This window comes from Pedobacter yulinensis (genome assembly GCF_003029735.1).
Taxonomy (GTDB): Bacteria; Bacteroidota; Bacteroidia; order Sphingobacteriales; family Sphingobacteriaceae; genus Pedobacter; species Pedobacter yulinensis.
On record NZ_KZ686273.1, the window covers coordinates 1 to 57,671 of the forward strand.

46 protein-coding genes and 1 rRNA gene (1 of these 47 running past the window's edge) are annotated in these 57,671 nt (G+C 50.2%); 24 read left to right on the forward strand and 23 right to left on the reverse strand.

What is annotated here, in order from left to right; genetic code table 11:
• Together rrf and C7T94_RS18450 are read left to right on the forward strand one after the other, a co-directional pair.
• Positions 1 to 72 (forward strand): 5S ribosomal RNA (rrf, locus tag C7T94_RS19780); the annotation flags it as partial.
• Between the two features lie 168 nt (positions 73 to 240).
• A complete protein-coding gene (locus C7T94_RS18450) occupies positions 241 to 1,986 on the forward strand; it encodes a S8 family peptidase (protein WP_107217456.1) in 1,746 nt (581 codons plus the stop codon).
• Between the two features lie 53 nt (positions 1,987 to 2,039).
• Here C7T94_RS18450 and C7T94_RS18455 read toward each other — a convergent pair whose 3' ends face one another.
• The 4 genes from C7T94_RS18455 to C7T94_RS18470 are packed head-to-tail and all read right to left on the reverse strand — an operon-like array spanning position 2,040 to position 5,680.
• Positions 2,040 to 2,816, reverse strand: coding sequence for a polysaccharide deacetylase family protein (locus C7T94_RS18455; protein ID WP_107217459.1), 777 nt, complete (start codon positions 2,814 to 2,816; stop codon positions 2,040 to 2,042).
• The gene (locus C7T94_RS18460; protein WP_107217461.1) at positions 2,813 to 3,751 is read right to left on the reverse strand and encodes a glycosyltransferase family 2 protein; all 939 of its coding nucleotides are present in this window, start codon (positions 3,749 to 3,751) and stop codon (positions 2,813 to 2,815) included. The genes C7T94_RS18455 and C7T94_RS18460 overlap by 4 nt, the downstream gene beginning before the upstream one ends.
• Positions 3,748 to 4,482, reverse strand: coding sequence for a class I SAM-dependent methyltransferase (locus tag C7T94_RS18465; RefSeq protein WP_107217463.1), 735 nt, complete (start codon positions 4,480 to 4,482; stop codon positions 3,748 to 3,750). The genes C7T94_RS18460 and C7T94_RS18465 overlap by 4 nt, the downstream gene beginning before the upstream one ends.
• 13 nt (positions 4,483 to 4,495) lie before the next feature.
• Positions 4,496 to 5,680 carry a glycosyltransferase family 87 protein gene (locus tag C7T94_RS18470; protein WP_107217465.1) on the reverse strand — a complete coding sequence of 395 codons (1,185 nt, stop codon included), beginning with the start codon at positions 5,678 to 5,680 and terminating at the stop codon, positions 4,496 to 4,498.
• A 164-nt stretch (positions 5,681 to 5,844) separates the two neighbouring features.
• On the opposite strand from C7T94_RS18470, the gene C7T94_RS18475 reads away from it, so the two are divergent.
• On the forward strand, positions 5,845 to 6,906 hold the full coding sequence (locus tag C7T94_RS18475; RefSeq protein WP_239495066.1) for a glycoside hydrolase family 76 protein: 1,062 nt from the start codon (positions 5,845 to 5,847) through the stop codon (positions 6,904 to 6,906).
• Between the two features lie 157 nt (positions 6,907 to 7,063).
• Here C7T94_RS18475 and C7T94_RS18480 read toward each other — a convergent pair whose 3' ends face one another.
• From C7T94_RS18480 to C7T94_RS18510, 7 genes are all read right to left on the reverse strand, one after another.
• Positions 7,064 to 8,632, reverse strand: a complete 1,569-nt coding sequence (locus C7T94_RS18480) for a helicase HerA-like domain-containing protein (protein ID WP_107217467.1) — start codon at positions 8,630 to 8,632, stop codon at positions 7,064 to 7,066.
• A 108-nt stretch (positions 8,633 to 8,740) separates the two neighbouring features.
• Positions 8,741 to 11,155: an alpha/beta hydrolase family protein gene (locus C7T94_RS18485; protein ID WP_107217469.1), complete on the reverse strand. Its 2,415-nt coding sequence runs from the start codon at positions 11,153 to 11,155 to the stop codon at positions 8,741 to 8,743.
• A gap of 122 nt (positions 11,156 to 11,277) precedes the next feature.
• The gene (locus tag C7T94_RS18490; protein ID WP_107217471.1) at positions 11,278 to 12,390 is read right to left on the reverse strand and encodes a M42 family metallopeptidase; all 1,113 of its coding nucleotides are present in this window, start codon (positions 12,388 to 12,390) and stop codon (positions 11,278 to 11,280) included.
• A gap of 33 nt (positions 12,391 to 12,423) precedes the next feature.
• The gene (locus tag C7T94_RS18495; RefSeq protein WP_204353324.1) at positions 12,424 to 12,831 is read right to left on the reverse strand and encodes a GNAT family N-acetyltransferase; all 408 of its coding nucleotides are present in this window, start codon (positions 12,829 to 12,831) and stop codon (positions 12,424 to 12,426) included.
• A 55-nt stretch (positions 12,832 to 12,886) separates the two neighbouring features.
• Entirely contained in the window at positions 12,887 to 14,053 is a 1,167-nt protein-coding gene (locus C7T94_RS18500; RefSeq protein WP_239495067.1) for an MFS transporter, read from the reverse strand.
• 17 nt (positions 14,054 to 14,070) lie between these two features.
• The gene (locus C7T94_RS18505) at positions 14,071 to 15,612 is read right to left on the reverse strand and encodes an acyl-CoA carboxylase subunit beta (RefSeq protein WP_107217473.1); all 1,542 of its coding nucleotides are present in this window, start codon (positions 15,610 to 15,612) and stop codon (positions 14,071 to 14,073) included.
• A gap of 14 nt (positions 15,613 to 15,626) precedes the next feature.
• A complete protein-coding gene (locus tag C7T94_RS18510; RefSeq protein ID WP_107217474.1) occupies positions 15,627 to 16,862 on the reverse strand; it encodes a porin in 1,236 nt (411 codons plus the stop codon).
• 251 nt (positions 16,863 to 17,113) lie between these two features.
• On the opposite strand from C7T94_RS18510, the gene C7T94_RS18515 reads away from it, so the two are divergent.
• The 3 genes from C7T94_RS18515 (at position 17,114) to can (ending at position 19,682) form a co-directional block, all read left to right on the forward strand.
• Complete coding sequence (locus C7T94_RS18515) at positions 17,114 to 17,341, forward strand: hypothetical protein (RefSeq protein ID WP_239495068.1); 228 nt, start codon at positions 17,114 to 17,116, stop codon at positions 17,339 to 17,341.
• Positions 17,342 to 17,416: 75 nt separating this feature from the next.
• Complete coding sequence (locus C7T94_RS18520) at positions 17,417 to 19,024, forward strand: SulP family inorganic anion transporter (RefSeq protein ID WP_107217478.1); 1,608 nt, start codon at positions 17,417 to 17,419, stop codon at positions 19,022 to 19,024.
• Between the two features lies 1 nt (position 19,025).
• Complete coding sequence (gene can / locus C7T94_RS18525) at positions 19,026 to 19,682, forward strand: carbonate dehydratase (protein WP_107217480.1); 657 nt, start codon at positions 19,026 to 19,028, stop codon at positions 19,680 to 19,682.
• A gap of 57 nt (positions 19,683 to 19,739) precedes the next feature.
• Here can and C7T94_RS18530 read toward each other — a convergent pair whose 3' ends face one another.
• From C7T94_RS18530 to C7T94_RS18540, 3 genes are all read right to left on the reverse strand, one after another.
• The gene (locus tag C7T94_RS18530; RefSeq protein ID WP_107217482.1) at positions 19,740 to 21,200 is read right to left on the reverse strand and encodes an alpha-L-fucosidase; all 1,461 of its coding nucleotides are present in this window, start codon (positions 21,198 to 21,200) and stop codon (positions 19,740 to 19,742) included.
• Between the two features lie 191 nt (positions 21,201 to 21,391).
• On the reverse strand, positions 21,392 to 23,026 hold the full coding sequence (gene pruA, locus C7T94_RS18535; RefSeq protein WP_107217484.1) for an L-glutamate gamma-semialdehyde dehydrogenase: 1,635 nt from the start codon (positions 23,024 to 23,026) through the stop codon (positions 21,392 to 21,394).
• A 104-nt stretch (positions 23,027 to 23,130) separates the two neighbouring features.
• Positions 23,131 to 23,427: a Dabb family protein gene (locus tag C7T94_RS18540; RefSeq protein WP_107217486.1), complete on the reverse strand. Its 297-nt coding sequence runs from the start codon at positions 23,425 to 23,427 to the stop codon at positions 23,131 to 23,133.
• Positions 23,428 to 23,677: 250 nt separating this feature from the next.
• Between C7T94_RS18540 and lpxK the strand changes: the two genes are divergently transcribed.
• From lpxK to C7T94_RS18560, 4 genes are all read left to right on the forward strand, one after another.
• Entirely contained in the window at positions 23,678 to 24,748 is a 1,071-nt protein-coding gene (gene lpxK / locus C7T94_RS18545) for a tetraacyldisaccharide 4'-kinase (protein ID WP_107217488.1), read from the forward strand.
• The gene (locus C7T94_RS18550; protein WP_107217490.1) at positions 24,711 to 25,526 is read left to right on the forward strand and encodes a purine-nucleoside phosphorylase; all 816 of its coding nucleotides are present in this window, start codon (positions 24,711 to 24,713) and stop codon (positions 25,524 to 25,526) included. The genes lpxK and C7T94_RS18550 overlap by 38 nt, the downstream gene beginning before the upstream one ends.
• A 20-nt stretch (positions 25,527 to 25,546) precedes the next feature.
• Positions 25,547 to 27,529, forward strand: coding sequence for a putative porin (locus tag C7T94_RS18555; protein ID WP_239495069.1), 1,983 nt, complete (start codon positions 25,547 to 25,549; stop codon positions 27,527 to 27,529).
• Between the two features lie 80 nt (positions 27,530 to 27,609).
• The gene (locus C7T94_RS18560; RefSeq protein ID WP_107217494.1) at positions 27,610 to 29,136 is read left to right on the forward strand and encodes a hypothetical protein; all 1,527 of its coding nucleotides are present in this window, start codon (positions 27,610 to 27,612) and stop codon (positions 29,134 to 29,136) included.
• A 593-nt stretch (positions 29,137 to 29,729) separates the two neighbouring features.
• Here C7T94_RS18560 and C7T94_RS18565 read toward each other — a convergent pair.
• The 3 genes from C7T94_RS18565 to C7T94_RS18575 all read right to left on the reverse strand — a co-directional run bounded on the left by C7T94_RS18565 (position 29,730) and on the right by C7T94_RS18575 (position 33,008).
• Entirely contained in the window at positions 29,730 to 30,662 is a 933-nt protein-coding gene (locus C7T94_RS18565) for a porin family protein (RefSeq protein WP_107217497.1), read from the reverse strand.
• Between the two features lie 231 nt (positions 30,663 to 30,893).
• Entirely contained in the window at positions 30,894 to 31,571 is a 678-nt protein-coding gene (locus C7T94_RS18570; RefSeq protein ID WP_107217499.1) for a porin family protein, read from the reverse strand.
• Between the two features lie 255 nt (positions 31,572 to 31,826).
• Positions 31,827 to 33,008: an asparagine synthetase B gene (locus C7T94_RS18575; protein ID WP_394341009.1), complete on the reverse strand. Its 1,182-nt coding sequence runs from the start codon at positions 33,006 to 33,008 to the stop codon at positions 31,827 to 31,829.
• A gap of 240 nt (positions 33,009 to 33,248) precedes the next feature.
• Between C7T94_RS18575 and C7T94_RS18580 the strand changes: the two genes are divergently transcribed.
• Together C7T94_RS18580 and C7T94_RS18585 are read left to right on the forward strand one after the other, a co-directional pair.
• The gene (locus C7T94_RS18580) at positions 33,249 to 33,710 is read left to right on the forward strand and encodes a peptidylprolyl isomerase (protein WP_107217501.1); all 462 of its coding nucleotides are present in this window, start codon (positions 33,249 to 33,251) and stop codon (positions 33,708 to 33,710) included.
• A gap of 54 nt (positions 33,711 to 33,764) precedes the next feature.
• Complete coding sequence (locus C7T94_RS18585; RefSeq protein WP_107217503.1) at positions 33,765 to 34,304, forward strand: DUF5606 family protein; 540 nt, start codon at positions 33,765 to 33,767, stop codon at positions 34,302 to 34,304.
• Positions 34,305 to 34,356: 52 nt separating this feature from the next.
• Here the strand turns inward: C7T94_RS18585 and C7T94_RS19455 are convergent, their stop codons facing one another.
• Both C7T94_RS19455 and rlmH read right to left on the reverse strand, forming a co-directional pair.
• Complete coding sequence (locus C7T94_RS19455; RefSeq protein ID WP_162618762.1) at positions 34,357 to 34,494, reverse strand: hypothetical protein; 138 nt, start codon at positions 34,492 to 34,494, stop codon at positions 34,357 to 34,359.
• A gap of 78 nt (positions 34,495 to 34,572) precedes the next feature.
• A complete protein-coding gene (gene rlmH / locus C7T94_RS18590) occupies positions 34,573 to 35,046 on the reverse strand; it encodes a 23S rRNA (pseudouridine(1915)-N(3))-methyltransferase RlmH (protein WP_107217505.1) in 474 nt (157 codons plus the stop codon).
• Between the two features lie 47 nt (positions 35,047 to 35,093).
• On the opposite strand from rlmH, the gene C7T94_RS18595 reads away from it, so the two are divergent.
• Both C7T94_RS18595 and C7T94_RS18600 read left to right on the forward strand, forming a co-directional pair.
• Positions 35,094 to 36,935: a MutS-related protein gene (locus C7T94_RS18595; protein WP_107217507.1), complete on the forward strand. Its 1,842-nt coding sequence runs from the start codon at positions 35,094 to 35,096 to the stop codon at positions 36,933 to 36,935.
• A 46-nt stretch (positions 36,936 to 36,981) separates the two neighbouring features.
• Entirely contained in the window at positions 36,982 to 38,316 is a 1,335-nt protein-coding gene (locus C7T94_RS18600; protein WP_107217509.1) for a GH1 family beta-glucosidase, read from the forward strand.
• Positions 38,317 to 38,394: 78 nt separating this feature from the next.
• Here the strand turns inward: C7T94_RS18600 and C7T94_RS18605 are convergent, their stop codons facing one another.
• Positions 38,395 to 40,668, reverse strand: coding sequence for an aconitate hydratase (locus C7T94_RS18605; protein WP_107217511.1), 2,274 nt, complete (start codon positions 40,666 to 40,668; stop codon positions 38,395 to 38,397).
• A 247-nt stretch (positions 40,669 to 40,915) separates the two neighbouring features.
• On the reverse strand, positions 40,916 to 41,533 hold the full coding sequence (locus C7T94_RS18610; RefSeq protein WP_107217513.1) for a polysaccharide deacetylase family protein: 618 nt from the start codon (positions 41,531 to 41,533) through the stop codon (positions 40,916 to 40,918).
• Between the two features lie 86 nt (positions 41,534 to 41,619).
• Between C7T94_RS18610 and C7T94_RS18615 the strand changes: the two genes are divergently transcribed.
• From C7T94_RS18615 to C7T94_RS18630, 4 genes are all read left to right on the forward strand, one after another.
• A complete protein-coding gene (locus tag C7T94_RS18615; protein WP_107217515.1) occupies positions 41,620 to 42,987 on the forward strand; it encodes a TolC family protein in 1,368 nt (455 codons plus the stop codon).
• Positions 42,988 to 43,013: 26 nt separating this feature from the next.
• Positions 43,014 to 44,378, forward strand: coding sequence for an efflux RND transporter periplasmic adaptor subunit (locus C7T94_RS18620; protein ID WP_107217517.1), 1,365 nt, complete (start codon positions 43,014 to 43,016; stop codon positions 44,376 to 44,378).
• Positions 44,379 to 44,453: 75 nt separating this feature from the next.
• Positions 44,454 to 45,452: an NAD(P)H-dependent glycerol-3-phosphate dehydrogenase gene (locus C7T94_RS18625; RefSeq protein WP_239495071.1), complete on the forward strand. Its 999-nt coding sequence runs from the start codon at positions 44,454 to 44,456 to the stop codon at positions 45,450 to 45,452.
• Positions 45,453 to 45,499: 47 nt separating this feature from the next.
• Entirely contained in the window at positions 45,500 to 45,829 is a 330-nt protein-coding gene (locus C7T94_RS18630; RefSeq protein ID WP_107217519.1) for a hypothetical protein, read from the forward strand.
• A 45-nt stretch (positions 45,830 to 45,874) separates the two neighbouring features.
• On the opposite strand, the gene C7T94_RS18635 is transcribed toward C7T94_RS18630, so the two are convergent.
• The gene (locus tag C7T94_RS18635; protein WP_239495072.1) at positions 45,875 to 47,704 is read right to left on the reverse strand and encodes a DEAD/DEAH box helicase; all 1,830 of its coding nucleotides are present in this window, start codon (positions 47,702 to 47,704) and stop codon (positions 45,875 to 45,877) included.
• Positions 47,705 to 47,942: 238 nt separating this feature from the next.
• On the reverse strand, positions 47,943 to 48,410 hold the full coding sequence (locus C7T94_RS18640) for a DUF4293 domain-containing protein (RefSeq protein ID WP_107217521.1): 468 nt from the start codon (positions 48,408 to 48,410) through the stop codon (positions 47,943 to 47,945).
• Between the two features lie 84 nt (positions 48,411 to 48,494).
• Here C7T94_RS18640 and truA point away from each other — a divergent pair, with 84 nt between their 5' ends.
• From truA to C7T94_RS18670, 6 genes are all read left to right on the forward strand, one after another.
• Complete coding sequence (gene truA, locus C7T94_RS18645) at positions 48,495 to 49,244, forward strand: tRNA pseudouridine(38-40) synthase TruA (protein WP_107217523.1); 750 nt, start codon at positions 48,495 to 48,497, stop codon at positions 49,242 to 49,244.
• The gene (locus C7T94_RS18650) at positions 49,244 to 51,022 is read left to right on the forward strand and encodes an ABC transporter ATP-binding protein (protein ID WP_107217526.1); all 1,779 of its coding nucleotides are present in this window, start codon (positions 49,244 to 49,246) and stop codon (positions 51,020 to 51,022) included. Before truA ends, C7T94_RS18650 begins: the two co-directional genes overlap by 1 nt.
• 49 nt (positions 51,023 to 51,071) lie before the next feature.
• Complete coding sequence (locus C7T94_RS18655) at positions 51,072 to 51,647, forward strand: RNA polymerase sigma factor (RefSeq protein WP_107217528.1); 576 nt, start codon at positions 51,072 to 51,074, stop codon at positions 51,645 to 51,647.
• A 92-nt stretch (positions 51,648 to 51,739) separates the two neighbouring features.
• Entirely contained in the window at positions 51,740 to 52,942 is a 1,203-nt protein-coding gene (locus tag C7T94_RS18660) for a FecR family protein (RefSeq protein ID WP_107217530.1), read from the forward strand.
• Positions 52,943 to 52,967: 25 nt separating this feature from the next.
• Entirely contained in the window at positions 52,968 to 56,336 is a 3,369-nt protein-coding gene (locus tag C7T94_RS18665) for a SusC/RagA family TonB-linked outer membrane protein (protein ID WP_239495073.1), read from the forward strand.
• An 11-nt stretch (positions 56,337 to 56,347) separates the two neighbouring features.
• A protein-coding gene (locus C7T94_RS18670; RefSeq protein WP_239495074.1) for a RagB/SusD family nutrient uptake outer membrane protein crosses the window boundary here: on the forward strand, positions 56,348 to 57,671 show its 5' portion. It continues 68 nt past the right edge of the window; 1,324 of the gene's 1,392 nt are visible here — the first part of the coding sequence; its start codon is at positions 56,348 to 56,350; its stop codon lies off the right edge, out of view.

The window sequence follows — 57,671 nt, forward strand, 5'->3', positions numbered from 1 at the left end:
GAACAGAGAAGTTAAGCCCGCCAGAGCCGATGGTACTGCGGTAACACGTGGGAGAGTAGGTCGGTGCCAAATCTTAAACTGGCCTTAGCTTTTACTAGCTAAGGCCTTTTTGTTTTTGTCCCTGTTTCGCCCTGGGTAAACAATTCCGCTTAGCGGATGTTAAAAAATGTCAAATCTTCGGTCCCTCTTAACCGAAATCCGTAATATTGCAGATTACTTATCTTGTTATCAGTTACATCTATGAGATTTAGAAGAATTATTATAACCGCCTGTTTAGCGCTCGGCAGCACCGTCGGCTTTGCACAAAGCAAAGACGTGAAATTGCCCGCAAACTGGTTTAATCTTGACCTGGCAGAGAATGGCTATTTCGGCATCAGTACAGAAAAGGCATACCGCGAGCTGCTGAAAAATAAGAAGCCGAAAGAAAAGATCATTGTAGCGGTGATCGACGGAGGTACAGATATCGGTCATGAAGACCTGAAGAATGTTCTTTGGACAAATAAAAAAGAAATAGCTGGCAATGGCAAAGACGACGATGGCAATGGCTACATCGACGATGTGCACGGCTGGAATTTTATCGGTTCAAAAAATGGCAATCTGGCCTATGATAACCTTGAACTGGTTCGCCTGATGCGTGTGTATGCGCCAAAGTACCAGAGCACGATCAACTCTACACCCTTAGACAGTACCCAACGCGAGGAATTTGCGCTGTTTAAAAGAATGACTGCCGATTATGGCAAAAGATATCAGGACGCTTACCAGACATTCGCTGTTATTCAAGCCATCAACAAAGTGATCGATTCGGTTTCAGCAACGACTAAAAAGCCGGTTCCAACCCTCCAGGACATTGAAAGCTATAAAGCAAATGACGAAATAGAAGAGCAGGTTAAGACCATTATCCGCCGCGGCTCAAAAGAGGATGGCAGCTTTGAAAAGTTCTATAAGAACATGAAAAAGGCGTACAAGGATTATGACGTCATGCTCAACTATAACCTGAACCCTAAGTACGATGAGCGAGCCAAACTGGTTGGCGATGACTACAACAACGCAAGTGAGCGTTACTATGGAAATAATGATGTGAAAGGCCCCAATGCCGACCACGGATCGCACGTGGCAGGCATCATTGGCGCCGAACGGAACAACAACAGGGGAATCAACGGTGTGGCCAGCCACATCAGCATCATGTCGATTCGCGTGGTACCAGAGGGCGATGAACGCGATAAAGATGTTGCCAACGGCATTCGCTACGCGGTAGATAACGGCGCCAGGGTTATTAACATGAGTTTTGGTAAAGCCTACAAGTGGAACAAGCAGGTGGTCGACTCTGCCGTCAAGTATGCCGAACAGAAGGGCGTACTGCTGGTCCATGCGGCAGGCAATGAGAACCAGAATAACGACATCGAATCAAATTTCCCAAATAAGTTTTTTGAGAGCCCCGAAGCCATCGCTTATGAAAAGGCGCATAAAAAACCTGCATTACCTGCCCGTTTGCCGGTTGCACCTTCACCGAACGGCGTGCAGCCCCGCCCAACTCCGCTCAGCTCGCTGAAACCGATGGTTGATTCTGCAAAGTTCAGTCTGCCGCATGCCTCAAACTGGATCGAAGTCGGCGCGAGCGCTTATGCAGACAATGAAGACCTGAAGGCCTCGTTCTCCAATTATGGAAAACACACTGTCGATGTCTTCGCGCCCGGCTTCATGATCAACTCTACGGTGCCTGATTCAAAGTATGAGGAGTTTGACGGAACAAGTATGGCTTCGCCGGTAGTTGCCGGGCTTTCTGCACTGATCCTTTCCTATTACCCGAAATTAACGCCTAAACAGGTTCGTGAAATCTTGATGAAGTCGGTAGTGAAGGTGAACCATAAAGTGAAGTATAAAAATGAGCGGGATGAAACCGTTCGTGTTCCTTTTTCAGATATCTGCGTAAGCGGCGGCGTTGTTAATGCTTACCAGGCGCTGAAACTTGCCGAAACCTATAAATAAACCGGTGCCATGTGCACGGTCAGGTCAGCCATGTTTAACCATGGCTGGCTTTTTTATTGAATGCTGTGAATAAAATCGCGGGTCGTGGTGAAGCGCAGTCCCTTACCGAGCATGTGCCTGATAAACTGGTCCATCCTGGCTGCCATTTTACCACCGGTGTTTCGTCTGACATAAGCAGGAAAGCCAAAACGCGGGGCATCGTCCAGGTCAGTAAACTCCCAGGGGTGGAAATAGATGTTCAGGTAACCATCATGTTTAACTGTAGCAAGTGCCATTTTCTGATAGAGCCATAGCGGCAGGTTGTGAAACGACAGCCAGAAAAGCGGGAAGCGGAACAAAGGCGTCACAGACGCCGGCAATTGCAAGACCCCTTCTTTTATAAAAAATGTTCGCGGCATGTTCAGGTTATTGTAGCGTCCGGGTAAAAACGTCGGGTTAATGGAAGAATTGTAGGTGTAACCTGCTTTTGACAGTTCCTTCTCGTCGACAGGCATCATACGTGCCATGCGGTAGCCGGCAACCGGCTGTCCTGAAAGTCGCTCCAGCTCCAGTTTGGATTCACGCAGGTGTTCCGGCTTAAAATCTGAATGGTAAAATCCGTGTGAAGCGAGTTCATGTCCGGCGGCGGCAATGCGCTCCAGGAGATCAGGAATTTCTCTGGCAAAGATCACCGTGCAATAGAAGGTAGCTTTAACGGCGTGTTTCTCCAGAATATCCAGAATGGCCATTGTACCTTGCCGCGATATGGCTATCTGGTCGGCAAAACTGATGTTGCGCCCATATTCAAACGGCATGTCGAACTCTTCAATGTCGAAACTAAGCAGGATCATGAGATATGGTCGGGTAATACGGCTGAACGGACAATGTAATTCGGGCGGTTTTTGCTTTGCATAAACATCTTTCCAACATAGATACCGATAATGCCGAGAATGATCAGTTGCAAACCACCGAAAAAAACGATGGTCATAATAACAGAAGCCCAGCCGGAAACTTCGACACCAGTATAAAAGGCATAAATTACATAAGGTACGTACAGAACAGACGCAAGTGAAAATACGAAACCGAGGTAAACGGCCGTATACAGGGGCTTGATGCTGAACGAGGTGACGCCATGCAGGGCCAGGCGCATCATTTTTTTCAGGGTGTATTTACTTTTGCCCGAAAAACGTTTAGCCGGCGTGTAGTGTAGCGCGTATTGCCTGAAGCCCAGCCATTTCACAAGTCCGCGCAGAAAGGGTTCACTTTCATGAAAATTCCTGAACACATTAACTACTTTTTTGTCCAGTAACCGGAAATCAGCTGCACCCGGCTCGAGTTCTATGTCTGAAAGGGCATTGAGCAACGTATAAAAAAGGCTGGAAGAACCCCGCTTGCGTTTGGAAAGATCTTTATCATCTTCCCGGACAGTGTAAACGACTTCAAAGCCATCTTCCCATTTCTGCAAAAGTTCGGGTATGGCTTCAGGTGGGTGCTGCAGGTCGCAGTCCATGCTGATCACACAGTCGCCACAGGCATGGTCCAGACCTGCTTTCACGGCAAGCTGATGGCCGAAATTTCTGGAGAACTCCAGGTAATACACATGGATGTTCGTTTCGCGCAGGCGGTTAATCACGTCGACCGAACGGTCGCTGCTGCCATCGTCCACCAGGATCAGCTCGTACCTGTAGTTCAGGCCGCTGAATACCTCGTCAATGCGGTTTGCGATAACCGGAATATTATCAGCTTCGTTATAGGAGGGAATGACGATAGAAACCAGTTTTTTCACGCGGTGAAATCTAATACAACATTATAGCGGCCCGAATGCAGGCTCAGGTTTTTTACAAAAGTAACGCCGACACCCAGCTCTGACGCTGCCTCGCGAAAAAAATCCTGGTTAATCTCCAAGAGTCCCAGTTTTTTGATTTTCCGGTAATCTGAGAACAATGCATACAGGATAAACTTTGCAAACTTTGTTGCATAGCCCTTGCGTAAGGCATGGCCTGAGATGCTGACAATGTCAGAAAAAGCTGAATGCCCTTCAGGCATAATGTCGGCAAGGATACAGGTGAATTTTTGCCGGGAGGAAGCTTCTTTAAGTGCTGACAGGAGCGCCCTGACGCGGGGCAGCGACGGATAATATTGCAGCACGCTCAACATAAGCACGCGGGTTATGCGTTCCCTGACAATGATATCGGCGTAAGCCTGGAAATCATAGGCCGGTGTCACGCTGAAATCCAGCCGGGCCGAAACACCAAGGCGCTTCCGGCAGCCGTCTATGTAAGGCGCAGATATGTCTGTACCATGAATAAAATCGTAGCGCTCTTTGAGCATATCGACCAGGAACCCCGGACCGCAGCCCAGGTCCAGCAGCCGTTGTCCTTTCCCGGGAAAAGTCGTTTCAAATTGTTCAGCAAAATAGGCCGTAGCCTGCCACATGATCTCATCGAAGCCCGAAGGATTCGTTGTCCAGAATTGTTCCCATTGCCCGGGCACCTTTTGTCTGCTCGCCTTGCTCATAATGATTGGTTTTTCAGGCCTGGCGCCCGACAGGCGAAGTTATGAAATTGCCGAACAATACGCGGGCCGCAATGTCAAACCAGATCAGAATACATGGCAATGCTTTCAGCGCATAAGGTTTGACGTAGTCTTCCCGCACAAACCTGGGGAAGAGATCTGAAGGCGAAAAGCTGGTCAGCACAATAGCAAATACCAGCAGACCTATCGTATACCGCGACTGCGGAACGGTTACAAACCAAAGTGCTACGCCTGCAAAAGCAATAATATACGTGGGCGATTCGACATTGGTATTGAATAAAACCAGGCAAAGCAGCACATAACAGAGAATCAGGAGCCGGAACCGCGAGGCATCGTGCTGCCTGTGCCGCATCAGCGCGAGGCCTAGCAGAACAGCTGCCCCGAGGCAGCCGTAAAGCACCGGGATGTGCAAGCCGGTGCTGCGCCGCAGAAACCCCGAGAAAGAGATGTCAGCCATATCGCTTACCTGGTTCAGGGAGTTTTTATAGAGCAGCGACGCGTACCAATCCCGGTATCCCGCCTGTACAAACGCCCAGTTGGAAATAACCGCCGGCAGTATAATAAAGACCACGAACACCGCGGCAAAGGTTCCTATAAAACGCCATTTGTGCCGGATAAAGAAAAAGAAAGCAAGACCCACAATGCCATACAATTTCGTGAAAAGGCCAATCATCATGGCTACGGTTGCGGGAAATAACCTGTGTCTTTCCAGATAACAGAAAGTCAGGAGAATCAGCCCGGTAATGCCCACGTTGAACTGCACCGAAAGCAAAGCGGTTAGCAACTCGTGCGAGCAGATCCAGAGCATCAGTTTTCGCTTGTTCTCTGTAACCGGCAGCTGCCAGATGGCATAAAAGAGCACTGCAGTGTTGCATACATTCCACAGGATGACTCCTGCCCAGTCGGGCATCATGGCAAAGGGGGCAATGATGACGGCGAAGAAAGGTCCGTAGTGGTTGCTGTCCATGTATTCGGCCGGATATTCAGGATACAGCGGCTGCAGCCGAAGACTGTGCCAAAAAGTGTATTTGAAGATCAGGTAATTGTTGATAGCATGGTTCAGGTACTGCTTCAGCGCCGATACAACAGCAAGCAGCAGATACAGCACCACCAGCGTTGGCCTGCTCATGAGGAAACGCAAGATCTTTCCGCCGAGCGTATTCAGAAAAATTCGAGCCATAATTTTGCAGCAAGATATGTATTTTAATTGTGACAAAAAAGGTCTTTCGGCGTTTCATACAGCTTGGTTGTAAGACATGCGGCTCCGGCCTTCGGCTTCGCTGATAAATTGTTTTAGCTAATCGTGAAACTTGCTATCTTGGACCTAGATAACACAAGCACATAATGAGAACCTTAAAACTTTTTATCGGTATGCTGCTTCTGGGGCAGGTTGCCCTTGCACAACCCAAAGTGTACAAACAGCGCGTTGAACTGATCAGGAAAAATATTCAGACCGTATTTTATGAACCGGCATCCGGACTGTACTTCGAGAAGGACCTTCCTACAGCTCGGGAACGCAGGTATTCCTTTCTGTGGCCGCTCTGCGCACTCATGGATGGTGCAAACGAGGTCGACGCGTTGAAGACGGGCAAACCTTATCTTCCGGGAGTCATGAAGGCAATTGAACGCTACGATGCTAAAGACGAAGCCATTCCGGGCTACCGCTCTTACCTTGCCGATGCCGGCCGCGACAGCCGTTTTTACGATGACAACCAATGGCTGGGAATTACTGCAGCCGAAAATTACCTTCGCACAAAAGATGCCCGGTATCTTGAACTCAGCAAAAAGATATATCGTTTCATGATGAGCGGTTATGACGAACTGGCCGGCGGCGGCCTTTACTGGCAGGAAGATAAGAAAGACACAAAAAATACCTGCAGTAACGGGCCAGGCGTGCTGGTGGCGCTTAAACTCTTCCAGATGACTGGCGAGAAAAAATACCTGGACACCGCGGTTTCTCTATACAACTGGACCAAGAAGCATTTGCAGGACACAGACGGGCTCTATTTTGATAACATCAAAATTCCATCGCTTGCGCTCGACAAAAAGAAATATACTTACAACACGGGCACCATGCTCAATTCGGCAGTGATCCTCTATACGATTACCAAAGAAAAGGCCTATCTGGAAGAGGCCAGGCGCATAGCTGCTGCCGGAAAAGCATTCTTTTATCAGGATGGCAAGCTGCCGGGACATTACTGGTTCAATGTGGTCATGCTGCGTGGTTATCTGGATCTTTACAAAATCGATAAGAATCCCGCGTACATCGACTTTTTTAAAGCAGAAGGCGAACGGATCTGGCAGGAAGAACGCGATGCATCAGGGCTGATTGGCCGGCATAAAGTGAAAGCGCTGATTGATCAGGCAGCCATGCTCGAGTTTTATGCAAGGCTTGCCCGGCTCTAAAGCCGAAGAATCGTATCGAATAAGATCAGGCGGGGCGGAGTGCCTGGAACTTCATGCAACCGCTTACTAAAGAATGACGACTGCCCCGAATTCAGACTGAACCCCACAAGTTGGAAAACAACTTATGGGGTTCATTATTTGAGGTCGTGTCTCTTGTTTAAACTCCGAAAAGGCCGCCAGACCGATGTCTGGTTTTTCTGCCCGTCAGCATCCCAAATAATCCGCGTACGATTTCCTTTCCGATCTGCCTGGTAATCGGTGCACCCAATACCTGCTCCATGAGGCTTTTCTCAGCTGACCGCCGGTTTTGTCCGTTCGGTGGTTGTTTAGAATTGCCGGTCGGTTCAGTATGTTCTTTTCCGTTGCCAGCGCTGTTTAACCGTTCAATCAGCATTTCATAGGCGCTTCTGGAGTCGACCGCCTGGCGGTACCGGGCGCCGGTTCCACTTGCCGAGACCAGTGCGAGCGTTTCGGCCTGCGTGAGCGGAGCCATCTCTGCACGGGGGGGCATGAGCATGGTGGCGGCAACCTCTGTCGGTATACCCTTGTCGTTCAGTACCGTAATAAGCGCCTGGCCGGTCCCCAGCCCGGTCAGCAATTCATCGATCTTATAAAACGCCGACCTCGGATACGTTTTTACCGTTTTTTTAAGGGCATCGAGGCCATTCGGCGTAAAGGCGCGCAGAGCATGCTGGATTCGGTTGCCAAGCTGTGACAAGACCTGTTGCGGAACATCGGCGGGTGCCTGCGTGCAAAAGAAGATACCCACTCCTTTCGAGCGAATCAGGCGGATCACGGTTTCGATCTGTTCCATGAATGCATCAGAGGCGTCTTTGAAGAGCAGGTGCGCTTCATCAAAAAAGAACACGAGCTTCGGTTTGTCAAGGTCGCCCGCTTCGGGCAGCGTGTTGTAGATTTCAACAATCAGGCTTAGCAGAAAGGTAGAATAGAGCATGGGCTGATGTTGTACATCGGCAATATTGAGCAGGCTGATTACGCCCTTGCCATCTACCCGCTGCAGCAGGTCGGCAATATCGAAAGAGGTTTCGCCAAACAATTCACTCAAGCCCTGTTGTTCAATTGCGGCAATCTTTCGCAGTATGGTTCCCGATGTGGAGGCAGAAATACGGCCATAACTTTCTTTGATCTCTGCGGCCCCAGGCCCATCGGCCAGGTAAGAAACGAGCTTTCTCAGGTCTTTAAGGTCCACAACGGGCAGGCCGTTGTCGTCTGCGTATTTGAAAATAACTGACAGCACGCCGGTCTGCGTATCATTCAGGTCGAGCAGTTTACCAAGCAGAAGCGGCCCGAACTCGGTAACGGTTGCGCGCATGGGTGCACCCAGATTGCCGGAAAGCGAATAGAGCTCGACCGGAAAGCCGGCTGGTACGAAGTCTTTTTGCAAGAGTGCAGCCCTTTCCAGAATGCGTGGATTGGTCGTTCCAGGTTTATGCAAGCCGGAAAGATCTCCCTTTACATCAAGCATGAAAACCGGAACGCCTGCATCTGAAAGCTGCTCAGCGAGTAACTGCAGGGTGCGCGTTTTCCCGGTTCCGGTGGCCCCGGCAACCAGGCCGTGCCTGTTTATCATGCGCAGGGGGATGTTGACGGCAGCCGCTGCATGAACCTGGCCGTCCAGGATGCCGGCGCCCAGGCAGATGGATGGGGTGGAAAAGGTATACGAATCATTGATCTTTTCTATAAAATCAGTTGTCAGGTTTGTCATAGGTGGCATTGAAAGTACAATGTAAGAAAACCCTGTATAATTTAGAAAGGACGACGCGGGCTTAAATGACAACAGGCCGGTATTTCCGGCCTGTTGTCATTATGGTACTTATTTTTTGTTCTTGACATAGGTTTCAAGCCACCTATCCTGTTCCCAAAGGGTATGCAAGATATTTTCCCTGCCGCGGTAGCCATGGGCCTCATAAGGCAGAAAAACAAAACGGGTGGTACCTCCTGCACCTTTAATGGCATTAAAGAGCCGTTCGCTGTTAATCGGGAACGTGCCCGGGTTATCATCAGAGTCGCCGTGAATCAGCAGAAGAGGTGTTTTGATCTTATCTGCGTAGCTGAAAGGACTCATCTCGTAATATAGCGCAGGTGCCTGCCAGTAGGTACGCTCTTCATTCTGGAAACCAAAAGGCGTTAATGTACGGTTATACGCGCCGCTGCGTGCAATGCCTGCGGCAAACATATTGGTATGCGCCAGAAGGTTCGCCGTCATAAAGGCGCCGTAGCTATGACCGCCCACAGCCATCCGCTTCGGATCGCCTACGCCCAGCTCACTCAGCTTATTTATAGCCGCGGTAGCATTCAGTTTGAGCTGCTCAACAAAAGTATCGTTGGGGCGCTTGCCGTCTTTCGCCACGATCGGCATTTCGGCGTTGTCCAGCACGGCATAACCACGGGTTACCCAGTAAATCGGCGAGCCCCAGCTAATGGTCGTAAACCGGTGCTGGGAGCCGCGAACCTGGGCAGCATCTGCCGCTGAGTTGAATTCACGCGGATAAGCCCAGATCAATGTTGGCAACGGACCGTCTTTTGATCTGTCATATCCTTTTGGCAGATAGAGATCGCCGGTCAGGTCTACGCCATCGGCCCGTTTGTATGCAATTTTCTGGCGTGTAATTCCTTCAAGCGATGGGTAGGGGTTTTTGAAATCTGTTACCGGCCTGTCAGCAATGCGCAGCACCAGGTTTTTAAGATAATAATTAGGTACGAGCTGCTGGCTTTCGCGTCTGGTCAAAAGAACAAGTTTGTCAGGATCGATTACATCTGCTACATACTCATATGTGCCTTCGGCAGAACGCCAGATGATCTCGTTTTTCTTCGAAGACAGGTCGAACTTGGCCAGGAACGGCAAATCCCCTTTAGACGAAGACCCGGTCTGGTTGTTCATCAGCAATTTGCTGCCATTGTCGACAAGTTTGATGACTTCTCTGCCAAACTTGTTTTTAACCGTTACCGGGCTGCCGGGGTCATTGTATGCATCTGTCTGGTTGCGGCTAAAAAGCGTTTCGAGTTTACCGCTAGCCGGGTCAAGTCGGCTCACGGTAATTGTTTGTTTGCTTCTTAAGCCCTCGGTAACCAGAGCCAGGTTTTCATTTCCCCAGAGCACAGACCGAAAGCGGCTGGCTGTTTTAAAGAGCGTTTGCGGTTCGCCGGTAAACGGCGCAGCGAGTGCAAACACGGCATCGTGAAACGGTACCTGCTTTTTGATCAGGCCACTGTCAAGGGGCTGTGCCCAGGTTACTGTTGCAGCCGCATCGTCGCGCCAGTCAAATGCCCGCGGAACGTTCTGCGTATTGTCATAGCCCGAAGGCGTGCCTTCGCTCGAAGGCAGAACGGCCAGTTCCTTTACCACTTTTCCGTTCAGGTCTGTGATGCTGATCGCCGAAGGAAAGCCGTAAGCCGACACCAGGTAAGAAAATGGCTTCCGAATGCTGCGCATGAGCAGATACTTTTTGTCGGGCGAGAGCGAAACACTCAGGTGTATTGCCGGCTGGCCGACCGGTTTTTCAACCGCGCCATCGTTTCGTACCAGCTGTGAGGTTGCAAAAAATGCAAAGAGCTGCTCGTCGAAAGGCGAGCGGATCAGATCCTGGTACGTGGGGCTGGGAGCCGCCTTGCCCAGGTTTTGCTGAACGGCTGGTCCGGTTGGCATCAGCGGCCGGGCCGGTGCGGCTGATGCCGGTTTGGTAATGACCCGGTAAAGCAATTCCTTATCGTTGATCCAGGTGATCCCGCTGCCAAGAACTACGTTCAGGTATTGTTTGTTGATCTTCGTGGCCTTTTTACTGGCTACATCGATCACATAGAGGTCAACGCCTTTCTGCGTAGTATGTGTAAAAGCAATGCGGCTGCCCGAAGGGCTCCAGGCCGGCGCTCCGGCAAATAAGGGCTTGGGCAGGCCCGATACCGCGAATGACAGTCCGGAACGTACATTTTTAAGGCTGTAACCGCTTATGAACGACTGCCTGCTGGGTGAATAATTCGCAGGATTCAAGCGCATACCGGCAATGCGGTACTCTGGCTGAGCCAGTTCTTCGACCGAGGGATATGATGGGCGCTCGGAAAAAAGCATCCATTCGCCGCTGCTGTTCAGGCTAACGCCTGGTGTGGGCGCTGCAAGAACGAGGTCGGCAATTTCTTTTGGCGGGCGCTGGTAGCCCTGATTATCCTGCGCCGTGACCGTTGGTGCAGCAAGCACAGCCGCAAGTGTGAGCTGAAGTAGTTTTTTTAACATAGAAGTTAGTTTGACTAGCGTAAAGATCGTTAAAAGCCTGGTCGAATTGCACATGTAATCTGAACTTTACACGGACTGCCGGTCATAAAAAAAGCCCTGCAGGGAACTGCAGGGCTGGCTTATTATTGGAATGTTCTGAAGTCCTGTCCATCGCTGATGTTCAGCAGGCTTTCATAGATCAGTCGGATAACATTATCCACATCTTCTTTATGGATCATTTCAACGGTGGTGTGCATATACCTGAGCGGCAGGGAAATCAGCGCAGAAGGCACGCCGCCGTTTGAATACGCAAATGAGTCGGTATCTGTTCCGGTCGAACGCGAAGAGGCCTGACGCTGGAATGGAATGCCATGCTGCTCTGCAGTGCGAATCAGCAGCTTATTCAGGTTGGTCTGTACAGCCGGGGCATAAGATACCACCGGGCCGCGGCCGCAGGCCAGATCGCCCTGCGTAATTTTGTTGATCATCGGCGTAGTGGTATCGTGTGTCACATCGGTCACAATAGCTACATTCGGTTTAATGCGGTGGGCAATCATTTCGGCACCGCGCAGACCGATTTCTTCCTGGACTGAGTTGACGATATACAGGCCGAAGGGGAGGGTCTGGTTATTCTCTTTCAACAAGCGGGCTACCTCTGCGATCATAAACCCACCGGCACGGTTGTCAAGTGCACGGCCTACATAATAGCGGTCGTTCAGCACCATAAATTCATCTTCATAGGTTACAACGCAGCCTACATGAATACCCAGTTTCTCCACTTCCTCTTTTGACGTGCAGCCGCAATCCAGGAAAATGTTCTTCAACTGCGGGGCTTCTTCCTTTTCACCGTGGCGGGTATGAATGGCAGGCCATCCGAAAACCGCTTTTACGATCCCCTGGTCGGTGTGGATATTAACCCGTTTGGAGGGTGCGATCTGGTGGTCGGAACCGCCGTTGCGGATCACATAGATCAAGCCATCGCTGGTGATGTAATTGACAAACCAGGAGATCTCATCGGCATGTGCTTCAATGACGACCTTGTAATTTGCCTGCGGATTGATCACGCCGACAGCCGTGCCGTAATTGTCTGTAAAGTATTCATCTACGTACGGTTCGAGGTAGTCGAGCCACATGCGCTGGCCTGCCCATTCAAAGCCGGTCGGCGAAGGGTTATTGATGTACTTTTCAAAGAACGCCAGCGAAGTGGGCGTTACCACTCCCGTGTGTTTGTTTTTTTCTTCTTTTTTCTTTGCCATAATTCTTTTAAAATATGAAGCCTGCCATTCAGGTCAGAAAAACCGTTCCATTTTGATGTAACTGATGCCAGCCTTTTCATAAGCTTCGCCAGCAGAACTGAAACCGAAGCGCTTATAAAAAGGCCGGGCCGATACCCGGGCATTGCACCACAGTCTCCGTGCTCCGAGCCGGCCGCAGTAGCCGATCACATGCTGCAGCAAACGGCTGCCGTGGCCCTTCCCCTGTTCGGCAGTGCTGGTGGCAAACTTACGAAATTGAAAATCATCACCATGTTGAAAAACGGAAACGACCGAAAGCAGCTGGGCCCCATCAAACAGTCCGAAATGTTTGCCCAGGTGGTCGGTTTCCAGCCTGACGTCGTCTTGTTGCGCTTCGGGGTACATCACCCGCTGCCGCAGTGGCCAGGTGACAGAGGCGGGAATCTCTTTGATTTCTGACATATTGCAATCAATTTAGCTGGTGGTCCTGACTATTTTGGCCTTCAGCGCAGCTAAATTACAAAACGGGTTGTTTCTTCCCGTAAAATTGATAGATCAGGATATTGATCACTGTAATCGCCCCTATGCCGGTGTTAAACAAAGCCCAGCCGCCCTGGTCCCAGAGCCAGAGGCCAAGTGCAGAGCCAATACTGGCACCAACGAAACTGACCGACATAAAAACGGTATTGAGCCGGTTGCGCGCTTCGGGCGCAATGGTGTAAATGCGTGTCTGGTTTGTTACGTGGATGGCCTGCTGGGCAATATCGATCAGGATGATGCCGGTAACGAAGAGATAAATGTTGGTGCCTGTGAAATAAAAAATAGCTATGCTAAGCAGCTGAAGCAGGAAACCGATCATCAGGTTGCGCCGCGGATTTCTTCCTCCGCTCAGCTTACCTACCAGCGGTGCTGCCAGGGCTCCGGCCGCACCGGCAATGCCAAACAGGCCGATTTCCAATGCCTGAAAACTATAGGGCGGGTTAGCCAGGAAAAGCACCATGACCGTCCAGAAACCGCTGATGATGGCAAACGCCAGGAAATTAATCAGTGAGGCTTCGCGCAGCATGGCCTCGGTACGGATGTAGCTGAACATGGAGCGCATCAGCGAACCGTATGAGCCCCGAAAAGAAGGCTGACTTTTTGGAAACCGCGCCGCCATGAGCACGATAAGCGAAACGCAGATGGCTGCCGCAAGGTAATAAACGGCGCGCCAGCCCAGCCAGAAGCCTATGCTTCCGCTTACGGCCCTTGAGGCAAGGATGCCGACAAGCAGTCCGCTCATCACCACACCGATGTTCTGCCCCCTGCTGCGGTCATCGCTCAGGTTGGCAGCCATGGGCAGGATAAGCTGCGGTACGATGGAACACGCGCCGATCAGGAAACTAACGGCCTGCAGCAGCAGGAAGTTTCTAGCAAGCGCCGCCAGCAGCAATGAAAAACTAGCCAGGCCGGTAATAACAAGGATTTGCCGTTTGCGCTCGAACATGTCGCCCAGCGGAACCAGCAAAAACAGGCCAAGGGCATAACCAGCCTGCGTCAGGTAGGTGATTCTGCCGGCAATGTGTTCAGGAATGTTAAACTCCTTCGCAATGAGGATGACAAGCGGCTGGCAGTAATAGATGTTAGCAACAATGAGGCCTGTGCAAAAGGCCATCAGCAGGATGGTTGATTTAGGTAAGGTCATGTATCGGTATAGCCGGCTTACAATGGAATGTTGCCATGTTTTTTTCTGGGCAGGTTCACTACTTTGTTTTCAAGCATTTTAAAGGCCCGGATCAGTTTGCTCCTGGTCTGCTCGGGTTCGATTACCTCGTCAACAAAACCGCGTTCAGCTGCCCGGTAGGGGTTTGCAAAGGTGTCTGAGTATAACTTCTCCTTTTCCAGCCATTTTTCGCGGGGATCTTCGGCGGCAGTAATTTCGCGCCTGAAAATGATCTCGGCTGCACCCTTGGCGCCCATCACCGCGATTTCCGCGCCGGGCCAGGCATAATTCAGATCGGCGCCGATGTGTTTGGAGTTCATCACGTCATAAGCACCGCCGTAAGCTTTCCTGGTAATGACCGTAATGCGGGGAACGGTCGCTTCGCTAAATGCATAAAGTAATTTCGCGCCGTTGCTGATGATGCCGTTCCATTCCTGGTCTGTACCCGGAAGGAAACCCGGAACATCTTCGAACACCAGCAGCGGAATATTGAAACAATCGCAGAAACGGACAAACCTGGCCGCCTTGACCGAGGCTTGGTTGTCGAGAACGCCAGCCAGATAAGCAGGTTGATTGGCTATGACGCCAATGCTGCGACCGCCCAAACGGGCAAACCCCACAACGATGTTTTCGGCGTAGTCTTTATGCACCTCCGTAAATGTCGCGGAATCGGCCACTTCGGCGATCACATCACGCATGTCGTAAGGCTGGGATGCGTTTTCCGGAATAATGGCATTGAGTCCGGGTCGCAATTCATCGGCAAGGTCATAGGGCAGAGGCACGGGTTTTTCTTCGCAGTTCTGTGGCATATAAGCCAGCAGATTTTTAACCTGGTTAATGGCCTCGATTTCGTTCGCGCAGGCAAAATGGGTTACCCCAGATTTTGTGGCATGCGTCGCTGCACCGCCCAGCTCTTCTGCAGAGACCTCCTCATGTGTAACGGTCTTAACCACATTAGGGCCGGTAACGAACATATAAGAGGTGTGTTCGACCATCAAGATAAAATCCGTTATGGCTGGCGAGTAGACAGCACCGCCTGCGCAGGGCCCCATTATAACCGATAATTGCGGTACAACGCCGGATGCCTGTACATTGCGGTAAAAGATATCCGCGTAACCGCCCAGCGAAACCACACCTTCCTGGATCCTTGCTCCGCCGCTGTCGTTCAGACCGATCAGCGGTGCGCCGTTTTTCATGGCCATGTCCATGATCTTGCAGATTTTTTCTGCATGGGTTTCAGAAAGCGAACCTCCGAACACTGTGAAATCCTGTGAAAAGACATACGTAAGCCGGCCGTTAATGGTGCCATAGCCGGTCACAACCCCATCGCCGGGGTATTTTTCATGCTGCATGCCGAAGTCGGTGCTGCGGTGGGTTACAAACATGCCGATCTCCTCGAACGAGCCTTCATCTAAAAGAAAATGAATGCGCTCACGGGCGGTCAGTTTTCCTTTTTTATGCTGCGCCGCTATGCGTGTTTCGCCTCCGCCTTGAAGTGCAGCTTCCTGCTTTTTCTTCAGGATATCGAGTTTGTTTTCCATTTTATGTCTGTTTATTACCACCGGTACTGCAGCCGTGCCGTAAATACGTCGTCCCTGATATCTGATGTATAATTTTCGAGTCCCGTGTCTTCGTTCACCACATGTTCGTTATAAAGTGTAAACTTGATCCGTTCCCCGATCAGGTACGTGAGCCCATAACCCAGAGTGCTGTATTTGATGTCGCCGGCAGTCGTAAAATTGCCGGCCTGCCCGATCTCCTCGCCTGCCAGCTCGATATTTGGATCGTACACATCATAAGCAAGGAGGGCCGACAATTTCGTTTTGGCGATCCGGTGGCTGAGCCAGAAATAATACCCATCAAACTTACGCAGGAACAGGTCTGTTTTGGGCTGAGCAGTAAAGCTCTGACTTGCGGCAGGCCCCGTTACATCTTCCGAATTGGCGATGCCCGGCTGGTAGCCGATAATATACTCCGTTTTAAAGATCGTTTCTCCGAGCAGAGACCGGTAACTGAGCTGCAGATCGGCGCCGGCATAGTCGCGCTTCAGGTAGGTACCTTCCACATCGGGAGCTGTATTTGCCATATACCCATCTCCGTGGCGGGAAAAATAGGTGCTGGTGCCGCTGCGTACGTATCCCTTATAGCCCGAAAAACCAAAGCCCAGGTCGAATTTTTTACCCGCCAGGCTGTCAAACCCGAACGAGAGGCTGCCGATAATGTCTTTTCTCTTATCGTAGTCGCGTGCGGTAAGGCCGCTGCCATTCACAACGCCCAGGTTGGCAGTCAGGAACTTAAGTGCGGTCTGTGGTCTATAAGTAACCATCGCACCCAGATCGCGCTCGCGCGGCATGAGCGTCTGAAAAACGCGGGCCCGTTCAGGAAAATCCCTGTATCCGGACGAATAGGCTATAGAATGCCCGAACGGACGGTTAAAAAGCCCTGCTGTGAGCATCCACCTTCGGGTGTTTGGTTCATGGATCTGGATAAAACCATCCATCAGCAGAAAGCCGTTCTGCGTGGCATCGATTTGAAAAACTATATTGGTGTATTTGTCTGCCCGGTCTACCTTGAGCCGCCCCCGGCGAATGAGAAACCTGTTGTCGCTGTTTTCTCCAAAATCGCCTGCAGAAAACGAACTGATTCCCGGAGCCGAGGCTTTCTGAAACTGCGTCTGGAAATAACCCGAAATGTGGATCTCATGCGGATCATAACTGGACGGGGCATTGTTATTTTGAGCAAGCGAACAAAGGGGAAGTATCAGAACGGGAATGGCAACAAATTTCTTCATGTAGATTTAATCGTCAATGCCTGCGAAAATACGATTTTTGCATCTGGGGTAAGCAAATTACATTTTTATTACAGCAAAAAGGTTGATAATCTGAATTTCCTGTTATTTTTGTAATTCTACACCTGTAAGAATATGCTATGTTTCTAAGGAAATATAAAGTTCTGATTGCACTCACTTTCATTTTTGTATTTCTAGCAAAAATGGGGATTTCGGGTGCGCCGGTATTTTTTAAGTGTGCAGACAAGAAACTTATGAACGCTGTGATCATGCAGCTGGAGCTGGAACATGGCAATGAAAAAGACTCCTCGAAGGAGGGCGTCAGTTACCTGGACTATAAGCTCATCGATTTTTTATCGCCGAGCATGCACCATGCCATGCTCAGGCCCATCTTGCTGAACAACAGTTTTATTGATCATAACCGCAGGTATGTAGATCCATACCATCCCACCGTTCCCACGCCTCCGCCCAACGTTGTCTAAGACACCGGTGCAAAACTTACGAGGAGTTTTTGTGCCCCTTTTTATGTCTTTTCCACATTTTCAACGTGAATTTTTATGCAAAATGATCATGCAGCCAAATCTGGCTCATCTATTAAAAAATATTTTCTTCCCAAAAACCTGAAGAAAGACATACCTTCCAGTATCGTCGTTTTTCTGGTTGCTCTTCCGCTGTGCCTTGGCATCGCACTGGCATCCGGTGCCCCCCTGTTTGCGGGTCTGGTATCGGGTATTGTTGGTGGCATCGTAATTGGCGCGGCCAGCGGTTCGCAACTCAGTGTGAGCGGACCCGCTGCTGGTCTGACGGTAATCGTGCTCGGCGCGATTACGCAGCTCAACAACTACCCCATGTTTATGATGGCCGTTATGCTGGCGGGCGTTCTTCAGATCGTCCTTGGATTAATCAAGGCCGGCACCATCGGAAATTATTTTCCATCCAGCGTAATTGAGGGCATGCTGGCCGCCATTGGTCTTATCCTCATTTTGAAGCAGCTGCCGCATGCATTGGGCGTTGACTCTGATTTTTTCGGCGACGAAGGTTTTTTTCAACGTGATCATGAAAACACGTTTTCAGCCATACAGTCTGCACTCGGTCATTTCAGCCTCGCAGCTGTCGTGATCAGTTCGGTGTCTATAGCCATTCTGCTGCTCTGGCCCAAAATTAAAGGCGTTGCCCTGATACCCGCTCCGCTGATTGTGGTATTGGTGGGCATTGCGCTTAATTTCGTGTTCCAGAACTCAGGAAGTGCTTTGCGGTCCGAACAGCTGGTAGCCATTCCCGTTATTAACGGATGGGGCGAGTTTACAAGCCTGTTCCAGCTGCCTGATTTTGCCTCGGTTACGAATCCGAAGGTGCTCATCATTGCAGCGACCATTGCTGTGGTGGCCAGTCTTGAAAGCCTGCTCAGTTTGGAGGCCATTGACAAGATCGACCCAATCAAACGGGTTTCGCCTACGAATCGTGAACTGGTTGCACAAGGTTTGGGTAACATGACAAGTGGTTTTCTGGGTGGTTTACCATTGACCTCGGTAATCGTGCGCAGTTCTGCCAATACGAATGCAGGGGCGCGGACAAAGATGTCGACAATTATGCACGGCTGTCTGCTCCTGTTGTCATTCCTGTTCATTCCAACCATCATTAACCTGATTCCGCTGGCCTGTCTTGCAGCGATCCTGCTTGTTACGGGTTACAAACTGACCCGGATTGCCTTGTTCAAACACATGTACCAGAAGGGCTGGGACCAGTTTATTCCTTTTGTAGCCACTGTAACGGCGGTGCTGTTTACCGACCTGCTCAAAGGTGTGGGAATTGGCATGGCCGTTTCAATCTTTTACCTGCTCAGAACAAACATGCGCAATCCTTTTTTCTACAAGATCCAGGAAGAAGGCGACAAGAAGAACCTGCGGATCAAACTCGCTGAGGAGGTTTCGTTCCTGAATAAGGCTTCGATCCAGGTTATGCTGAACAACATTCCAGGCGAAACGACTGTTATTATCGATGGTAAAAACTCAAGATACATTGATCCCGATGTTCTGGAGACAATTTATAATTTTAAGCACAACGCTTATACCAAGGGAATCATCGTTATTCTGGAGAATATCAAGAAACATTACACCGTCCCTAAAATTAACAACAACATCAAAGAAGAACTAGAAAACAAATAATATGTGTGCTAAGCAACAGAATACCGAAGACATCACTTACGAAAGTCTATTGGAGGGTAACAAAGAATGGGTTGCCGAAACGTTAAACGAAGATCCGGCGTTTTTTGACAACCTCTCGAAAGGCCAGAAGCCCCCGGTTCTCTGGATTGGCTGTTCAGACAGCCGGGTACCGGCTAACCAGATCACCCACACCCGTCCGGGCGATATCTTTGTTCACAGGAACATTGCTAACGTGGTTGTGGGTACAGACCTGAACATGTTGAGCGTTCTTGACTATTCAGTCAATGTGTTAAAGGTACGTCACGTTATTGTATGTGGTCACTACGGTTGTGGTGGTGTGAACGCAGCGCTTGGTAACGCGCAGGTTGGCATCATTGACAACTGGCTGCGAAACATTAAAGACGTGTACCGCCTGCACGAAGATGAACTCAACCAGCTTCCTGACAGCGATTCGCGTTTTGACCGGCTCGTCGAACTGAATGCAGTCGAGGGAGTTTATAACCTGAGCAAGACCAATATTGTTCAGAATGCATGGCGCAACGGCCAGGAGCTGTCGCTGCACGGATGGGTATACAGCTTGAAAACCGGTCTGATCAAAGACCTGCAGGTAAGCTGCAAAAACAACGAGCAACTTGCGCCGATATTCCGTTTTGGGTAATTAAGGCCGATTAATACGCTGAAACCCCGAAGGCATCATGCTTTCGGGGTTTCTTTTTTACCGGCCCTGAAGTGCGTTTTCCAGTTTCAGAACAAATAATCCGGAGGGAATATCGCCCGGCCCCAGGCGGGACAGGTCAATGATGCTGTCATTGCCGGCACGTTTGATGCGAAATGAAAGCTTGCTGCCCAGTAGATGTGCCACTGCGCCGGCCGCCGGCCTGAAATTCCGGATGCGCAGCTTACGGTCAAAAGTCGGATAAATGCAATACAGATCAGTGCCTTTGCGGGTAAAGAAGTTTTCAATGTGCGCCGTTCCCGCCTTGGGTGTTGTGAGCCCGGCAATGCTGTAGCCAGCCATATAACTGCTGCCTTTTTGTTCCGGCCGTGTGCCTTCGCTCCATTGGTAAGGTGTATCGTAGGCTTCGGTGCCATAGATAGCTTCGCCATTAACAGCCAGCCAGTCTCCAATATCCCGGAGGCGTTGTTGCTGGATGACCGGGATACGACCGTCGGCGGTTGGCCCGATATCGAGCAGGAGGTTTCCGCCCCTCGAAACAATATCACACAAAAGGAGAATCAGGTCACGGCTTGTTTTGTAATCTTCCAGGCGCTCGTTGCGGTTATAGCCATATGAATGGCCGATACCCTGGCTTTCTTCCCAGACGATGCTGGCATCTTTCCCGCTGCCATACTCTGAGGTCGTATAGGTAGAAGCGGTATTTTTCTCCCGTGTGTTGCTGCCCCAGCGGTCGTTTACAACTACCTCTGCGGCCACCGGCGATTCATTGTACAGCCAGGCAAGCAGTTCGGGGCTTCGCCATTCTGAATCTTTCAGGTCCCACTCACCGTCGGAGAAGATCAGCGAGGGTTTGTAGGTCGATACCAGGTCCTTGAACTGCGGAAACAAATGTTCGGCAACGAAGCGTTTTCGGTCTTTAAGCCACAGCGGATTGTACCATTCGTACAGCGAATAATAATAACCCATTTTCAAGCCACTGCCTTTGACCGCTTTTGTAAGGTCGCCGAGCAAATCCCGCCCGGGCGTTCCGGTCACGGCATTCCAGGGTCTTTGCCAGCTGCGATCAGCCTCTTTGCTGGGCCAGAGGGCATAACCCTCATGGTGTTTTGATGTGAGCACGACATAGCGTGCGCCCGATTTTTTGAAAACATCTGCCCATTGTTGCGGATCGAATAATTCGGCTTTGAAACTTTTCTCAAAGCCGGAATACGGAAAGTCTGCACCGTAATTTTTGTCATGGAAAGCCTTGAAAGCCTGTTTTTTCTCTTTGATCCGGTACCAGTACCATTCTGAATAACTGTCTCCGCTGTTTGAAATGACGGGAGCAAAGGCTGGAACTGCATACACGCCCCAGTGTATAAAAATGCCGAACTTATCACGGTGGAACCATTCAGGAATTTTACGTGTGTTCAACGAGTTCCAGTTCGGTTCGAATGTCTGGGCGGCGACAGAGGAGGCCGCCAAGGCCAGGCAAATGGCCAGAATTCTTCTTCTCATGTGCTAGGATGTTTAGCCTGCCGGCGGATGCTTGTTCCTGGCAGGAGTATAAAACTACAGCCCCGCTGCGCGCTATTGTTCAGCTTAATTTGCATTTTAATGAAGCATTTGGCCCTGCGGAAGCTGATTGCGGGCTTTCCCGCTACAGGAATAGCCATAAAAAAGGCGCCCTGGGGCGCCTGTATCTTGTGTTAATCTTCTGCCAGGAATGGGTACCGGTAATCGACCGGCGGCTCGAAGGTTTCTTTGATGGTGCGGGGCGATACCCAGCGCAACAAATTGATCATCGAACCAGCTTTGTCGTTCGTCCCAGATCCGCGTGCGCCGCCAAATGGTTGCTGGCCCACCACGGCACCAGTACACTTGTCATTGATGTAAAAGTTGCCGGCCGCATTCCGCAAGGCATATGTTGCCTGTTCTACAGCATATCGGTCCTGGGACAGTACAGCGCCGGTCAAAGCGTAAACAGAAGTCTCATCGATCACTTTCAGGATCGACTCAAATTCAGCATCAGCATAAACATAAACGGTCAGCACCGGGCCAAAAAGCTCCTCGCACATGGTGGTATATTTCGGATCCTGAACAACGAGGACAGTCGGTTCGACGAAGTAGCCTACCGATTTATCGTAATTGCCGCCGGCAATCACCTCAACGCCGGCGTCTGTCTTCGCGGCATCGATGTACCGGGCCAGTTTATCAAACGAACGTTCGTTAATTACCGCATTGATAAAGTTGCTGAAATCTTCTGTCGGTCCCATTTTCATGGTTGAAAGGTCTTTCAGCATGAGTTCTTTAACCTGTGGCCAGATACTTTCTGCAACGTACACCCGCGATGCGGCCGAACATTTTTGTCCCTGGTATTCAAAGGCGCCGCGTACAATGGCCGTAGCGGCGGCAGCTATGTCTGCCGACTGGTGAACGAGGATGAAGTCTTTGCCGCCGGTTTCGCCAACGATACGCGGATAGGTTTTATACTTATGAATGTTTGTACCAATGGTTTTCCAGATCTCCTGGAACACTGCGGTGGAACCCGTAAAGTGGATGCCTGCAAAGTCAGGGTGATTGAATATCACGCTTCCGGCTTCCGGGCCGTCAACATAGATCAGGTTGATCACACCGTCGGGAACACCTGCTTCCCTGAAAATTTCCATCAGGACGTTGGCTGCATAGACCTGGGTATCGGCAGGTTTCCAGACAACTACGTTACCCATCATGGCTACGCAACTCGGCAAGTTACCGGCAATGGCGGTGAAATTGAAGGGTGTCAGGGCAAAAACGAAACCTTCCAGCGGACGCTGCTCCACGCGGTTCCAGCTGCCGCGCGGCGATACCGGCGGTTGCTGACTGTAGATCTCGCTCATGTAGCTGACATTGAACCGCAGAAAGTCGATGATCTCGCAGGCTGAATCAATTTCAGCCTGATAAGCATTTTTAGACTGGCCGAGCATGGTGGCGGCGTTCAGCTTATACCGGTATTTGCCCGCAATAAGGTCAGCAGCTTTCAGGAAGATGGCCGCCCGGTTTTCCCAGGACATTTTTTCCCAGGCTGATTTTGCCGCAAGTGCCGCATCAATGGCCTGTTCAATATGCTGTTTGCTGCCTATGTTATAGGTAGCCAGCACATGCTGGTGGTCGTGCGGAGGAACTACTGTTCCTTTATTATCTGTATATACTTTTTCCGAGCCGATGTACATGGGAATATCGAGCTGAGTGGCTCTGGCTTCGGCCAGCGCAGCCTTCAGGGCAGCGCGTTCTTTTGTGCCGGGCGCATAACTCAAGATCGGCTCGTTAACAGGCTCGGGTACGTTAAAAAATCCTTTGGTCATGGTGTATTGATTTTGTACACAAAGATACGACTTTAAAGTTTTTTATCCGGCTGCGGTTAATTCGCGGGATAATGCGGTTAAAATATGGCTATATTGAGGCGTGGCTAGTGTGCGTCATAGATAACGACCCGTTCAAAAAATATGCGGAACTGCTCAAGAAAGGCCTTGTGCAGCGGATGTACCTGGTAGGTGTCGTGTGCGGCGAGGTCATCGAACAGAAGAAGCAGGCTAAAGGTGTAGGTGGTGTCGACCACAGCCCGCTCAATGGGGGCGGGGGTTCCCGCATGAAAATGCTTCACTACTTCGATGTCTTTCAGTGATTCAAGTCCGTCTTTAAATGCGAGTTTTTCTGCTTCTGTGGTTTCTGGTTTAAGCCAGAACAAAACGTGATGTGCGATCATATAAGGAGTGCCATAGTTGGCCTGGCAAAAGTACAATTTCGGCAGACATGAATGGGCCGGATATATCTTGCAAAGCGGCAGCAAAATTAATTTCTAGTTTATTTTTTAACTTAAAGTTGGTAACTTTACAAAAGTTACCAACTTTGCAGGACTCGAGGTGTATACGCAGCATTTCGTTCTCAGCACCAAAGCCGGCTTCCCCATTTTCTGCCGCCCGTCAATTGCCCGTAATTGTTTACTTTTGGGCTGCATGTTAAGCGCCATTCGCCTCCTTCTTTTTCCTTTTTCGGTCTTGTACGGCCTGGTGATCAGGCTGAGGCATTTTCTGTTTGACACGGGTGTTTTCAAATCCGAGTCTTTTTCAGTGCCCGTTATCTGTGTGGGCAATATTGCATTGGGTGGAGCCGGCAAAACGCCGCAGACAGAATACCTTGTAAGGTTGCTGCAACCACATTACAAGGTCGCCATTTTGAGCAGGGGCTACGGGCGCCAGACCCGCGGGTATATTTGTGCAACGCCGCAAAGCACCGCCGCCGATATAGGCGATGAGCCAATGCAGTACCTGCAGAAATTTCCCGGTGTAACAGTTGCTGTTTCAGAGCGGCGGGCACCCGGCCTGCGCCTGCTGGCTTCATCACATGATGTCGTCATCCTGGACGATGCTTACCAGCATCGCGCCGTTCGCCCCGGATATTCATTGCTGCTTTTTGACCACAACACGCTGCGCCGAAAGCAGTTTCTGCTTCCTTCTGGTAACCTGCGCGATGTTTTCAGCGCACGGAGGCGGGCAGACCTCATGGTTGTTACGAAACTTCCCGGGCCGCCTTCCGGAGCAGAAAAGCAGCTCTTTGAGGCGGTGCTGGAGCCCCGGCCGGGTCAGAAGATCTATTATTCCGGCATCTGGTATGCGCCGCCTGTGTCCTTGCTGGAAGAACATGCCTCACCACTCCGGCTCGATGCTGGCGGACATGCTTTATTGCTTACCGGTATCGCGAATCCCCTGCCGCTCAAATCTGCCCTCAGGCAGCGGGGCTGGCAGATCAAACACCTGGCTTTTAAAGACCATCATCCCTTTGACCGGAAGGATCTTGAAAACATAATAGAGGAGTACAAAACCCTGCCCACAGATAAAAAAGTGGTGCTGACAACAGAAAAGGATGCACAACGTTTATTAGATGAAAGTTTAAGAGATTTACTCTTAAATTTGCCCGTATATTACATTCCCATAGAGACCGCCTTTTTCGATGAAGGCGAATCTGGCTTTGATCTGGAAATTTTAAATTATGTTAAGAGCGCTGCAAGAGACCGTAGATTACATTAAACGGAAAACAGAAAATTTTGAACCCGAAGTCGGGATCATTTTGGGCACCGGTCTTGGGGGACTCGTGAAGGAAATGGAGGTATCCCAGCAACTTCTGTACGCAAACATTCCAAACTTTCCCATTTCTACGCTGGAATTTCACTCAGGCAAACTGATTTTCGGCACGCTCGAAGGAAAAAAAGTGGTGGCCATGCAAGGCCGTCTGCACTATTACGAAGGTTATTCCATGCAGCAGATTACCTTTCCGGTGCGGGTCATGAAAATGCTGGGAATAAAAAATCTTTTCGTTTCGAACGCAGCGGGCTCTTTGAACCCCGCATTCAAAAAAGGTGATCTGATGATTATCGAGGATCACATCAACCTTCAGCCCGATAATCCTTTGCGCGGAATTAATGACAGCGACCTCGGACCAAGATTTCCCGACATGAGCCAGCCCTACAACCGGGAACTGATCAATAAAGCAACTGAGCTGGCCCGTTCGGTAGATATTGCCTGCCATAAAGGAGTCTATGTTGCCGTATCGGGACCCAACCTCGAGACCAAAGCAGAATACCGCTACCTGCGCATCATTGGCGCTGACGCCGTCGGGATGAGTACCGTGCCGGAAGTCATTGTTGCCAACCACATGGCGCTGCCCGTTTTTGCAGTTTCCGTGCTGACAGATGAAGGTTTTCCGGAAGATCTGCAGCCTTTCAGTTTAGAAGATATCCTGGAAACTGCAGGTCGTGCAGAACCTAAAATGACCGAAATATTAAAGGGTTTAATTGCTTCTGTATAATGCCGGTCGCTTTAAGATTGTTGCTCTTTTTTCTGTTAACGGTATCCGGCCTCTATGTCAGGGCACAGGACCTGAAAACAAACATCAATAAGAATAAGGAGATGGATTCGCTGCGTAACAAAATAGACGGCGCGCAGGATTCAGTCATTTTTACCTCGAAATTTATCCGTTATACCACCTTGCGCTTGCTGCGCGACAGCATCCAGACGCTGCCGCTTGATACCACGCTGCGCAACTTTCAGTATTCAAGCGTCCTCATTCAGCCCGAGCGGCCAACCATTAACCTCGGTAACCTGGGGCTTGCTGCTACGCCGCTTTTATTCGAACCACGCAAGAATATAGGTTTCGACCCTGGTTTCCACTCGCTAGACTGGTATCGGGTAACCCCTGAGGATGTTACTTACTATGTGGCGCGAACACCTTTTACACGTTTGTATTACGTGAGCGGCGGGCTAAAAGAGCAAGTATTTCAGGTAACGCATTCACAAAATGTGACGAAGAACTGGAATGTTGGTGCCACCTATGACCGGATCGGAGCAAATGGTTTTTATGCCAAGCAGCGCGGCGATCACCTCAATGCGACTGTCTTCAGTTGGTACCGTTCTCCAAACAAGCGCTACAACGTCTGGGTAAATGCAATTTTCAACACACTTAAAGCTGCCGAGAATGGTTCGACCAGAAACGACTCCATCTTTACTGCACCGCCTGTTGTATCGCTAACGCGGGAAGCGGAGGATGTAAGGTTGCAGAGCGCCCGGCAAATTTACCGCAATACCACTTTTTTTATACGGCAGAGTTATTTTGTAGGACGAATTGATAGCCTGATGCAGGACTCGGTTCAAAAGATCCTTCCTACCAATAAATTGACTTATACCCTGGCCTACAACCGAAACAGTTATGCTTTTCAGAAGAATGACGCTGACGACTTTTCCGTACTTCCGCAAGGAAGTTTCAACAGCATTTTCACCAATGATTCGGTTTCAGTTAAACACCTTCAGAATGAATTCAATTACGGCTTTTTCTTACGGGCACGGGGCTCGTCTATCATTAAAAACGAACTCAAGCTGAATGCGGGGCTTCGAATTGACTATTACAACTTTACGCAGGGTTCGTATGGCCCGCAATCTGCGGTGTATGACCGGTATGGATCCAGTTTTCTCAATACCACGCTGCTTGGTAACGCCGGTTACCGGTTTAGCAACAGGATTGACCTGACGGTAGACCTGCAGCAAATCTTTCAGGGCAGAAACGCGGGCGATTTTCTGTACGAGGCCCAGAGTAATCTCTTGCTGGGTAAAGCTGCCGGCCGAATTGTGCTTGGCGCTTACCTGCAGAATAAATCGCCTGAAGAACTTTACAATAATTTCCTGGGAAACCACTACCGCTGGCGTAACAATGCCTTTGACAGGATGAAGGTCGCAAACCTGAGTTTCCAGTATTTGAATAGTAAATATGGCTTCAAAGCAACTGCCGAATACTTTTTAGTGAGCAATTACCTGTACTTTGAGCGGGGAGCGTTTGTGAACGGATATGTTATGCCACAGCAAGCCGCAGGAGATATCAATCTGCTGAAGATAACCGCATCGAAAAAGATCAGCTTTGGTAAATTTAACCTGGATGTGTTTTTGGCCTACCAGAAAAACAGCAATGAAACGATTGTGCGCACACCCGAATTTTACACGTTCAATAGCTTCTACCTGAATCAGACTTTTTTCAAGGTGCTGAAAACGAATATTGGTTTCGATGTGCGCTACAATACAGCTTATACAAACTATTCGTACGCACCAGGCATCAGTCAGTTTTATGTCGGACCGGACATCATGTTCAGTTCTTATCCGGTAGTTGATGTTTTTTTAAAGGCCAATCTCAAGCGCGCCAACCTGTTCGTTAAGTATGACTATGCCAACCAGAACCTGTTTTCAAACGGTTTTTATACGGTAAACCGCTACCCTATGCAAGACGCTTTGTTGAAATTTGGAGTGAGCTGGAACTTTTATGATTAATTATTGATTAAATAATTTTATTTATATTTTGTTAATTAAACTTTTAATGTCTACCTTAGGGATATCTTAAATCTATCCCTATGAAAAGCATTTGTATTTTTTCCCTTGCCGGACTTTGTCTTGCACTATCATTTAGCAGTTGCAAAAAGCATACGACGGCTGTACCACCACCCCAAGAACCTCCGGCCGCTGCTGGGGGTTTAACGCAGTTTAGCCGCATCCTTGCCAAAGCCATAGCTTCCGATGAAACGCTAAGAAATTTTCTTAAAGCAGAGGCCCTGAAACAATTCGATCGGGATTTCGATGTGTTGTATGTGCGGTCAAGCGGGGCCAGGCTTTCAGACGGCCGCACCTTTCGCGAGGCACTCATCCCATTTGCCGGAAACGAACGGCTGCTTGACGAACTCACTACAAATCATCCCTTGCTAACGATCTATGTGCCGTCGCTTCCGGAATTTGATGCAGGGTCCTGGAATGCGGCGGCCCAGATCCCGAAAATAGCAATTGATGATCCGGCCTATCCGCATATCCGGCTCACTGATCATACCGGCGTCTTGTTCGATATACCGGCCTCGTTTTATCCGGCTTTTCCTGTGCTTGTGGTTAAGAACAATGAACGCGTTAGGCTGAAGAAAAAGGACAATGAAATTGCTGTATCGGGGCATCAGGTTAACGGGGAGCTGATGTTCATTGATGAAGCGTTTGACGGTCTTCATAGCCCCACGGTACCGCAAACTGCGGTAACGCGAAATGTTAGCGAAACCGATCCGGTTAATATCGAAGCCTTTCACTCCGGGAACGAATGGCAACGTGACTTTGTTTATTATGGCATAACTCCCGCAAACCCGACAGGCAAATTCAAAAACAATTTTAGTGAGTTTATCACTTCTTTCCGCTTCCTCAACGGTGGTGATGTGAATAATTTCGGAGATCTGGGACTCATTGCCGATCAAACCGACGGCGCGCCGCACAGGCTTGATCCTATGGTACCCGCTGTTCGCAACCGAACCAGGCCCGTTTGGACAGAAGGAAATTTTGAGTTTCGGATTACCATTGTAAACAACTCCAAGAATGGGTTGGGCAGCCAGACAACAAAAATATTAAGCGTTGCGCCGCAGAAACTTTTCGATGTTCGCTATAAAACACTGATACGGGGTGTAAATGAAGAAGACAACCCGAGGTTCTGGGGTTCCGAGATTATGGTCATCAGGAGCATTACGCCACTTGAGTTCAACCCGGATATAGAAATCGGACCATGGGATCTTCAGAATTACGGAACGGCCTGGAAATTCCTGGTCTCTGAATTTGACGACGCCCAGGAATCTGCTACCGAAATTGAACACTCCACCACGTACGCAACCAATTTCAGCATAGACGGAATAGACATTTTCAAAATCGGGGCAAAGTTTGGCGGCAGCATGACGTCGGTGGAAAAAAGAGGTTTCACCATTAAGACGACACTAGGCTCTGATTTTCTCGGTGAAGCCGCGCTGAGCTTTGATCAGCCGGTGATCACAGCGATAGACGGAGCGGGCAATGTGATAAAAAGAAGCATCACGACAGGAGGAAGCTTGCGCATGACCGTGGAGCCCAAACGCATCATGTAACCGGGCTGGAACAAGCTGAATTCCGGATTCCGGTGAAGTCGCACTGAGCTTTGATCAGCCGGTGATCCCAGCGATAGACGGAGCGGGCAATGTGACAAAAAGAAGTATTCCTGAATGAGGAAGTCTGACCATGATCGTCGAGTCTGTACGCATGATGTAACTGGGCTAAATACCAACAGGGCTGAATTCCGGGTTTCGGTGAAGCCGCGCTGAGCTTTGATCAGCCGGTGATCATAGCGATAGACGGGCAATGTGATAAAAAGAAGTATTGCGACCGGAGGGGTCTGAGTATCACACGGAGCCTAAACAATTGCGTGATCAAGCTAAAATACGGCCAGTACTGGGCTTTTAGCCCGCGATCACGGCTATTGCTGGGCTGCCAATGTGAAAAAAGGAAACATAACTGCAGGAGGAAAGTCTGAGTATGATTATGGGGTCTCACACATCGTGCAACCGGGCTGATATGCAAGCAGGGCCGCCGCGGCGGCCCTGCTTGCATATCGATGCAGACATCAGACTGATGGATAGCATGCAATCGTATGCCATGAATTTGGTGGTGCAGATCTAACGTGAATCTGCATGCCTTGCTGATATCAGAAGCTGTACCCAACGCTGAAACTCAGCACCCGGGATTTGAGCTCTGTGCTGCTGGTAAGCTCACGCCTGTCTTTTGGTGTCAGTTCGGCCAGGCCAAAACTGTAATTGCCATTTACCGTAAAGCCATTGTTAAAACGGAAGCCCAGACCACCATTCAGTCCATAGTCAATAGCGCTGAGGTTAGATTCGACATCGCTGCCAAAACTAATGTCGAAATCCTGGTTTCCGCTATCCGCGCGTAATCTGGTTTTACCGGAAACACCATAACTTACAAAGGGACCGGCGTTGATCAGCAGGTGACCTGCATTTCCAGTCTGAATGCTGTATAGCGCATTAACGGGCACCTCAATCCAAAGTGTACGCTGCGTCATCGTCCCGCTTTCGCCCGGGGCATCGATCACGAATTTAGTTCCTTTACCCTGTAAGGATATGGCAGGTTGAATAGTGAAACTCCTGGAGATATTCAGATTCGCATAGACACTCAGATTTAAGCCTGGCAAGTTCTTTTGGAAATCAGCGGCTTCATAACCCGAAACGTTTCCGTCACCGAGTGCGTATTTTGCTAAGTTAAGGCCGGCCCGGATGCCAAATCGAGGTGCAGCAGTTTTTGCGACCCGGCTGCCTTCTGACCGGTTAACCGTATGAACCGTGGGTGGGTTTGACGGGCGGACAGAGGTCTCGTTACGTTCTGAATAATTGGACCTGGCAGCTGGTGTAGCCGTCGTTACTGGCTTTTTCTTATTGACTGTACTTTTTGTTGTTGATGTTGCCTGCTTTGTGCCGGTTGCAGAACTCGATGTACGCTTTGTACTTTGCGATGTCGTTCTGGATTGAGTGGTGGCTTTTTTGGCGGCTTTTTTCTGTGTCTGTGCACTGACTGAGACCGTTGTGAACAGCGCGATCGCTGTTGCAAAGATGAAATTTTTCATGAGGTAAAAAATGGTTTAATTCGGTGCGCACCCTGCGCACGTCTGTTTGTTTTTTGACCCCTTGAAACCTGCACTCAACCAAACCTGTGCCATTTGTGCCTAAATATGGGCAACATTCCCACATTTAATATCGCTTAAACGATTAACCTCTGATAACTAAACATTTAAAATACAACAGTAAAAAAGGGGTATCTCCTAAGAGACACCCCCGAGTTCTAGACAGCGTTCGTTTTAGAACGAATAACCTACTGTAAACCCTACAATGCGGTTCGTCCATTTCATATCACCGTTACGGGCATCTTTCGGTATCTGGTTCGCAAGGCCCAGGCCATAATTGGCACCTACCATGAATCCGTTGTTTAACCGGTAACCCAGTCCGAAGTTTGCACCATAGTCCATCGAGCTCAAATCATCATCGGTTGTGTTACCAAACTCAATGTCTGACTCCGTTGATCCGCCTGTCTGGCCGGCCGAACCTTCTATTTTGGTTTTGCCAGAAAGATTGAAACCGATGTACGGACCTACACTGACCTGGAAGGCACCGGCATCACCGGTAGGGATGCGGAGTACAGCGTTTACCGGTACGTCAACCGACATGATGTTCTGACTTACGGTTACATCCGCGTTGCCGGGAGAGTTTTCCCATTTTCCGCCTTTACTCTGCAAGGTAATTCCGGGCTGAATAAAGAAATTATTGGCGACACCGAAATCTCCAAAACCGGTTACGCTGAAACCAATATTGTCTTTCGCATAATCGTTCAGGTTCATGCCATCGCCTGAAGAATGTAACCTCGAAAGGTTTACACCTGCTTTAAGCCCGAAGCGGGCATCATTGCCACTCATTTTTGTTTGTGCCATAGCTGCTGTTGACAATACGATCGCGGCAGCGCTTAAGAATAATTTTTTCATACTATTGTACTTTTAGTAATTTCTAATTTGTCATCCTGCTTTTTGCTTGAGCGAGCAGGTTTGTTGAACACTCGAGGCCAAAGGCTGTGCCAAAGACGACAAATCTAAATACCTGAAATAAACAAATCGTTGATAGCAAGTTTGTTACAAGGGGAATCTGCACGCTGTTCCGGCAGCAGCTTATTTTTGGGCGTTGCGCGGAAGGTGTCTAGATAAAAGGATAAAAACGCGAAGAAAGCACCGGTCAGGTGCTGGTTAGGTTTTCTGTGGCTTCTTCTTGGCCGCCGGAAACAGGACGTTGTTCAGAATAAGCCGGTAGCCTGCAGAATTGGGATGAAGGTTCAGATCGGTTGGCGGGTCGCCAACCGCATGCTGGTAATCTTCCGGGTCGTGCCCGCCGTAAAAAGTAAACTGCCCTTTACCCACTTCTCCATGCAGGTATCTGACCTCGTTAGCACCCTTGTTTTCACCAAGTACGGTTACGCCTGGTTTAACCAGCGTTTTTCTGAAGGCGGTAGTTTGGCCCATAAAACCTTTGATGACCTTGTCATGGTTTTGGGTCAGCATGGTGGGCACAAGGTCCCATTTGGCAGAAAAGTCGAAAAGTGTGAAAAAATCATTGCTCTGCACCAGGCTCCTTGAATCTGTAACATCGATATCTGAGAATTCATAATGCAATGGATTCCCATCAAGGTGAAAGTCCTGGAAGGCCAGCGTCTTTGAGAAATCCAGTTTACGCTGCGCATCAGGATCAATACCATCGCCATCAAACATCTGCGCGCAGATGTCGGTATTTTCTGCACTCAGCGCAATGTCAAAACTGTCGGTTCCTGAACACATGGCAAACAGGAATCCGCCGCCGGCGCAATATTGCCTGATTCGCTGAGCTACGGCCAGTTTCATTTGTGAAACTTTGTTGAATCCGTTCTTTTTTGCGGTAGCTTCCTGTGTCTTTACATCGGCCTGGTACCAGGATGTATACCGGAACGCACTCCAGAACCTTCCGTATTGCCCGGTAAAATCTTCATGATGCAGGTGCAGCCAATCGTACTGGCTGAGTTTGTCCTGAATAATTTCTTCGTCATACAGTACCTCGTAAGGAATCTCGGCATAGGTAAGTACCAGGGTTACGGCATCATCCCAGGGTAGTTTACTCTTAGGTGAGTACACGGCTATTTTAGGCGCTTTTTCAAGTTTGACCATTTCCATGTTCACAGCAGGATCACTGATCTCGTTCAGCAGTTCGCTTACGCGGCCGTCTGCAATAACAGAATACGATACACCTCTTATTTTACACTCATCCTCTATGGCCTTGTTGTACGCAACAAGAAAACTTCCGCCGCGGTAGTTTAAAAGCCAGTCTACAGGAACCTGCCGCTTAATTGTCCAGTAGGCAATACCATAAGCTTTCAGGTGGTTTTTCTGGTCTTCATCCATATAAATCAGGATCGAAGAGGCAGCTGCCTGCATGGCAAATGACAACAGGAACAGAATGGTCAGTAATTTTCTCATGTGCGCTTGCTAAAGTTAGCCTTTAGCCGCAATATAAACCAGCCACGCAGGCATTTATTGTACAAACGTGCAGAACATTGTGTGTGAAAATATGCCAGATCGGCTTTACACCTGTGAAAAACAAATTCAAAAATTTTGAGTAGGTTTGTCGTTTATATTTTCGATATGAGTAAAGCAATAATAAAAACCGAAAAAGGAGAAATGACCGTTCAGTTTTATGATCAGGACGCTCCGAATACTGTTGCAAACTTTAAAAAACTTGCCAAGGAAGGTTTCTACGATGGGGTAACATTTCACCGCGTTATTCCTGACTTTGTTGTTCAGGGAGGATGCCCCAATTCAAAGGATCCTGCCAAAGCGCACCTGGCAGGCACAGGCGGTCCCGGTTACAAGATCGATTGCGAACTGACCGGCGAAAACCAATACCACGACAGGGGCGTATTGTCTATGGCACATGCCGGCCGCAATACCGGTGGGTCGCAGTTTTTCATCTGCCACAGCCGCAACAACACCGCTCATCTTGACCGCAACCATACCTGTTTCGGTAAGGTGGTGGAAAATGTCGACCTTGTAGATGACATCCGCCAGGGTGACAAAATCACGACGATAGAAGTTATAGAAGATTAACACGCCCGGATGCCGCGCGCCAGCGCTGTCATTCAGGACTAAGATTTACGTTATATGAATTTAAGAGGACTAGTAGCCGTTTCTGGCAGACCAGGTCTTTTCAAACTGGTCGGGCAAAACAAGGCCGGTTATGTTTTAGAGGGCCTTGATGAGCAAAAACTTAAGATTGTCGCCAATCTTTCAACAACCAAATTGGCCTCGCTTGAAGACATCACTGTTTACGGCGAAGAAGAAGAGATCAAGTTGATCGACATTTTTTCTAACATTGCTGCCAAGGGTACGGCGCCAGATGTTAAAGCAGATTCGGCCAGCCTTCGTGACTTTTTCCGCGAAGTAGCTCCCGGCCACGATGAGGAAAAGGTGTATGCCTCAGACATGAAGAAGATCATCACCTGGTTTAACCTGATCAAAGACCTTCCGTTGTTCACCGAAGAGGCGCCGGCTGCCCCGGGCGAGGGCGGGGAAGCTGTTAAGGTAGACGACAAGGCCGATAAAAAACCAAAAGCAGTTGCAAAGCCTTCAAATGCCAAAGCACCGAGCAAAACTTCGGCGCCTGCCAAGAAAGCAAGCATGACGAGTAAGAAAGGCGTATAGCCTGCAAAAAATAAGTATTGAGGCTGTTCAGTATATGAACGGCCTTTTTTATTTACAGAAAATACATCAGCAGAATGAACGCGGCAAGGGCGACAACGATGGCGATGGTCAGGTAACGTCCCTCGCCAAGACGGCTGCTTTTAAATTTGTAATCTCTCTTTAGTTTGATATTGCTTCCGGGATCTCTCATATTGGTCTGATTAAAAGGAACCGGAGTTCCATAATTGCTCTTTCTGTCAGGATGCACAAATCCTGTTAAATCCACAACCTAAGCATGGTGATAAGGCTCGTTTCTCATTATGGTGAACGCCCGGTAAAGCTGCTCTGTAAAAAACAACCTGATCATCTGGTGCGAAAAGGTCATCTCTGACAAGGAAAGCAGTGCGTTGGCGCGTTTATACACATCTTCGGCAAACCCATAGGGGCCGCCTATAACGAAAACCAGGCTGCCGGTTCCAGCGACCATATACCTATTGAGCAGCTGTGAAAACCCAACAGAACTGTGCTTTTTCCCGCGTTCATCCATCAAAATGACAACATCATTGCCTGATAATTGTTTAAGGAGCAGCTCCGCCTCTTTGCTTTTTTGCTGCGGTTCAGACAAGTGTTTGGTGTTCTTGATATCCGGTATGACCTGCAGGCTGAAACCTACATAGTGTTTCAGGCGTGAAAGGTATTTTTCTATGCCTTCATGAAGCCATGGCTCTTCGGTTTTCCCGATAACGATCAGCTTAATTTTCATTCGTTGCTATTTCAAATCCTTATCTTCGGAATTTACCTGCAAATATAATGTTAAAAGATAAGGGAAACGCCGGATATGATTACGAGGCGATCGTTTCTGAGCTGGAAACCAATGTCACAGCACTACGCAGCCGGATTAACCGGTTGTCGTTCCTGCGACTTGTTTGTTTCGGCCTGCTCATCGCGGTTTTTGTGCCGGTATTCAGGTATGTTACACTCGAGTGGGCGTTCGCCTGCAGCCTGGTGCCCGTGGCGCTTTTCGTACAGGTAATTCGCAGACAACAGCGGTTATTGGCAGAAGAAGATTTTAAAAACCGGCTCATCTGGATCTACAACAATGAAATCCGTATCTCAGCAGGTCTGGAAAACGGGTATGGACACGGCGGGACATTCGCGGACGAACAGCATCCTTACTTGTCAGATCTTGATATTTTTGGTCCGGGGTCGCTTTACGGATTGCTTAACAGGTGTAGCAGCCGGGAGGCGGCTGCGGGCCTTGCAGCCTCCTTGTCGGGAAGCAGGCCAGCGGCCGAGATACGTCGACGCCAGCAGGCAATAGCAGAGCTTGAACCGCACATTGGCGACAGTTTCGTGTTCCGCGCCCGGCTTCATGCCATTGACCCTGACCTCACTGAAACATTGCGAAAGACCTTGTCAGCGAACCTGCGCAGTCAGCTAAGTTTTCTGAGTAGCAGGCTACTTAACGGTTATACTGCGGCTGTGCCGTACATGATGGGAGCGCTTTTTGCATTTGCGGTTTTCCTGCAAGGTGCCGCATGGAGTCTATTCGGGCTGGCGGCCCTGGCAAACGCAGCTGTCGTGCTGCTGAACCTGCGGAGCATCAATGTGCTATACGCCGGATTTGGCCGCAGCGCACAGCAGCTTCAGGCCTTTTCTGCTGCTTTACATTGGATAGAACAACGAACATGGACAAGCGAGCTCTTGCGGCAGGAGCCCGGCGCAGGTGCTGACAGTTCTGCGGCTTTCTCAATGAAAAAACTGGCCCGCATCATGCAGGCTTTCGATGCCCGGCTTAACATGCTGGTGGGCGGGTTTCTGAACATGATGCTGTTATGGGATGTACGTTGCGCTTTTCGTCTTAAGAACTGGCTGGCTACTGATGCAGCTGCGATTACAACTGCCTTTGAACGCATGGCGCGCCTGGAAGAACTGCTCTGCTTTGCAACTTTGTCTGCCAACCATCCGGATTGGGCGCTGCCCGCTATCCAGTCTGAGTTTTGCCTCAGGGCTCAGGCGCTGGCCCATCCGCTCATTGTGCCAGGGCAGCGTGTGGCCAACGATTATGAATTTGAGACCGGCCCCGTCGCAGACCTCATTACAGGCTCGAACATGGCTGGAAAGAGTACATTTCTCCGTACGGTCGGCGTAAATATGGTGCTTGCCTTTGCCGGCGGGCATGTCTGTGCCGGTTCAATGAGCGTATCTGTTTTTTCACTATTTACCTACATGCGCATCCGCGACTCGCTCAACGACCGCACATCTACCTTCAAAGCCGAGCTGAACCGCCTGAAGATGATCCTTGAGGGTGCCAGGGAATCTGCCCGGCCGCTCGTCTTGATCGACGAAATGCTGAGGGGTACAAACAGCCGCGACAAATACCTGGGCTCTAAGGTTTTCCTGGAAAAACTGATTGCAGACCGGGTGCCTGTCCTTTTCGCTACGCACGACCTGCAGCTGGCCTCACTCGAAACGGAGCACAAAGGCCGGGTACGCAACTTCCATTTCGATATCTCTATTACCGATGGCGATATGCGGTTCGACTATCAATTAAAAGCTGGTCCATGCAATATATTCAATGCTGCACTGTTGCTGCGCGAGATTGGCCTTAATGTGGACCATACCGAGGTTGCAGAACAGAGCGGGCATTAACATCCAGTTAACAAGGCATGTTTAACTTGTCGGTTGTTGGTTCATTATGAAAGCATCAGATTTTGGTCCGGAATTTTTATGGGGCGTAGCCGTAGCCGCTGCACAGATTGAAGGCGCTGCCTTTGACGGGGGCAAGGGGCCTTCAATCTGGGATACCTTTGCCGCACGGTCCGGCAAGACCAGGAAGGGTGCTGTGCCCACTGTAGCCTGCGATTTTTATCACCGGTACAAAGAAGACATTGCTGCGGTGAAAATGCTGGGCTTCGGGGTGTTTCGTTTTTCCATTTCATGGCCAAGGATTTTTCCCGATGGCCGCGGGCCGGCCAATCAGGAAGGTCTTCTTTTTTACCACCGCGTTATAGACGAGTGCCTGGAACAGGGGCTTACTCCGCTCGTTACCCTTTACCACTGGGACCTGCCCGATGCGCTGGAACGTGAAGGCGGCTGGACAGCGTACGGCATCAACGAAGCGTTTAATGCTTTTGTGCAGCGCTGTGCGGTCGAATATGGCTATAAGGTTAAATACTGGATCGTGCTCAATGAGCCGTTTGGGTATACATCGCTGGGCTACATGCTCGGCATGCACGCACCGGGCAAAACCGGCTTGGGGAACTTCTTTGCAGCGGTTCATCATACGGCGCTCGCGCAGGCAGATGGCGCCCGTTTGCTGCGTACTGAGGTCAGCCAGGCCTGTATCGGGACTACATTTTCCTGTTCTAAAATACTCCCGTACACATCCAGCGCCAATGATGAAATGGCAGCGAGGCGCATTGACTGCCTCATGAACCGCTTGTTTGTTGAGCCCGTGCTCGGCATGGGTTACCCCACTGCCGACTGGGAACTGCTCGAGCGGTTCAGCATCCGGTTTGCCACCTGGCGGCTAACTGAGCGGCTGCGGTTCGACTTTGATTTCATTGGTCTACAAAATTATTTCCCGCTGACTGTCAGGTATAATCCGCTTGTTCCGGTTATTCAGGCCTGGGAGGTGAAAGCGCGCAGCAGGAAGCGACCGCATACCGCCATGGGCTGGGAAGTGAACGGAAACCAGTTCGCCGCCATCATCAGGCAGTTTGCGGCTTATCCAAATATACCGCCGATCATGATCACTGAAAACGGCGCTGCCTATGCAGATAAACTCGTCAATGGAAAAATTCATGATGCAGAACGCATTGCCTTTTTTAAAGAATATCTGCAGGCTTTGCTGGCATTGAAGCAGGAAGGGCTTCCCATTACTGGTTACCTCGTCTGGACACTGATGGATAATTTTGAATGGGCTGAAGGGTACCAGGCACGGTTTGGTCTGCTTTACACTGATTTCAAGACCGGAGACAGGCATATGAAAGACTCGGCCCACTGGTGGAAAGGGTTCCTGAAATCCTGAGAGATCAGGCCGCATCGCATTGGTTCAGACAAAAAAAAGACGCAGCATGCTGCGTCTTTTTTTTATGGTCGGGGGCGTTTATGCGTTTGCCGCCGCTTGTTTTCTGATGATGTTCAATGCACCACCGGCTTTGAACCACTCAATTTGCTGTGCATTGTAGCTGTGGTTTACTGAGATCTGCTCTGACGAACCGTCGGCATGGTTCAGAACCAGTGTAAGTGAACGGTCTGGAGCAAATTCCGTTAGGCCGATAATATCGATGACGTCATCTTCGTGGATTTTGTCATAATCATCTTTGTCTGCAAAGGTCAGCGCAAGCATGCCCTGTTTTTTCAGATTGGTCTCGTGAATACGGGCAAATGACTTGACAAGCACTGCACGTACGCCCAGATGACGCGGTTCCATGGCTGCATGCTCCCTTGACGAACCTTCACCGTAGTTTTCATCGCCAACAACGATTGAGCCCAGGCCTGAAGCCTTGTAATCACGCTGTGTAGCCGGAACAGGTCCGTACTCGCCGGTAAGCTGGTTTTTAACGGTGTCGGTCTTGTCGTTGAAATAGTTCACCGCGCCGATCAGCATATTATTTGATATGTTGTCCAGGTGTCCGCGGAACTTTAACCATGGGCCTGCCATTGAAATGTGGTCGGTGGTACATTTACCTTTGGCTTTGATCAGAAGTTTCAGACCTTTCAGATCGGTTCCTTCCCAGGCTGCGAACGGATCGAGCAGCTGCAGGCGGTGCGAGGTTGGCGATACAATGACCTCCACGCTGCTGCCATCGGCTGCAGGTGCCTGGTAACCGGCGTCTTCTACGGCAAAACCCCTTGTTGGAAGTTCGTCGCCTGCAGGCGGGTCAAGTTTAACCTGCTCGCCCTGCTCGTTGGTCAGGGTATCTGTGATCGGGTTGAAGCCCAGGTCGCCGGCAATAGCCATAGCTGTTACCAGCTCAGGAGAGCCTACAAATGCATACGTGTTCGGATTCCCGTCGGCACGTTTTGCAAAGTTCCGGTTAAAGGAGTGTACGATCGTGTTTTTTTCCTGCTTCTCAGCACCTACACGGTCCCACATACCAATACAAGGTCCGCAGGCGTTCGTAAATACGGTTGCACCAATATTGTCGAGAACATCCAGGAAACCATCGCGTTCAATGGTATACCTGATCTGCTCAGAGCCCGGGTTGATGCAGTATTGCGCTTTTGTCTTCAAGCCTTTGGCAGAGACCTGGCGGGCAACGCTCACCGCACGCGAGATGTCTTCGTACGAGGAATTGGTACATGAGCCGATCAGTCCCACTTCGATTTTCAATGGCCAGCCGTTTCTTTCTGCTTCCTCTCTCATTTTTGAGATCGGGGTAGCCAGATCCGGGGTAAAAGGACCATTCAGATACGGTTCCAGTTCATCGAGGTTGATCTCGATTAACTGGTCAAAATATTTTTCAGGATCAGCATATACTTCGCTGTCGCCGGTCAGGTGTTCCCTGATGCCGTTGGCCAGGTCAGCCACTTCCTCACGGCCGGTAGCCCGCAGGTAGCGCTCCATGCTGTCGTCGTAACCAAAAGTAGAGGTGGTTGCGCCTACTTCAGCACCCATGTTACAAATGGTGCCTTTTCCGGTACAGCTCATGCTGGTAGCACCGTCGCCGAAATATTCCACAATTGCACCTGTTCCGCCTTTTACGGTCAGGATACCGGCTACTTTCAGGATAACGTCTTTTGCCGAAGTCCAGCCGTTCAGTTTACCGGTCAGTTTTACACCGATCAATTTTGGAAACTTAAGCTCCCAGGGAAGGCCGGCCATCACATCACAGGCATCTGCACCGCCAACACCGATAGCAACCATACCGAGACCGCCTGCATTTACAGTGTGCGAGTCGGTACCGATCATCATGCCGCCCGGAAATGCATAGTTTTCAAGCACAACCTGGTGAATGATTCCTGCGCCTGGCTTCCAGAAACCAATGCCGTATTTATTGGATACCGAGGAAAGGAAGTCGAAAACCTCCTTGCTCTCTGTCCTGGCATGCGGAAGGTCGATCGCAGCACCTTCTTTTGCCGTGATCAGGTGGTCACAGTGCACGGAAGATGGTACGGCTACTTTGGGCCTGCCGGCCTGCATAAACTGAAGAAGTGCCATCTGAGCCGTTGCATCCTGCATTGCTACGCGGTCAGGTGCGAAATCTACGTAATCTGACCCACGCGAAAAGGCCTTTGTCGGGTTCCCGTCCCAAAGGTGTGCATACAGAATTTTCTCAGAGAGTGTTAAAGGCCTGCCAACTACTTTCCTGGCAGCCTCAACGCGGCTGCCAAAGTTTGCATAAACCTTTTTAATCATGTCTATGTCGAATGCCATTGATGTTATGTTAAAAGGTAATACTATACTTCAAATTGTGCGAATTTACGAAAAATACCCTGCAGCAGACATCATTGCACGGTCATTGTATTATTTGGAAGTAATCTAAATAACCTGGTTTGTCCGTTTTCGCGCACTACCTGTACATTACCGAACACCGCAGCCTGCGACTTTGTTCATTCCGGGCCCTGAAGGCCCTGAGCAGGCTTCGCACTGCTCTGGCATGCCTTTGGCAGGGCGGGCATGACTACAGCGCACTGAACGTGTAACCTGCAGCCAGCAGGTGTTCAATGCTGCGCGGAAGTGCGTACTTTAACCGTTCAAACGCTTTGAGGCTGTCATGAAACACAATGATCGAACCGTTGGTGGTATGCCGGGTCACGTTATGAAGGCATTGCTCAGGCGAGAGCTGTACATCGAAATCACCGCTGAGGACGTCCCACATCACGATGTCAAGACCGGGATGCTGCTGGCGCAGCGCCCGGGCCTGAGATTTTTTGATGCGCCCGTAGGGCGGGCGGAATAACGGCGTTTGTGTAACCTGCTGACACTGATTGAAGTTGTCCAGGTAACTGTCGGTTCCCGTTTTCCAGCCTTTAAGGTGGTTAAAGGTGTGGTTGCCGATCGCGTGGCCTTCATCACGCACCTGCAGGTAGATCTTCGGGTGCCGGATGATGTTCTCGCCGATACAGAAAAAAGTGCCTTTGACGCCGAAGCCTTTCAAAGTTTTTAAGACGAAGGGTGTAACATCGGGTATAGGCCCATCGTCAAAGGTGAGATAAACAATTTTCTGATCACGGTCTTTGTGCCAGGTTAAAGACGGATAATACCACCTGAGCAGCCTTGGGGTCTTGACGAGATACATAACTCAAAGGTAACAAAATGGGGTGGTGTACTTAAAAATTTACAGATAAATAAAGTTGTTTATACTATAATTGTGAAAAGTAACATATGAGAACTGCTACATACAAAGGCCTGGTTTCTAGCGTATTTTTGATTGCTGCCCTTACGGGCGGCTCCATTGTAAGCGCTACCGCACAGGAAGTGCTGACCATTCAGGAGGCGATAGACAGAACCCTGAAAAATAACCTGACCATCAAGCAGACCGGTTTAAACGTTTCCCTGGCAGAAGTTGATCTGACGCAGTCGCGTGCTGCGGTCTATCCAAGTTTGAATGCTGGCATTAACCAGAATATGAACTGGGGGCGTAGTCAGCAAGCATCGGGTGTCTTTGAAAATACACAGAATTATCAAGCCAGCTCAAACGTATCAACAAGCCTCGATGTATTTGGTGGTTTTGCCAAGATCAATACGATCAGACAAAACCGGTTGTTGTTAGACGCAGGCCGGAGTAACCTGGAAAAGGCTAAAAACGATCTGATTCTCCAGGTCATGACCGCCTATTTTCAGATCGTTTTCAATACCGAGCTACTGAAATCGACCGAACAGCAACTCATCGTTGCCAAACAGACGCTCGAACGTGAACAGGCCCTGTTAGATGCCGGCAACAAAACGCTGGCTGATATTTCCCAGGCGAAGGCCCAGGTTGCTACGGCCGAACTCAACCGTACAGATGCAGAAAATGCGCTCACAATTTCCTACCTGACGCTTAACCAACTCATGGAGATCAGGCCGGAAGACGTAAAGCCTTTCAGCGTGAAGGCGCCTACCGCCGAAGAGATTATCCAGAATGTGAATCTCCAATCGGTAGAAGAGGTTTACAGAACGACCATTTCAGTCTTTCCGGACGTGAAAGTTGCGGAGTTGAACCGTCTTGCTGCAGAAAAGGGGATCGACATTGCCAAAGGCTCCATGTATCCCAGAATCAGCCTGAATGCCGGACTTGGCTCCTTATATTTTTACAGGTTTAACCTGCCGGTCGATTTCTCCAATCCCAATTTCAATTCGCAGCTTCGCGACAACTTTGGCCAAAACCTGGGCATGTCTATCCAGATCCCGGTCTTTAATGGCTTGCAGGCCCGTTCGGGGGTAAGGCGTGCAAAGATCAACTATGAAAATGCAAAGATCGAGGAGCAATGGACAAAAAATAACCTCAACAAAGTGGTTTCGCAGGCTATAGCTGATCAACGCGCAGCCATCAGCCGGTACAGCTCGACACAAAATACGCTGCAGGCTCAGCAGGATGCGTTCAATGTTATCGAGCAGCGTTATAATGTAGGTTTGGTCAATTCCCTTGATTACAACATTTCCCGCACCAACAGAAATAATGCTGAAATTGACTTTATCCGCGCAAAATATGATCTTCTTTTCCGCGCTAAAGTTATAGACTACTACCTCGGCAAACAGATAACTTTTTAAAACCAAACAAGGCAATACAATAAATTATGAAATTGAAGCACATCTTAATAGTACTGGGAATTATCCTCGCCATTGTCATCGGCCTGAGCCTGGCAGGTGTCATCGGCGGTGATAAGACTGAAAAGGTCACGGTTGAAAAAGCATCGGCACGCAAAGTGATCGAAACGGTTACCGCCAGTGGCAAGATTCAGCCCGAAACAGAGGTTAAACTAAGTTCTGAGGTTTCAGGTGAGGTCGTGGAACTGCTTGTCAAAGAAGGTGACCGGGTTAAAAAAGGACAGCTGCTTTGTAAAGTACGTCCAGATGTACTCCAGTCAGGCTATGAGCGGGCCGTTGCATCGTACAACACGCAAAAAGCCAACTTGTCTGCATCCGAGCAGCAGCTTAAACAGGCACAGGCCACATTTGTAAATACCGAAGCCACGTATAAAAGAAACGTCGAGCTGTTCAAAAAGAAGGTGATCTCTGCATCTGAATTCGATTCTGCGAAAGCCGCCTATATGGCTGCACAGGCTGATCTGGCAAGGCTGCGGGCCAACGTTCAGGGCGCCCGTTCGGGCCTGAATGAGTCAGGGGCGAATGTAAAAGAGGCCGGCGCAAACCTAGCCCGTACCACGATCTTTGCACCGGTAGACGGCGTGATTTCTAAACTTTCGGTAGAGCTGGGCGACCGGATCCTGGGAACTGTGCAAAACGCAGGTACAGAGATCATGCGCATCTCGAACCTGAGCACCATGGAAGTGAATGTGGATGTGAATGAGAACGACATTAACCGGGTTAACCTGGGCGACAGCGCCACCATCGAGGTCGATGCCTTTGCAGACAAGAAGTTCCGGGGCGTGGTGACTGAGATTGCAAGTTCCTCAAAGGACATCGGAACCGCCGCCGCCAGCAGCTCGGTAGACCAGGTAACGAACTTCGTCGTGAAGGTGCGTATCCTGCCAGAATCTTATGCTTCTGTCAAGCTGGGCGCCAAAGACCTCCCTTCGCCTTTCAGGCCGGGGTTGTCAGCTACGGTCGACATCCAGAGCGAAGCCGTCAACGGACTTTCTGTTCCTATCCAGGCGATCTTTACAGATACCAAAAAAGCAGCAGAAACCTCAGGCCGCGATGGCCGTCCGGAGCAGCAGGACAGCCAGGAAAAAAATAAGCTGAACGACAAGACGATCAAACAGTATGTTTACCTGTACAACAACAACGGTACGGTAAAAAAGGCCGAAGTAAGCACCGGCATTCAGGACGATCAGTACATCATTGTAAAAACAGGCCTGAAGAAAGGGCAGGAGATCGTAACCGGGCCTTATTCTGCCATTCAGAACAAACTGAAAGACGGTATTAAAGTACAAAAAACGTCTAAAGACCAGCTGTTTAACAAAGACGCTAAGAAGTAGGCAGGCGCAGCTCGTGTTAAAGTATTAACTTGTCCCGGTTTAAAACATTAGACCGGGACTTTTTATTATCCATACATGAGGCCTAAAATAGCCATGATCGGAGGCGGGAGCTGGGCGACCGCCATGGTCAAAATGCTGACCGACAACCAGACCGAAAAAGAGGTCTTCTGGTGGATGCGCAATGAGGAAGCGATTTTGCACGTCCGGAAATACAAGCACAACCCCAATTACCTCAGCTCTGTAGAGGTCAGAGTGCCTGACGGCAATATTTCATCAGACCTGGGGTCTATTGTCAGGCACGCAGATTACCTGGTGATGAATGTTCCGGCTGCATTTCTGAAAGAAGCGCTGAACGGCCTCGACGCTGCTGCGCTGAAAGGAAAAAAGATAGTTTCGGCCATTAAAGGCATCGTGCCCGATGAGAACCAGATCATAGGCGAGTTCATGCACGAAAAATATGGTGTTCCGCTGCAGGACATTCTGGTCGTCAGCGGGCCCTGCCATGCCGAAGAGGTTGCTCTTGAAAAACTCTCCTACCTGACCATTGCCTGCACCGATACGGCGGCGGCGGCGGTGTTTGCCGACCTGCTGAATACGCGCTACATCAAGACAAATGTATCTGAAGATATATTCGGTACTGAATATGCCGCCGTACTGAAGAACATTTATGCAGTGGCCAGCGGCATTTGCCACGGGGTTGGTTATGGCGATAACTTCCAGGCCGTACTCATTTCGAATGCCATCAGGGAGATGAAAGATTTTGTAGAGGCGGTACATCCCATCACACGGGATATCAAAGAGTCTGCTTATCTTGGCGATCTCCTGGTAACGGCTTACTCGCAGTTCAGCAGGAACCGGACTTTCGGCAATATGGTGGGCAAAGGGTATACGGTAAAATCGGCGCAGCTGGAAATGAACATGATCGCAGAAGGTTATTACGCGTCTCGCTGCCTGCACCTGATCAATATGCAATATAACGTAGACATGCCGATTTGCCGGGCGGTGTATCGCATTCTTTATGAAAAGCAGTCGCCCGTTATAGAAATGAAGCTGCTTGCCGAGCAGCTCAGCTGACAAACAAATCCTGGCAGCCGTTGTTTATTGAACAAAATTCAAAGGCTATGAAAAGAAAATACATTGTTGGCTTGCTGACGCTCGCTTTTGGCGTCCTGGCCACGGTTACTGTGCAGGCACAGACAAAAGTGGAAAAGGCTGCCGAAAAAACCGGTAAAGCGGTAGAAAAAGGCGCAAAGGCAGTCGGCAATAAAACGGCCGAGGTTGCCGTAAAAGGCAGCGCAAAAGTAGCTGACAAAACCTGGAAAGGCAAAATGGCACCCGATGGCTCAAACGTTTATATCGATGCTGACAACAAGAAATATTACGTCAACAAAAAAGGAGCGAGGATTTACCTGAAACCTTCACAGATCAGAACCCGGCCGGCAGGGGAATAAAAAAAAGGCCTGGCAAATTTGCCAGGCCTTTCTGTTTTTATCAGCTTACCACTTTTTACGGCGGCTGCTTTCTTTTTTGTTGTAACTGCCGGTACGTTCAGAGCGGCCTTTGCCTGAAAAATCCCTGAAACCGCCGCCATTGCCATCGCGTCTGGCGCCGAAACTGCGGCCGCCTTCCCGGCGGGCACCGCCGCCACCGCCACCACCAAAGCCATGGCTTTCGGCGTCGCCGGAACGTTCAATGCGCACATCGCGTCCGTTGAATTCTACAGATTTGAAACCGCTGAAAACTTTATCCACAACGTCATTTTCAACTTCGAAGAAAGAGAAAACGCCTTTCAGGTCAATTTTCCCAACACTTTTTCCACTGATCTTCGAATGGTTGCATACGAACGACAACATGTCGCCACGTGTAAACTCATCTACGGCACCCAAGTTAATGAACAAGCGGGTATAGCTGCCATCGCGCGCAGAACCCCGGCGTTCACCTCTTTCGCCTCTGTCACGTCTGTCTTCACGATCCGGGCGCTCCCCGCGCTCGTAAGGCGCTGCGTTCAGATCAGGTGCATCGCGGTAGTATTCCAGGAAGCGGTTGAACTCAAGCGAAGCGAAACGTTTGATCACCTCTTCCTTGTCCAGGTCCTTGAACTCATCCATAATGCGCGGAATGTACTGTTCAATCTGACCTTCATTCACTTCAACTTTCTGAACCCTGTGGATCAGCGAGAACAGCTGTTTTTCGCAGACTTCGAAGCCGCCGGGTACCTCTGCCTTGGTAAATGATTTGCCGATAATGCGTTCAAGCTGGCGGATCTTTCCGGTCTCTTTGGCATTAATGATACAGATAGATACACCTGATTTGCCGGCGCGGGCCGTCCGGCCGCTTCGGTGGGTGTAACTTTCAATTTCGTCGGGCAGAGAATAGTTGATCACGTGTGTTACGTTGTTCACGTCGATACCGCGGGCAGCCACATCTGTGGCAACGAGCAGCTGCATGCTGCGGTCGCGGAACCGGTTCATTACCTTATCCCGCTGCTGCTGCGACAGGTCGCCGTGAAGTGCATCGGCATTGTAGCCGTCCTTGATCAGTTTTTCGGCAACCTCCTGGGTATCCAGTTTGGTTTTGCAGAAAACAACGGCAAAAATGTCTGGGTTAAAATCAACGATACGTTTAAGTGCATCGTACTTTTCACGCGCACGGACAACGTAATACTCGTGTTCGATATTTACGTTGCCGCTGTTTTTCGTGCCCATTGTCATTTCTACAGGACTGTCCATGTAGTTTTTGGCAATTCTGCGCACTTCAGCAGGCATGGTGGCCGAAAAGAGCCATGTTTTTTTGTCTTCAGGAGTCGTCGAGAGAATCTCGTTGATGTCTTCCTGGAAGCCCATGTTGAGCATTTCGTCGGCCTCATCGAGAACGACGTAATTAACATTGGCAAAATCGATCGCTTTGCGACCAATGATGTCCAGCATGCGGCCGGGCGTGGCCACAACGATCTGAACACCGCTCCTGATTTCGCGCAGTTGCTGCACGATGCTTGCACCGCCGTAAACGGCTACGATGTTCGCATTACTCAGGTTTTTGGAGAAATTTTTAAGGTCGTTTGCAATCTGAAGGCAAAGCTCGCGGGTCGGGCACAAAATCAGTGCCTGCGGCTTGTTGCTTTTAAAGTCGATTAATTCCAGCAGCGGTAAACCGAATGCTGCTGTTTTTCCTGTACCTGTCTGGGCCAAACCAACAAAGTCATTATTGCCTTGTAACAGTACCGGAATCGCTTGTTCCTGGATGGGCGTAGGTTGCTCGAAACCGAGCTCCTTTATGGCATTAACGACATCATCACTTATCCCCAATAATTGAAATGGGTTTATCATGTCTTATTTTATTAAGGCGCAAAGGTACGCTTAATTTCCCGCATTTTTGGCGATGCGCGAAAATAGGCCGTCATCGCATCTGCTTCATAATCAGCAAAAAATGACACGTTGTTGGGCTTTTTTGCTTCCAGACAGATTAAACCGGGTTTTTAACGGCGTAAAAGGTGTCAGGGTTACCAAAAAATTATGGCCGTATGACACAGCGCCTGCCGATTCTCGGGCGAGAGCAGGACAACGCCTACCGAAGCCTGTCTGCAGAACGGATCAGTTTTTCGTCTTTATTGATTCCCCGGATGGCCAGGATATTCAGCAGCACGGCAATTGCCGGGCAGAACGCACCCGGTCCGTAAGCGGCGCCCTCAAGTCCGCCCGGAAGGTTTTGCGCCTCGACTGCACACCAGCCAACAAAAACGAACGACAGGAAAATCGTGGCGATGCAAACCCTTTTCTGGATGCGGCGGTTGCGAAACCTGAAAATATTGACCAGGCAAAGCAGCGTCAGCACGATGTTCAGCACGATCAAGCCGACAGATACCGATACTTTCTGCCCCGATCCTGCTGCACCCTCGGTCAGGGAACTGATCCCGATTGTATAGAAATGATGCGTTACACCATTGACCTGCTGACTCACCACCGGTAAAAAAAACATGGCCACAAAAACCAGGCAGGCAAGAAGCAGCCAGACAGATTGTATTCGTTGTATCATATCAATTTAATAAAACCTGGGCAAATATATTTAAAACGAAAGCCCGCAGCCTAAATATAGATAAAAAAGTATTTTTGCATCACTTTGAGCACCACGCGTTACTTTATAGAACTTGCTTACGACGGCACACCTTACCATGGCTGGCAGGTCCAGCCCAATGCGGTGACCGTGCAGGAACTGCTGGACCGTGCGCTCAGTACATGTTTTCGTACGCCGGTGGCCACTACAGGCTGCGGCCGCACAGATACCGGGGTGCATGCCACGCAGTTTTACGCTCATTTTGATCTGCCGGCAGCAACAGCAGGTGCCGAAAACCAGGTGCATGCGGTTAATGCCCTGCTGCCTTACCAGATCGCGGCCCGGCGGCTGTTTGCCGTCCCGGCTGAAGCCCATGCCAGGTTTGATGCCACATCGCGTACTTACCATTACCTGATCCATTTTAATAAGGACCCTTTCAGGCACCAGCGATCCTGGCTGCTGCGTGAGCGGCCTGATGTCGAGGCTATGAACGCGGCTGCCGCACTGTTGCTGCAGTACACTGATTTTTCATGCTTCAGCAAGGCCAATACACAAACATTTACCAACAATTGTTCGATTAGCCAGGCCTGCTTTACAGCGGTTGACGGGGGCCTGCAATTTACCATTACCGCCGATCGTTTTCTGAGAAACATGGTGCGCGCAATCGTAGGCACCCTGATGGAAGTAGGCCGCGGCCGGTTATCGGCCGAAGGCTTTGCGGCTGTTATTGAGCAAAAAAACCGCAGCAATGCGGGGCAGTCTGTGCCCGCCTGCGGACTTTATCTCGTTCACATTTCTTATCCCTACCTGACCTGATGGCTGCAGTATCCGGCGATGCATACGATTTTGGATTAATGAAGCGAATTTTCCGCTATGTAAAACCCTACCGGCGAATTTTTGTCTGGTCGGTCGCCCTGACCGTTCTCCTCGCCGCAATCGCCCCTGTACGGCCCTGGCTTATCAAACATACGCTCGATGCCTATATTCTGCCAGGGAAGTACACTGGACTGGTGATGATGATGGTGGCCATGCTGGTTGCCCTGCTCCTGCAGACATTGGTACAATACCAGCACACGCTGCTGACCAACCAGCTTGGCCAGTCTGTGATCAGGGACCTTCGCATTGCCGTATTTAACCACATTACAAAACTCAGACTCAAGTTTTTTGACAAAACGCCCATCGGTCAGCTGATTACCCGCACCGTTTCTGACCTGGAAACCATTGCCGATATATTTTCAGAAGGGCTTATCGTGATCATTGGCGACATTCTGCAGGTGATTGTCATTATCGCCTGGATGAGTTTCGTTGATTGGGAACTGACGGTGGTGGTCCTGCTGCCCATGCCGTTGCTGCTGGTGGCTACACGCATTTTTCAAAAGGCGATCAAATCAGCGTTCCAGTCGGTGCGCGCAGAGGTTTCCAACCTGAATACGTTTTTGCAGGAGCATATAACCGGCATTTCGATCATCCAGTATTTTGCCCGTGAAAAACAGGAGTTTGGCAAGTTTAAACAGATCAATGCCCGCTACCGCGATGCAAATATCCGGTCTAACTGGTACTACTCCATCTTTTTCCCGGTTGTCGAGATTATTTCAGCCATGTCGCTGGGCCTGTTGGTCTGGTATGGCGCAAAGAGCATTTTATCCAAGCCCATGAGCGTAACGCCGGGCACTATTGCCGAATTTATCCTGTTCATCAATATGCTGTTCAGGCCCATCCGGGAGCTGGCAGATAAATTCAACACCCTGCAAATGGGGATGGTTGGCGCAGACCGGGTCTTCAAGGTGCTCGATACCAAGGAACAAACGCCCGATACCGGAACGCTGGCCCCGGAACAACTGCAGGGCAATGTGCTCTTTGACAAGGTGTGGTTTGCCTACACGGATGAGAACTTTGTATTAAAAGATCTGTCGTTCGAGGTACGCGCGGGCGAAACCGTGGCCCTGGTGGGCGCTACCGGTGCCGGAAAGTCCTCGACCATCAATATCCTGAACCGGTTCTATGAAATTGCCCGTGGCCGTATCCTGCTTGACGGGCAAGACATACAGGCTTATCAGCTTGATTACCTGCGCCGCAACATCGCGACGGTTTTACAGGATGTTTTTCTTTTTTCAGACAGCATTCTTAACAACATTACCCTTGGCCATACCGGCATCAGCATGGAGACAGTGGTCGATGCTGCCAAAAAGGTAGGGGCCCATGACTTTATTGAGCGGCTGCCCGGCGGTTACCAGTACAATGTCATGGAGCGCGGCGCAACGCTGTCTGCCGGTCAGGCACAGCTGATCTCTTTTATCCGTGCGCTTGTACATAACCCTGCCATTCTTGTGCTGGACGAAGCCACTTCTTCTGTCGATACCGAAACAGAACTCATGATCCAGCATGCCATCAATAACCTGATGCAGGGCAGAACCGCGATCGTCATTGCCCACCGGTTGTCGACCATTCAGAAAGCCGACAAGATCATTGTACTCGATAAGGGAGAGATCAAGGAAATGGGTTCACACCATGAGTTACTGCGCATGAACGGCTATTATAAAAAATTATACGATCTGCAGTTCAGTTCTGCCGGAATTGACAAGCAAGGCCGGTAAGCCGGCCGAGTGCTTTTTTGTGTATATTTGGTTTCCAGCCGCCTGAACCTTGCATGAACCTGTAGACATAACTAGTACGGAACTCTTTCAACTGATTGGGCAGGGCGACGAGCAGGCCTTTGCTACGCTGTACGACCGGTATTGGGAATCACTGTTTAGCCAGGCTTGCAAACGGCTCAACGACCCCGAAAAAAGCCGGGACCTGGTTCAGAACGTATTCATGGACATTTGGAACCGCCGCGGCACACTTCGCGTTGACCAGCCGGAAGCTTACCTGCGCACAGCCATCAAATTTCAAGTGCTGAAGGAAACAAGCCGTAAAACAGGCTATTTTACAGAAGTATTCGAGCATGAACTGATTTCCGGAATCCGAGCAGATGATATACTTGTTGGTCGGGAACTGGAATACCTGTTAAAACTTTTTATTGCTGCCCTGCCAGCCAAACGCCGGCAGATTTTTCAGATGCATTATCTCGAGGCCCGCAGCACTGCTGAGATTGCACTAAGCCTTGGACTGAATAGGAAGACTGTTCAAAACCAGTTGCACACGGCAAGCCAGGCATTGCGCCTGAGATTGCAGCAGCTTTTTATGATTTCCGCCATGTTCGGCTGTTTTTTTAAATAATTTCCGTTTTTTTTTCAGGCTACTAAAAAATATTCAAGATTTTTTTGGGACATTTTTCGTTTCGGCGTACTTCTTCTTAAAAACCAGCAAAAATGAAGTCGCGTACATTCAGAAGAATCTTCCATGCCATGCTTCGGCGGCAGGCAGCCGGTAAGGCGAACCCGCAGGAGCAGGAATTTCTCGACGCCTACTACGATCATTTTGAGCAGAGACCGGGACCAATTCCTGCGCCTGAACAGGTACAGGAATTGGGTAAGGCCATGCGCAGCCAATTGCTGGAACAAATCGGCAGGTCAGGCACCGAAAGTCCGTTTATCAGGCGTCGCTTGGTGCAAATTGCGGCTGTCGCAGCGGCAGTACTGCTTGTTGCAGGCTTTTACTTTCTCACCGCTGAAAAGCCAACAGGGCATGCCTTTACACATTTGAACAAACAACATGGCAACGATATTGCGCCGGGCGCCGACGCAGCCATGCTTACGCTTTCAGACGGAACAAAAGTTGTTCTGCATGCAACCGGCGGCAGCGAGATCGTTGATCCGGCCGGGGTACGGATTGCCAGGTCTGCCTCTGGCCTATTAAAATATACGGGTGTGACCGGTCAGGGCGCGGCGAACACTTACAACCGGATCGAAACCCCGCGGGGCGGGCAGTTCAGGATTATTCTTCCTGATGGCACCAAGGTATGGCTGAACGCCGGTTCATCGCTCCGCTACCCTGCGGCATTTGACCGCCGCCGCCCTTCGCCGCGAGTAGTTGAGCTGGAAGGTGAAGCGTATTTCGAGGTGGCACACCACACCGCTGCCAATGGTAGCCGCCTGCCTTTTAAAGTAAACAGCAATGGGGCCGGGCAACTGGCGCAGGGCGTAGAAGTGCTGGGCACTCATTTCAATATCAATGCCTATTCCGATGAACCCGTTGTGCGCACCACACTGCTTGAGGGCCGGGTTCGCGTGCAGGAGCAGCAGGGCGCCAGTATGCTGCTTCCGGGGCAGCAGCTGGAACGCTGGGCGGGTGGAAAGCAGGTTCGCCAGGCAGACCTGACCGCAGCTGTGGCCTGGAAAAACAACCAGTTTATGTTCAGCAATACCACGTTATCAGAAATACTCCGGCAGCTGGGGCGCTGGTACAATGTAACGCCCGAGACCAGCAGCCTGACCGACAAAAAACGCTATAGCGGGATGATCGGTCGCAATGTGAACCTCTCGCAGGTGCTGAAAATGCTCGAATTAACCGGTCATGTCCGCTTTACGCTGGGACCAGAGCGCCGGTTGCAGGTCAGCACCTTAAATCCATAACGAATTAAACCACAAACAAACTATAATGATGAAACCAGAACCCATTACTGAAGCGGGGCAGCCCCAGCCTTCGGGACGGCGGCCGCGGCAAAGGGGTCGAATTGCTTTGATACTGCTCATGCTGTTCTCCCTCCAGCTCTCTGCTGCCGCTTTTTCCCAGCGGCTTAACCTGACCGGAAAGAACAAGCCTCTGGAGCTGATGCTGCGCGAGGTGAACCGGCAAACCGGCTACTTTTTTCTTTACGACATTGACCTGGTCAAAAAGCAGGCACTACCCGTTACCGTGCAGCTGAAAAATGCGAGCCTGGAAGATGCGCTAAACGCCATCATGCAAGGGCAGCCCTTTAACTGGGAGATCAGGGAAAATACCATTTTGCTCAAACCGGCTGCAGCTGTAGCTAAACAGGAACCGGTTCGCGTTCGGGGCAATATCGTAGACGAAAACGGCACGCCGCTTCCCGGCGCCACGATCCGTGTAAAAGGTGGCGGGGCTACCGCAAGTGCACAACAGGATGGTTCTTTTTCAATCTCCGCGCCAGCAGGTGTGGTTCTCGTTGTCAGTTACATCGGATATCAAAGCCGTGAATTCACGGCCCGGGAAAACGCCGGGACGCTGCAGCTTAGCCCGCTGTCGGGCAACCTGAGCGAAGTAACGGTAACCGGCTACACCAGTTACCTGAAAGACCAGTCGCCAAGCGCAGCGAAAACGGTTGCTGCAGAAAATATTAACCAGGTTCCCGGCCTCACCATAGACCAGATTCTGCAGGGAAGGGTATCCGGTATGAGCGTTATTTCCAGCTCAGGGCAGCCCGGTCAGAGTGCGGCAGTCACAATTCGCGGAATCGGCAGCGTGAATGGTTCCTCGACACCGCTTTATGTGCTGGATGGAATCCCGATCGAACCGGGTTATTTTCAAACACTCAATCCGGAAGATATTGAAAGTGCTACCGTGCTGAAGGATGCATCGGCAAAGGCGCTGTATGGTTCACGGGGCTCGAACGGGGTAGTGGTTTTGACGACCAAGAAAGGGCAAGCCGGAAAGTTCTCCGTACAATACAACTCACAATACGGTTTTTCGAACCTGAGCAGGCCCAATTTTACCATGATGAATACCGAGCAGCGGCTGCGTTTCGAAGAAGGTGTGGGCGTCGACTTTGGCCGCAACATTGGCCCGGGCTGGACCTATTCGCCGAAAAATCCCAACTATACTTCGGGGACGGCTCAATTCAGGCAACGAGCTGATTTTATTCTGGACAGCTTGCGGAAGATCGATACCGACTGGCGGGACATTTTTTTTCAGCGCGGCAAATTCCAGGAGCAGCAGCTCAGCCTGAGCGGCGGAAATGAGAACGTCAGGTATTACAATTCATTCAATTATTACGACCAGGAGGGTGTTGCCAAACGCACGGGAATGGAACGGTACGCGCTGAGGAGCAATGTAGACTTCAAAGCCGATAAATTCTCAGGCAATGTCAATGTGTCGCTGGGTTATTCCAATTCAAGTTTCACCGAAGGCGAGGGCGGAACAGGAGCGGGCACGGCCATGGCCTCGGTCTATTATGCGCTGCCTTATGAATACCCTTACGCGGCAGATGGTACGCTGGTACATCCAGGCAACCGGTCTGCTTATTTCATCGTAGACCAGCGCGAGGGGAGCCAGGGTCTGGAGCGCCTCCTCAACTCGTCAAACAAAACCGATCAGCTGAAATCCATCATCGGAACGACGCTGGCGTACCAGATTCTTCCTTCGTTAAAGGTGAGTACACGCGCAGGCATTGACTACCGCAATTCGACCGATGTATTGTTCATCAACCCAGACTCGTATTACGGATCGAGAAGCAATTCGAACACCCTGGGCGGCAAAGGCCGGTTTGACGAAGGCACGCGCCGGAACTTCAGCATCGTTTCCACAACAGGTCTGACCTACAATAAATTGTTCTCGGGTCTTCATGACGTAGAGGTTTCCGGGTTTTACGAATACAACTACAACAATTATAATTCTTTCGGTTTTACGGGCTTTGGCATAGACGGGCGCCTGCCTGAAACGCCCGCAGGCGTAACCAATGGCAGTGCGGCATTCCTCCCGGGCATCAGCGGCGGCAAAACGCGAAGTGCATTGGCTTCGTTCATGACAGTCGGGCGGTACACCTACAATAACAAATATACCCTGACTGCAAGTTACCGCTATGATGGATCGACGAAGGTGGCGCCAAAGAACAAATGGCATGGCTTTTACTCGTTCGGCGCGAACTGGAACGCCAAGGCTGAAGATTTCCTGCGCAACGCAGACTGGTTGTCTGACCTTCGCGTCAGGGCCAGTTACGGTACCACGGCCAGTCAGCTTTCGGGCGATTTCAATTACCTGGCACAATATGACACCCAAACCTCTTACGGCGGGGTGACCGGCATCAGGGCGAGAACGCCGGGCAATATTGATTACGACTGGGAATATGTAGATGAGTTTAACGTTGGGCTTGACGCTGCCTTCTTTAAAGGCAGCCGCCTCCGGATCACGGCTGATTTTTACAACCGCATTACCCGGAATATGTTCTTTGACCAGCCGCTTTCTGCCACTTCAGGATTCGATGTGCTCGCCTTGAGTTCCGGGAAAATGCGCAACCGGGGTATCGAGTTTGAAGTAAACGGCGATGTATTAAAGTCAGCTAACTTTACCTGGAGTCTTGGGGTAAACGCCGGTTACAATAAGAACACCATCCTGTTCCTGACGCCGCTGGCCGAACAACTGACCGATGGCGATACCAGGATCTTCAAGGTTGGCTTGCCATACGGCACTTACTACGCGCCTGACTGGGCAGGCGTGAATCCGCAAACCGGGGAACCACAATACTATAACCTGGACGGAAGCGTTACGACCACTTATAACGCGGCAGCGCAAAGCACCACCAATTCGGGATCCTTGTACCCTTCTTTTACCGGTGGCTTCAATACTTCGCTTCGCTGGAAAGGTTTCAGTGCTGGCGCGCTGTTTTCTTTCGTAACCGATGTGATGCGCTGGAACAACGAGGATTTTTACAATGAAAACCAGCGTTATGCAACCAGCAACCAGTCGGTCAGGATGCTGGAAGACCGCTGGATGCGGCCGGGCCAGGTGGCGACTTTGCAGCGGTTTGATATCCCAAGGAACTACACTTCTAAAGACATCCAGGATGCATCTTTCCTGCGGCTCCGAAACCTGAATATCGGCTACAACCTACCGGCAGGTTTGCTACAAAAAACCCGGCTGATCAAGGCCGTGCGCCTTTTTGCCCAGGGTCAGAACCTTTTTACCTGGACCAAATGGCGCGGACTCGATCCGGAAAACAACAGTGTGTACGGACGTTTCCAGTACCCGAACACACGGACCTATACACTTGGCCTGAATGTTAATTTATAATGCAGCAACACATGAAAACAAAAATATCAATACGCCTGAGCCTGGCTTTTACCCTGCTTCTGGCTCTGGGATCCTGCAATAAACTTGAGATCAAACCGACGGATATTATTGATCCGGAGCGGGGGTTCAGGAACCTCAATGATGTAAATATGGGTCTCATCGGCGTGTATGCGCTTGTAGACAACAGCCTGATGACGATCAACTCGACCGTATCAGACGAGGCAACCTTCCCGGTCGAAAATACCGTTGGCAACAGCGATGCGTTCAGGTGGCTTTACAATGCCTCAAGCGGTTCAGTTACCTCGCTTTACTATACCTATTACCGTGCCATCGACCGCAGCAATCGGGCGCTGGCGGGCCTGAGTGCGCTTACCGTCAATCCGGCCGAGACAGCCACGGCCAACCGGTACAGGGGTGAATTGCTGGCCCTCCGTGCTTTTCTCCACTTCGAGCTGCTGCGCGCCTATGCATCCGCCTATCAGCCCGGCGCAATGGGCGTACCCTATATGCTCGAATCTAAGATCGACTATCCTGAGCGCAATAGCTTTGAAAGTGTGGTTACGCTGGCTAAGGCCGACCTGGCGGCAGCAAAGTTGTTGCTGCCTGCAACCCAGACTGACAAGACCAGGATGAGCAGACTGGCCGTTACAGCCATTCAGGCTCGACTGGCGCTGTATGAGAAAAATTGGAATGATGCGATTACTTATGCCAGCGAAGCGATCGCGGCACTTCCGCTTGCTACCAAGGCACAGTTTCCCGGGCTCTGGACCGACGCCAATGACAGCGAGGTGATCTGGAAAATGAAGCGTGTTGGAACCACAGATAGCAGAGCCGGCGACTTTTATTACAGGCAAATAGGTGATATCGTGCTGTATGCGCCGGCATTTAAACTCATCAATACCTTTGATGCCGCTAGTGACCTTCGGTATCCGGCTTATATCCTGTTCGATGCAGGTCGCGCCGGGGTTAAATCTAAATACCTTGTTAAAAAATATATAGGCGGTACGGCCAGTGCACCCGGGCTTACCGACATTAAAATGTTCCGCACCGGGGAGATGTACCTGATCAGGGCGGAGGCGCGTGCAGAAGCAGGTGGCGATGCTGCCGGCGATCTGAACACCTTGCGTGCCGCCCGCATTAACAACTATGTCAATGCTTCGTTCCCGGACAAAAACTCGCTGATCGAGGCCATTTACCTGGAGCGTTACAAGGAACTGGCTTTCGAAGGACACCGCTTTTTTGACCTCCGCAGACGCAACCTGCCGGTTGAGCGGCTCGCTGCCGATGCTGCAAACGCATCGGGTGCCGTTCTCCTGCAAACCACACAGGCACAAT

What these genes read in the sequence shown, in the direction of transcription:
- C7T94_RS18450 (WP_107217456.1), top strand. Translation starts at nt 241, where the DNA reads ATGAGATTTAGAAGAATTATTATAACCGCCTGTTTAGCGCTCGGCAGC.
- C7T94_RS18455 (WP_107217459.1), bottom strand. Translation starts at nt 2,816, where the DNA reads ATGATCCTGCTTAGTTTCGACATTGAAGAGTTCGACATGCCGTTTGAA.
- C7T94_RS18465 (WP_107217463.1), bottom strand. Translation starts at nt 4,482, where the DNA reads ATGAGCAAGGCGAGCAGACAAAAGGTGCCCGGGCAATGGGAACAATTC.
- C7T94_RS18470 (WP_107217465.1), bottom strand. Translation starts at nt 5,680, where the DNA reads ATGGCTCGAATTTTTCTGAATACGCTCGGCGGAAAGATCTTGCGTTTC.
- C7T94_RS18475 (WP_239495066.1), top strand. Translation starts at nt 5,845, where the DNA reads ATGAGAACCTTAAAACTTTTTATCGGTATGCTGCTTCTGGGGCAGGTT.
- C7T94_RS18480 (WP_107217467.1), bottom strand. Translation starts at nt 8,632, where the DNA reads ATGACAAACCTGACAACTGATTTTATAGAAAAGATCAATGATTCGTAT.
- C7T94_RS18485 (WP_107217469.1), bottom strand. Translation starts at nt 11,155, where the DNA reads ATGTTAAAAAAACTACTTCAGCTCACACTTGCGGCTGTGCTTGCTGCA.
- C7T94_RS18490 (WP_107217471.1), bottom strand. Translation starts at nt 12,390, where the DNA reads ATGGCAAAGAAAAAAGAAGAAAAAAACAAACACACGGGAGTGGTAACG.
- C7T94_RS18495 (WP_204353324.1), bottom strand. Translation starts at nt 12,831, where the DNA reads ATGTCAGAAATCAAAGAGATTCCCGCCTCTGTCACCTGGCCACTGCGG.
- C7T94_RS18500 (WP_239495067.1), bottom strand. Translation starts at nt 14,053, where the DNA reads ATGACCTTACCTAAATCAACCATCCTGCTGATGGCCTTTTGCACAGGC.
- C7T94_RS18505 (WP_107217473.1), bottom strand. Translation starts at nt 15,612, where the DNA reads ATGGAAAACAAACTCGATATCCTGAAGAAAAAGCAGGAAGCTGCACTT.
- C7T94_RS18510 (WP_107217474.1), bottom strand. Translation starts at nt 16,862, where the DNA reads ATGAAGAAATTTGTTGCCATTCCCGTTCTGATACTTCCCCTTTGTTCG.
- C7T94_RS18515 (WP_239495068.1), top strand. Translation starts at nt 17,114, where the DNA reads ATGAACGCTGTGATCATGCAGCTGGAGCTGGAACATGGCAATGAAAAA.
- C7T94_RS18520 (WP_107217478.1), top strand. Translation starts at nt 17,417, where the DNA reads ATGCAAAATGATCATGCAGCCAAATCTGGCTCATCTATTAAAAAATAT.
- can (WP_107217480.1), top strand. Translation starts at nt 19,026, where the DNA reads ATGTGTGCTAAGCAACAGAATACCGAAGACATCACTTACGAAAGTCTA.
- C7T94_RS18530 (WP_107217482.1), bottom strand. Translation starts at nt 21,200, where the DNA reads ATGAGAAGAAGAATTCTGGCCATTTGCCTGGCCTTGGCGGCCTCCTCT.
- pruA (WP_107217484.1), bottom strand. Translation starts at nt 23,026, where the DNA reads ATGACCAAAGGATTTTTTAACGTACCCGAGCCTGTTAACGAGCCGATC.
- C7T94_RS18540 (WP_107217486.1), bottom strand. Translation starts at nt 23,427, where the DNA reads ATGATCGCACATCACGTTTTGTTCTGGCTTAAACCAGAAACCACAGAA.
- lpxK (WP_107217488.1), top strand. Translation starts at nt 23,678, where the DNA reads ATGTTAAGCGCCATTCGCCTCCTTCTTTTTCCTTTTTCGGTCTTGTAC.
- C7T94_RS18550 (WP_107217490.1), top strand. Translation starts at nt 24,711, where the DNA reads ATGTTAAGAGCGCTGCAAGAGACCGTAGATTACATTAAACGGAAAACA.
- C7T94_RS18560 (WP_107217494.1), top strand. Translation starts at nt 27,610, where the DNA reads ATGAAAAGCATTTGTATTTTTTCCCTTGCCGGACTTTGTCTTGCACTA.
- C7T94_RS18565 (WP_107217497.1), bottom strand. Translation starts at nt 30,662, where the DNA reads ATGAAAAATTTCATCTTTGCAACAGCGATCGCGCTGTTCACAACGGTC.
- C7T94_RS18570 (WP_107217499.1), bottom strand. Translation starts at nt 31,571, where the DNA reads ATGAAAAAATTATTCTTAAGCGCTGCCGCGATCGTATTGTCAACAGCA.
- C7T94_RS18575 (WP_394341009.1), bottom strand. Translation starts at nt 33,008, where the DNA reads ATGGATGAAGACCAGAAAAACCACCTGAAAGCTTATGGTATTGCCTAC.
- C7T94_RS18580 (WP_107217501.1), top strand. Translation starts at nt 33,249, where the DNA reads ATGAGTAAAGCAATAATAAAAACCGAAAAAGGAGAAATGACCGTTCAG.
- C7T94_RS18585 (WP_107217503.1), top strand. Translation starts at nt 33,765, where the DNA reads ATGAATTTAAGAGGACTAGTAGCCGTTTCTGGCAGACCAGGTCTTTTC.
- C7T94_RS19455 (WP_162618762.1), bottom strand. Translation starts at nt 34,494, where the DNA reads ATGAGAGATCCCGGAAGCAATATCAAACTAAAGAGAGATTACAAATTT.
- rlmH (WP_107217505.1), bottom strand. Translation starts at nt 35,046, where the DNA reads ATGAAAATTAAGCTGATCGTTATCGGGAAAACCGAAGAGCCATGGCTT.
- C7T94_RS18595 (WP_107217507.1), top strand. Translation starts at nt 35,094, where the DNA reads ATGTTAAAAGATAAGGGAAACGCCGGATATGATTACGAGGCGATCGTT.
- C7T94_RS18600 (WP_107217509.1), top strand. Translation starts at nt 36,982, where the DNA reads ATGAAAGCATCAGATTTTGGTCCGGAATTTTTATGGGGCGTAGCCGTA.
- C7T94_RS18605 (WP_107217511.1), bottom strand. Translation starts at nt 40,668, where the DNA reads ATGGCATTCGACATAGACATGATTAAAAAGGTTTATGCAAACTTTGGC.
- C7T94_RS18610 (WP_107217513.1), bottom strand. Translation starts at nt 41,533, where the DNA reads ATGTATCTCGTCAAGACCCCAAGGCTGCTCAGGTGGTATTATCCGTCT.
- C7T94_RS18615 (WP_107217515.1), top strand. Translation starts at nt 41,620, where the DNA reads ATGAGAACTGCTACATACAAAGGCCTGGTTTCTAGCGTATTTTTGATT.
- C7T94_RS18620 (WP_107217517.1), top strand. Translation starts at nt 43,014, where the DNA reads ATGAAATTGAAGCACATCTTAATAGTACTGGGAATTATCCTCGCCATT.
- C7T94_RS18625 (WP_239495071.1), top strand. Translation starts at nt 44,454, where the DNA reads ATGAGGCCTAAAATAGCCATGATCGGAGGCGGGAGCTGGGCGACCGCC.
- C7T94_RS18630 (WP_107217519.1), top strand. Translation starts at nt 45,500, where the DNA reads ATGAAAAGAAAATACATTGTTGGCTTGCTGACGCTCGCTTTTGGCGTC.
- C7T94_RS18635 (WP_239495072.1), bottom strand. Translation starts at nt 47,704, where the DNA reads ATGATAAACCCATTTCAATTATTGGGGATAAGTGATGATGTCGTTAAT.
- C7T94_RS18640 (WP_107217521.1), bottom strand. Translation starts at nt 48,410, where the DNA reads ATGATACAACGAATACAATCTGTCTGGCTGCTTCTTGCCTGCCTGGTT.
- C7T94_RS18650 (WP_107217526.1), top strand. Translation starts at nt 49,244, where the DNA reads ATGGCTGCAGTATCCGGCGATGCATACGATTTTGGATTAATGAAGCGA.
- C7T94_RS18660 (WP_107217530.1), top strand. Translation starts at nt 51,740, where the DNA reads ATGAAGTCGCGTACATTCAGAAGAATCTTCCATGCCATGCTTCGGCGG.
- C7T94_RS18665 (WP_239495073.1), top strand. Translation starts at nt 52,968, where the DNA reads ATGATGAAACCAGAACCCATTACTGAAGCGGGGCAGCCCCAGCCTTCG.